This is a genomic window from Streptomyces sp. NPDC101110 (assembly GCF_044759525.1).
In the GTDB taxonomy this organism is placed as follows: domain Bacteria; phylum Actinomycetota; class Actinomycetes; order Streptomycetales; family Streptomycetaceae; genus Streptomyces.
Window position 1 is genome coordinate 1 of sequence record NZ_JBIVZM010000020.1, and the last position, 57069, is coordinate 57069.

The following is a 57069-nucleotide window of genomic DNA, read 5'->3' on the forward strand; positions in this document are numbered from 1 at the left end:
CACGCTACGAGAAACGGGCCTACGTCTACCGCGGCACCGTCACCCTCGCAGCCCTCATGATCTGGCTTCGAACATGATCCGAGAAACAGGGCCTAAGCCTGTCGGCGCGTGGAGCGGCGCGGGACCCCGCTGCTCGACGACCACTGCGAAGACGACGACGAAGACGACGAAGGCAGGTGGCTCCGACGCAGGGCTGTCTCCGCGCGACGTGCTGACCGCGCAGAACACCGCGGTCACCCAAAACGGTTGCACGAGACGTCTCGTCTCGTTTAATGTCGGCGCATGACCAGTCGCGCCCATATCGCCATGTTCTCCATCGCCGCCCACGGCCACGTGAACCCGAGTCTGGAGGTGATCCGCGAGCTCGTGGCGCGCGGCCACCGGGTGACCTACGCGATCCCGCCGGTCTTCGCGGACAAGGTCGCGGACACCGGCGCCGAGGTGAAGCCCTGGAGCTCGACCCTGCCCTCGCCCGACGACGACCCGCAGGCGTGGGGGAGCACGCTGCTGGACAACGTCGAGCCGTTCCTGAACGACGCCGTCCAGGCCCTCCCGCAGCTGATCGAGGCCTACGAGGGCGACGAGCCCGACCTCGTTCTGCACGACATCGCCTCCTACCCGGGCCGCGTGCTCGCCCACCGCTGGGGCGTCCCCGCGATCTCCCTCTCGCCGGCCATGGTCGCCTGGGAGGGGTACGAGGAGGAAGTCGCCCGGCCTCTGTGGGAGGAGCCGAAGAAGACCGAACGGGGACAGGCCTACTACGCCCGGTTCCAGGCCTGGCTGGAGGGCAACGGGATCACCCTGCACCCCGACGACTTCGTGGGCCGGCCCGACCGTTCCCTCGTGCTGCTCCCCAAGGCGCTCCAGCCCCACGCGGACCGGGTCGACCAGCGCGTGTACTCCTTCGTCGGCGCCTGCCAGGGCGACCGCGCAGCCGAGGGCGGCTGGCAGCGGCCGGCCGGAGCCGAGAAGGTCGTCCTCGTCTCCCTCGGGTCGGCGTTCACCAAGCAGCCCGGCTTCTACCGGGAGTGCGTCAAGGCGTTCGGCGACCTGCCCGGCTGGCACCTGGTGCTCTCCATCGGCAGGCACGTCGACCCGGCCGGGTTCGGGGACGTCCCGGCCGACGTCGAGGTGCGCACATGGGTGCCGCAGCCGGCGATCCTGAAGCAGGCCGACCTGTTCGTCACGCACGCCGGCATGGGCGGCAGCCAGGAGGGCCTCGCCACCGCCACGCCGATGATCGCCGTACCGCAGGCCGCCGACCAGTTCGGCAACGCGGAGACGCTCGAGGGCCTCGGGGTCGCCCGTTGCATCCCCACCGAGGAGGCGACCGGGGAGACGCTGCGCGCGGCGGCCCTCGCCCTGGTCGACGACCCTGAGGTGGCCCGGCGACTGAAGGAACTCCAGGCGGAGGCGGCCCGGGAGGGCGGCACGCGGCGCGCGGTCGATCTCATCGAGGCCGAACTGGCCGCCGCACGCGCCTAGATGAGCACGCCGGGCCGGGCGACCGCCGTCCGCCGCGCCGCGTCAGGCCGTCGTCACACCGCGACGGCCTGACGGGTGAGGGTCAGGCGTGCGTTGTCGAGGGTGGCGTCCATACGTGCCGACTGGCCCTTGGTGAACATGAACATCGCGGCGTCGTCGGTGTAGTCCATGTAGTTCATGAACATGTCGCCGTCCGGCCCGTTGCTGCACGTCACATGGGGGAAGGTGGGCGTGCCGGTGTTCGCCCCGGCCTGGTTGGGGGTGTCCGCGACGAAGTCGCTGCCGCTGCAGCCCTCGTCGTCGTCGCCCCAGATGTGCCGCAGGTTCAGCCAGTGCCCGATCTCGTGCACGGCTGTGCGGCCGCCGTCGAACGGCGCCGTCGCGGTACCGGTGGTCCCGAGGGCGGTGTGGGTGACGACCACGCCGTCCGTGGAGGCGGCGCCCCCCGGGAACTGGGCGTAGCCCAGCAGCCCACGGCGCAGTTGGCAGACCCAGAGGTTCAGGTAGATGTCCGCGGGCCAGGCGTCCTGGCCCCCGCTCAGGCTGAACTTGACCAGGTCGTCGGTGTCCCAGTCGCCGACCGCGCTCTCGGTGCGTGTGATGCCGTCCGTGGGGCGCCCCAGCGGGTCGGTCCGGGCGAGGTGGAACTGCAGGCGGGCGTCGGCCACCAGGTCCTGCCACACCGCGGGTACCTTGCTCACGTCCGGATTGCCCGCCCGGAAGTCCCGGTTGAGCACGTCGATCTGACTGTGGATCTGGGCGTCGCTCACGTTCTGCTCGGGGGAGCTGTGCACGACGTGCACGACGACGGGGATGTCGATCAGGCCCTGCCGGGCGGTGACCTGATCCATCGACTCGTAGGCGAACGCGGTGTTCTCGATCAGGGCCCGGTTCTCGGCGTACTCCGGGTTCAGCGTGAGGAGTCTGCGGTGGACCTCCATGGCGCCGCACCAGCGGCTGTAGTCGGGCGAAGTGGCGCGAAGGAATGCCTGCGCATCGGACATGGCGTGTCCCTCGGGGGAAGCTGGGGTGTGCCGCGCACGCGGCTGCGGACCTGCGCGTCTGACACGCGCCGCGAGGGCCGGGCGACGCCGGGCGGAGCGGTCGGTTGCCCGTTCCCTCCGAACCCATACACTGATAATTCTAGTCACTTCGGTGTAAGTGCGACAGGGTGAATTCCGTCCGCGAGCGAGGGGGCCGGGTCATGCGAGAGCCCCCGCCGGACCTGTTCCGCTCCTGGTTCCACTCCTACGAGGAGGACCACGAGGACGTGCGGGTCTACCGGCCGGAGGACTTCCCCTTCCCGCCCGCGCGGGGGCGCCGCGGCATGGAGTTCGTCTCCGACGGCACAGTCGTCGACCACCCGCTGGGGCGCGGCGACGCCCCGGGCGCAGTGCCCGGCCGCTGGCGGCCGGTGTCGGACCGTCACCTCGTCCTGACCTTCGGGGGAGCCCGCCCGGACCGGGAGCTGGAGATCGTGCACTGCGACGATCAGGTGCTCCAGGTGCGCCGACTGGCCTAGGGCCTGCCGTTTGGATCATGCCGGTGTCCGAGAGGCGCGGTGACTCTCGGCCGACCTGATCCAAGCGACAGGCCCTGGTGCCCGCTGCCGAGCCCACGCCCTCGCAAGTTGAACGTGTAACCGTGCGGTTGAGTCGTCAATTTCATTCGCTTCTGGGTGACTTGTCACCCTGCTCCGAGCGACGGAGACTGGAAACGATGACGTGGAGCCCACCGACACTCCGACTCCGCGCCACCCCGACGAGCACGAACGAAGGGGTGAACCGGTGGAGAACGAACTGCACATCCTCCTCACCGAAGAGGACGCGGAAGCCGAACGCGTCGAGGAGCTGACCGGCTATCTGCGTGAGGAACTGCTCGACCTCGACGTGGACGACGTCACAGCCCTCCCCGGCGGGGAGGCCCCGCCCGGAGCACGGGCCGTGGACGTCACCCAGATCGGTGCCCTGCTGGTGACCCTGGGCAGCTCGGCGACCGCCCTGAACCAGGTGATCACCGTGATCCGGTCGTGGATGAGCCGTCGCCACGACACCCGGCAGACCGTGCTCCTGCGGATGGGGGACGACGTCCTGGAGGTGTCCGAGGCCACCGACGACCAAGTCGCCCAGGCGTTCGACATCTTCGTGGCGCGCCATTCCCCGGCCGGAGCCCAGTCATGACCGACACCCGACACGCGCTGATCATCGCCAACGACCGGTACGCCGACCAGGGGCTCAAGAAGCTCAGGGCGCCCGCCCAGGACGCCGCGGCTCTCGAGCGGGTGCTGCACGACCCGCAGATCGGCGACTTCGAGGTGGAGGTCGTGCACAACGCCTCGGCCGACGTCATGCGCCGGCGCATCCAGGGCTTCTTCAACGACCGCCGCCGCGCCGACACCCTCCTGCTGCACTTCTCCTGCCACGGCCTCAAGAGCGAGTCCGGCGAGCTGTACTTCGCCGCCAGCGACACCGAACCCCCGCTGCTCGCCGCCACCGCCGTCGCCTCCCAGTTCGTCCGTGGCTGCATGTCCGCCACCCGGGCGGGCCGCAGCGTCCTGTTCCTCGACTGCTGCTACGGCGGCGCCTTCTCCCGGGGCTCGGCCTCCGTGCGTGCCAACGGAGACGTCAACGTCCTGGAGTCGTTCGCGAAGGACGAACCGGTCAGCGGGCGGGGCTGGGCCGTCATCACCGCCTCCGACTCCATGGAGTACTCCTTCGAGGGCAACGAACTCGCCGAGAACTCCGCTGCCCGGCCCTCGGTGTTCACGCACGCGGTGGTCGAAGGCCTGGAGACCGGCGAGGCCGACCTCGACGCGGACGGGAACGTCTCTCTCGACGACCTGTACGAGTACGTCTACCGGCACGTCCGGGAGCAGAATCCGCACCAGACGCCGAAGAAGTCGGCGGAGCTGCAAGGGGAGCTGCACCTGGCGCACAGCCGGCGCGGCCGTATCAAGATCGTCGCCATTCCCTCGCCGCCCACCCTGCAGGCCGCCCTGAACAGTGACGAGGTCCTCACCCGGCAGGGGGCCGTGCTGGAGTTGCGCAAACGGCTGCGGCACACGGAGCTGCCCGTGGCGGAAGGGGCGCGCCGGCACTTGGAGGAAGTCGCGCGCACCGACATCCAGCAGATCGCCGACCTGGCGTCCGAGGCCCTGAGCGAGATCCGCCTGGCGCCGTCCCCGGACCGCCTGGACTTCGGCCGCGTGCACAGAAGCGCGGACCCTCAGAAGCGGTCCGTGACCCTCAACGGCCCACCGCTCGCCCGTCACTGCGTGGCCCAGCCCCATCAGTCGTGGCTGAGGGTCGATCCGACCCGCAGCGGTCTGGAGATCCGGGTCGACACGGCCGCCGAGGGGCGCCTGTCCGGCGACGTCGTCCTGAAGGGCGTGGCCGACGAGGCGGTGATCCACGTCGAGGCGGAGGTGGCACCGTCGCAGGGTGCCGGTCACGGCGTGCCCGCACCCCGCCCCTCCGGCGGCTCCCCGAGGCAGGCGTCCGGACCGGCCGACAAGCGGGACACCGTGGTCATCGAGCCGCCCCGTGTCCCGCCCCAGCCCAGGAAGCCACCCCCGGCCCCCTCGCACCGTCCACAGCCGCAGAAGCCGTCCCGGCCCCCCGTGCACCAGGAGAAGGCCGACCGGCCGCCCCCGTCCCGACGCGCTCCCGCCCTGGCCGGTGCCGCCCTCGCCCTCGCCGTCACGGCGGTCGCCACGCTCGTGCTCTGCCTCCAGAGGACGGTGGTGGCCCTCGTGGAGCGGGGCGACGCGGGAGTGACCGGCAACGTCGAGGACAACCTCCGCGAGCAGGGGGCGCTCACACCGCTCATCGTGTCCCTGATCAGCGGTGCTTTGGCGCCGGCCGTCGGAGCGCTCGCCCGGCACGAGCTGGACGCACGGAGCGAGCGCTACACGAGGCGGGCGGTGAGCGGTACGCACACGCTGACCGCGATCGCGAAGGGCCTGGCGATCCCGGTGCTGATCCTGGGCGTCCTCGCCGGCATCGCCTACCTGGTGGGCAGCGGCGAATGGTGACCGGCTGTCGCCGGATGACGGCCGGTTCGGCGCTCCAGCACACCTGCCGGGCGCGAGGCACGGGGAAGGGCCCGCCGGAGTACCCGGAAACGGAGTGCCCGCCGGAGTATCCGGAAACGGAGTGCCCGCCGGAGTACCCGGAAACGGAGGACCCGCCGGTTCCCCGAGACGGAAGGGCCCGCCGGACTACCCGGAAGCGGTGGAGCCCGTCGGTTTCCCCGGAAACCGACGGGCCCGTTCGTGCCGCGGGGATCAGACCTTGAGGGGCTCGCCCTCACCGGCCCGCGCCGACGTCTCCGCGACCGCCTGCGGCGTCTCGTCGTGCGTGAGGTCCGGCAGCCGGTGCAGCCACTTCGGCAGGTACCAGTTGCGCTCCCCGAGCAGCGCCATCACGGCCGGCAGCAGCACGCCCCGGATGATCGTCGCGTCGATGAGCACCGCGGCCGCCAGGCCGACGCCCATCTGCTTCATGGACTGCATGGACAGCGTCCCGAAGATCGCGAACACGGCGACCATGATGACCGCGGCGCTGGTGACCACCCCCGCCGTGGTGACCACGCCGTGCCGGATCGCGTCCTTCGTCGTCAGGCCCCGCAGCCGCGCCTCGCGGATCCGGGACACCACGAACACGTGGTAGTCCATCGACAGGCCGAAAAGGATCACGAAGAGGAACAGCGGCAGCCAGGTGATGATCGCGCCGACGCCCTCCGCGCCCACCAGGGAGGCGCCCCAGCCGTGCTGGAAGACGGCGACGAGAATGCCGTACGCGGCGCCCACCGACAGCAGGTTCAGCACGATCGAGGTGACCGCGATGGTCAGGGAGCGGAACGACAGCAGCATCAGCGCGAAGGCGAAGACCACGACGAACGCGAACACCGGGACCACGGCGCCGGCCAACTGGTCGTTGAAGTCCTGCGAACCGGCCACCTGCCCGGTGATGGGCGCCTCCACCCCGTCGACCCTGCCGAGCGTGGCCGGCCGCACCTCGTCGCGCAGCTTGTCCAGGCTCGCGCCCGCCTTGTCCAGGTCGGAGCCGCCGACGAGCGGGACGTAGACGAACGCGACGTTCTGCTCGTCGTGCAGCTTGATCTCCACCGGGCCGCGCGAGGCACCCGAACTGACCGCCCGGTCACGGAAGTCGGCGAGCGCGGACTTCACCTCCGGCGCGTTGATGTCGCGCGCCTTGACGATCACCTCGGCCGGCTCGGAACCTCCAGGGAAGGCGTCGTTGAGCCGGTTGTACGTCTGCACGATGGGCAGCGAGTCGCCGAACTCCTGGTCCAGGGTGAGCTGCTGGGTCTTCATACCGAGTGCGGGGGCCGTGATGGCCAGCAGCGCACCGGCCGCCACGACCACGGCGACCACCGGCTTGGCGAGGACCCGCCGCAGCACGGCCGTCCAGAACCGGCTGTCCTGACCGCCACCGGCCCGCGCACGCCGCCGCAGGAATGGAATGCGGCCCTTCTCCACACGCCCGCCCAGCAGCGACAGCAGCGCGGGCAGCACGGTCACGGACCCCACCATCGCCACGGCCACCACCATCAGCGAGGCCAGACCCATCGCCTCGAACTCGGCGAGCCCCGTGAAGAGCATGCCGGCCATGGCCACGCACACCGTGACACCCGAGACGACGATCGCCCGGCCACTGGTCGCCGCGGCGATCCGCAGGGCCGTCTGCGCGTCCCGGCCGGCCTCGCGCTCCTCGCGTTCGCGGCGCAGGTAGAACAGGCAGTAGTCGACACCGACCGCCATGCCGACCAGCAGCATCACGGAGTTGGCCGTCTCGCTCATCGGCTGGAGGTGGCTGACGACGCCCATCAGGCCCATCGTCGCCATGATCGCGGTGATCGCCAGCGCCACCGGCAGCAGCGCCGCGACCAGCGCGCCGAAGGCGATGAGCAGGATGCCGAACGCCACCGGCACCGCGGAGTACTCGGCCTTCTTGAAATCGTCGCCGAACGCGTCGTCGAACGTCTTCATCATGCTCGCGCCGCCGATCTCCTCGATCCGCAACGCCTCGTGGTCCTGCTGGACGCCCTCGACGGCCTTCAGCACCGGCTCGATCCGCTCACCGGCGGTGTCCGGCTCGCCGCGCACGTCGAACTGCACGAGCGCGCTGCGGCCGTCCTTGGAGATCGTCTTCGTGTCGTACGGCGAGGTGACCTCGGTGACCCGGCCGGTCCCCTCGACCGCTCGCACGACGGCGTCGACGGCGTCCCGGAACTCGCTGTCCGTCGCCTTCAGATCCCCGCCCCTGGCCTGGATCAGCACCGTCTCACTGGCCGGCTCGTCGATCCCGGCGTCCTCGATGATCCGTGCGGCGGTGTGCGTCTCGCCCTTCAGCTGGTCGCTGTCCTTGACGTCGACCCGGCCGGCCGCCGAACCGAGCCCCATCGCCAGGACGACGAACAGCACCCAGATACCGACGGCAGCCCATCGGTGCCGGGCGCTCCAGCCGCCGGCCCGGGCGGCGAGGCCCCGCACCCGTATGTCTCCGTTCCCCATGACGGGCTTGCCCCCTCTTGATGCGGCGACGGCCCCCTGCCGCCCCCTTCCGCTTCGAAGGTATGGGCCGGATAAAGCCATCTCGTCGTGCTGTCCGGTGAAGTGACGGGGCCGGAACTCATCCCCATGGAGCGACACCTCTCCCCACTGGGGAGGACCCCGGGGGACCGTGGTCCCTTACACCTATCGCCCGACATATCGGGCTCCCCGGGTGTGTGGATCCTGAGCAGACGGTTGTGCCACGCAACGACCGGTGAGTAATTTACGGGGCCGGGCAGCTGCCCGCCGCGGTCGTCGTGCCCACCCCCACGGGGCACGACGGCCGCCTTATCGTGTGCGGATGACGACGACATACGCGGCCCTGCTGCGCGGCATCAACGTGGGCGGCAGCAGGAAGGTCCCCATGGCCGAACTGCGCACGCTGCTGACGGACCTCGGCCACGACGACGTCCGCACCTACCTGCAGAGCGGCCAGGCCGTCTTCTCCTCCGGCCGCGGCGGTGAGGACGCGCTGGCCGCCGAGATCGCGCAGGCCGTCGAGAAGCGCTTCGGTTTCGGCGTCGACGTGATCGTGCGCGACCACGCCTACCTCAGGGCGATCGCCGACGCCTGCCCCTACCCGGCCGCCGACCTGGAGCCCAAGCAGCTCCACGTCACCTACTTCTCCGCCCCCGTCACCCCCGAACGCTTCGCGGAGATCGACCAGGAGGCCTACCTCCCCGAGGAGTTCCGCCTCGGCGACCGGGCCCTGTACCTGTACGCCCCCAACGGCCTGGGCCGCTCCAAGCTGGCCGAACACCTGTCCAAACCGCGCGTCAACAAGGGCGTGATCGCCACCACCCGCAACTGGAACACCGTCGTCAAGCTCGTGGAGATGACGGGTGCCTGACCACAACCCGGCCGTCGAGTCCGCGATGGAGGGCGAACTCGCCCTGCTCACCCCGGAGATCCGATGCTCGCCCGAGCGGGTCGGGGCGCTGCTCCACCCCGAGTTCCACGAGTTCGGCGCGTCCGGCCGGCACTGGGGCCGGGCCGCCATCATCGCCTCCCTGGCCGCCACCACCGAGCCGGCGGGCCGCCGCGTGGCCGTCTCCGCCCTGCGCGGCGTCCAGCTCGCCCCGGACCTCGTCCACCTCACGTACGACACGGAGTACGACGGCAGCCACGCACACCGCAGTTCGCTGTGGCGGCGCACGGAGGGCCGCTGGCTGCTCTGGTTCCACCAGGCGACCCCGTTCAGCGAACGGCCCACCTGACCCGGAGCCGAACCGGACCGGGCTCGACTCCCCGCGGCGCATCCCCCGAGTCGTCCGGCACGCCGGGCCGCACCCCGGGCAAGGCCGAACCGCCGCGCCTTCACGTGAACACCACCGACGCCCCCTGCGTACCTAGGGACGGACGGCACGAGAACCGAGTCTCGCGAGAGGAATCGCACGGTCACCGACAGGAGCCCGCAGTCATGAGTGACACGAACCTCGTCTACGCCTACGCGGTCCTGCGCCGCACCCCCGAAGCCGCGGCGGCAGCGGCGCACCTGCGCGGCGTCGCCGGAGAACCGATCCACCTGGTCGCCCCTGCGGTCACCGCCCCCCAGCTCGCCTTCGCCATCGGCCACGTCCCTGCCGGGGACTACGACGACATCCCCCTCCAGGCTCATCTCCACGACGTGGACTGGCTGGAGTCCACGGTCCGCTCCCACCACGCCGTGGTGGCCGCCCTGGTCGCCTCCGGCGCCCCCGTGCTGCCCCTGCGCCTGGCCACCGTCTACCGCGACGAGGACCATGCCCGCCAGGCCCTGGACACCCGCCGTGGCTACTTCCTCTCCCTGCTCGACCGCCTCACGGGCCACGTCGAACTCGGCGTCAAGATCTACGCGGCCCCGGACATCACCCCGCCCGACGCCGTCGCTGAGCCCGCCCCGGACCCGGTCACGGGCCTCGGAGTAGGCCGTGCCTACCAGGTCATCCGCCGCCGCAGACAACGCAGGAACGAGGAGGCCTGGCGCACGGTCGTGCAGGCCGCCGCCCGCCTCACCGAGACGGCCGGCACGCTCGCCGTGGGCCGCGTCACCCACACCCCCGAACGGGGCAGCCTGGCGGGCTCGGCCCCGGGCACCAACATCGGCAACGACGCCTACCTCGTCCCCGCCGACCGCGTCCGCGCCTTCCGCACGGGCATCCTCGCGACCGCCGAAGGCATCCCCGGCCTCCGTGTGGAGATCAGCGGCCCCTGGGCCCCGTACTCCTTCGCCCTCCAGCCGGAACCCCACGAGGAGCCGGCGGCGTGAGGGTCACCCGTGCCGCATCACCGCCGGAACGGCCACGAAGTCCCCGACATCGGCGACGTTCACCCAACGTCGCAAACCGGGGGACCTGCTGCCCAGGGCCGTGGTTGCGGACGCCGTGGATGCCGAGGAGGCGGGGCATGGCAGGGGAGCCGATCGTGACGCCCGGGATCACGGCTCAGGAGACCTGACGTTCGGGGGTGGAGCGGAGAGGTCGTCAGGCGCTCACGGCCGACGGCAGCGGGAGCCGGGCCGCCTCGTACCGCTCCAGCACCACCCGCGCCACCTCCGGCGCCGCCCCCAGGACGTCCGCCAGGAGGTCCGCCTGGGCCGCGCCCCGGGCGATGCGGTCCGGAAGGAAGCCGGGGGCCAGGACGTACGGGGCAACGGCGACGCGGGAGCAGCCGAGGGCGCGCAGTTCGCGGACGGCGTCCTCGGTGCGGGGGAACCCCGCGGGAGAACCGGCGGAGGCGAACGCAGGCCGCACGGCGCACCAGCCGGTGTGCCGCCACTCCCGCGCGATTTCTGCGATCACTGCGATCGCCTCCGGGTCGGTGGACCCCGCCGAGGCCAGGACGACCCCGGTCGAGGACTTGTCGGCGGAGGTCAGGCCGGCCTCGTACAGGCGCCGTTCCAGCGCCGCCATGAGCAGGGGCGAGGGGCCGAGGACGTCCGCCAGGTGGATGCGCAACTGCGGCGGCGCGTCCGCGAGGACCGCGGGGATGTCCGCCTTCGCGTGGAACGCCCGGGTGAGGAGGAGGGGCAGGGCGACGACGTCCCGGACGCCCTGCACCGCCAGGGACTCCAGGACCCCCTGCACCGAGGGGACGTTGAAGTCCAGGAAGCCCGTCTCCACCCGTACGTCGGGGCGCGTCGCGCGCACCCGGCGTACCAGGGCGTGCACCGTCGCGGCATGCCGCGGGTCGCGGCTGCCGTGGGCGATGACGAGGAGGACGGGTTTGTTCGTCATGGGAATCAGTTCTTCACCAGCAGGCCGCGGCTGCGCAGCACCCACCGCTCCAGCGGGCTGAAGATCAGCAGGTCGATGGCGATGCCGACGATCAGGATGAGCAGGATCGCCTCGAACACCATGGCCATGTCGCTGGCGTTGCGGCCGTTCTCCAGCAACTGCCCGAGGCCGACGCCGAGGTCGGGGAAGGACGCGATGATCTCGGCCGCCATCAGGGAGCGCCACGAGAAGGCCCAGCCCTGCTTCAGACCCGCCACATAGCCGGGCAGCGCGGCGGGCAGGACGATGTGCCACGTCCCCTTCAGACCGGTCGCGCCGAGGGTGCGGCCCGCGCGCAGGAACAGCGGCGGCACCTGGTCGACGCCCGACACCAGACCGTTGGCGATCGAGGGGACCGCGCCGAGCAGGATCACCGCGTACATCATCGAGTTGTTCAGACCCAGCCAGATCACCGCCGGCGGCACCCAGGCGACCGACGGCAGGGACTGCAGGCCCGACAGGATCGGTCCGATCGCCGCGCGGATGAACTTCACACGGGCCACGATCAGACCCAGCGGCGTGCCGATCAGCAGGGCGAGGCAGAAGCCCAGCAGGCCGCGCGAGACGCTGGTCCAGATGTAGCCGAGCAGCTCGCCCTGGAGCCACGCGGTCTGGACGACGTCCCACACCGCGGACGGCGCGGGCAGCTTCGTCGGGTCGTCGACGACCTTGAACGAGACGAGCGCCTGCCAGAGGGCCAGCACCAGGACCACGGCGAGGACGGGCGGCAGGATCTTCTCGGTGAAGGTCTGCCGGAACGGGGTCCGGGACGTCTGCCGCGTCTCCAACGCGTCGAGGCCCGCCTCCAGCCCGGCGAGATCGTTGCCGTCCTTGGCGACGGTCGTCGAATCAGTGCTGGCCATGACGGCGGATCTCCCCACGCAGTTCTTCGGTGATCTCGACGGACAGCTCCGCCACGGCGGTGTCCTCGATACGGCGCGGATGCGGGATACCGACGGTCCACTCCCGGGCGATCCGCCCCGGGCGGGACGACAGCAGCACCACACGCTGGGCGAGCCGCACCGCCTCGCGCACGTTGTGCGTGACGAACAGGACGGACACCTGCGTCTCGCGCCAGATGCGGGTCAGCTCGTCGTGCAGCACGTCCCGCGTGATGGCGTCCAGCGCCGCGAACGGCTCGTCCATCAGCAGCAGCTTGCTCTCCTGCGCGAGCGCACGCGCCAGCGCGACACGCTGGCGCATACCGCCCGACAGTTCGTGCACCCGCTTGCCGTGGGCGCCCTTCAGCCGCACCAGTTCGAGCAGCTCCTCGGCACGCTCCCGGCGCTCGGCCTTCGGCGCGCCCCGCAGCTTCAGGGCGAGTTCGATGTTCTTGCCCGCGGTCAGCCACGGGAACAGCGCGTGCTCCTGGAACATCAGCGCCGGCCGGCCGTCCGTGGCGATCTCGCCGGCGGTGGGGCGGTCCAGGCCCGCCACCAGGTTGAGCAGGGTGGACTTGCCGCAGCCCGAGGCCCCCAGGAGGGTGACGAACTCCCCGGGCGCGACATCGAGGGTGATGTCGTCCAGGACGAGCTGCTGTCCGGCGGGGCCCGCGAACGATTTCGACACGTGCTCGATCCGGGCGGCGTGCGTGGCCGACTCGGTGCCGTCGGCGGCCTTGGCGAGGGTCGTGGCCATGGTCGTCACCTCCTGGGAACTCTTCATGCGGCTTCGGGATGCGGGCTTACTTCACGCCGAGACCGGCGTCGTCGACCGCGGGTGCGCCCTCGGCCTTGAGGACCTTGTTCAGCGGCGCGAGGTCGTAGATGCCCTTCAGGTCCGGCTTCTGCAGCAGGCCCGCCTTCACCGCGTGATCCGCCTCGGTGTTGAGGGTGGAGGCCAGCGGGTCGTCGGTGAACCGGATCGACTTCCACGCCGGGTCGAGCACATCGGCCGGCAGCGCCTTGCCGGAGTCCTGCTCCAGCTGCTTGTTCGCCGCCGCCTTCGCCGCGTCCGGGTTGGCGTTGATCCACTTGTTGGTCTCGACCGAGCCCTTGAGCACGGCCTCGACGACCTTCGGGTGCTCCTTCAGGAAGTCCTGCCGCACGATGATGTTCGTGATCACGAACTTCTTGTCGGGCCACAGCGTCGACTCGTCGAGCAGCACCTTGCCGCCCTCGGCGACCAGCTTCGACGCGGTCGGCTCCGGCACCCACGCGCCGTCGATCGAACCGGACTCGTAGGCGCCCGGGGTGACCTTGTTGTCGCTGCGGACGACCGTGACGTCGCCCTTGCCGCTCTGTGGGTCGACCTTCCAGCCCTGGTCGGCGGCCCAGTTGAGGAAGGCCACGTCCTGTGTGTTGCCGAGCTGCGGGGTCGCGATCCGCTTGCCCTTGACGTCCTTCAGCGACTTGACCTTGTCCGGGTTGACCACGAGCTTCACGCCGCCGGACGCCGAACCGCCGATGATGCGCAGGTTCTTGCCGGCGGACTTGGTGTAACCGTTGATCGCGGGGGAGGGGCCGATCCAGCCGATGTCGATGGACTTGGAGTTGAGCGCCTCGATCTCCGAGGGGCCGGCGTTGAAGACGGCCGGCTCGACCTCGGTGGCGCCAAGGGCCTTCTGGAAGATGCCCTTCTGCATGCCCACCAGCGCGGTGCCGTGGGTGAGGTTGCCGAAGTAGCCGATCTTGACGGTGTCGAGACCTTCGATCTTCTTCGCCCCGGCGGCGACCTTGGCGGCGCCGTCGTCCTTGGCCTCGGACCCGTAGCCGCAGGCGGCCAGCGTGAGCAGGGGAAGTGCGGCGATGACCGCGAAACCGCGGCGAAGAGCGGATGAAGCAGGCACGGGAGGTGGTCCTCTCACCAGGCCCGGCGGTCACGGTCTCTCAGGTCGTGGCCGGGAGGTCGGCAGGTTTTCGTCTACGGCGGTGGGGGGTGAGGGCGCGCAGGCAGTGCGCGTACGTCAGCGCACACATCGCGCCACTCCGCCCTGCCCGCTGCCGAGAGCACCGCTGCCGACGCGGCCGCCCTCCTTGGCGAACATGGAGTAGAAGTCGGCTGAGGTCATGTCAGAAGTCCCACCCGTCGTCCTCGGACTCGTCCTTGACCGGCTCCGGGGCAGCGAAGGACTCGCCGACCATGCCGGCGGTCAGGGTCTGGCCGTCGTTCGGGTCGATCAGGATGAACGAGCCGGTGCGGCGCGAGTCGGCGTAGGAGTCGACCGGCAGCGGCTCGGCGGTACGGACCTTCACCCGGCCGATGTCGTTGGCGACGAGCTGTCCCGGGTGCGGGTGCAGGGACAGATCGTCGAGCGTGAGGCGGGACGGGATGTCCTTGACGATCGCCTTGACCGTGCGGGTGCCGTGCTTGAGGAGCACCCGGTGGCCCACCGTCAGCGGGGCGTCGGCGACATGGCAGACCGTCGCCTCGATGTCCTGCGTGGTCGCGGGCGCGTCCTTGCTCGGCACGATCAGGTCGCCGCGCGAGATGTCGATGTCGTCCTCCAGGAGGAGGGTCACCGACTGCGTCGTCCACGCCACGTCGACGGGCTCGCCCAGCAGGTCGATGCCGGAGATCTTCGAGGCACGGCCCGACGGCAGCACCGTGACGGACTCGCCGACGCGGAAGGAACCGGCCGCGATCTGGCCGGCGTAACCCCGGTAGTCCGGGTGGTCCGGGCCCTGGGGACGGATCACGTACTGCACGGGCAGCCGGGCGTGGCAGTGGCTCAGGTCGTGGCTGACCGGCACCGTCTCCAGGTGCTCCAGCACGGTCGGGCCGCCGTACCAGTCCATGTTCGCGGAGGGCTCCACCACGTTGTCGCCGACGAGCGCCGAGATCGGGATCGCGGTGACCTCGGGAACGCCCAGCTCGGTCGCGTACGCCGTGAACTCCTCGGCGATGGCGGCGAACACCTTCTCCTCGTAGCCGACGAGGTCCATCTTGTTGACGGCGAGGACCACGTGCGGCACGCGCAGCAGGGCGGCGATGGCCGCGTGCCGGCGGGTCTGCTCGACCACGCCGTTGCGGGCGTCGACCAGGATCACTGTCAGCTCGGCGGTCGAGGCGCCGGTGACCATGTTCCGCGTGTACTGCACATGGCCGGGGGTGTCGGCGAGGATGAACCGCCGCAGGGGCGTGGCGAAGTAACGGTAGGCCACGTCGATGGTGATGCCCTGCTCCCGCTCGGCCCGCAGACCGTCGGTGAGCAGCGCGAGGTCCGGGGCCTCCTGGCCGCGGCTCGCGGAGACACGCTCCACGGCCTCCAACTGGTCGGTGAGGACCGACTTGGAGTCGTGCAGCAGGCGCCCGACGAGGGTGGACTTGCCGTCGTCGACGGAGCCGGCGGTGGCGAACCGCAGCAGGGTCGTCTCCGCGAGTTCCTCGGTGGTGATGGTGCTCATCTCTAGAAGTACCCCTCGCGCTTGCGGTCTTCCATCGCGGCCTCGGACATCTTGTCGTCGGCGCGGGTGGCGCCACGCTCGGTGAGCCGGGAGGCGGCGATCTCCACGATCACCTTCTCGATGGTGTCGGCGTCGGAGTCCACCGCGCCGGTGCAGGACATGTCACCCACGGTCCGGTAGCGCACCAGGCGCTTCTCGACGGTCTCGCCGTCCTTCGGCCCGCCCCACTCGCCGGCGGTCAGCCACATGCCGCTGCGGGAGAACACCTCGCGCTCGTGCGCGTAGTAGATCTCCGGCAGTTCGATGCCCTCGCGGGCGATGTACTGCCACACGTCCAGCTCGGTCCAGTTGGACAGCGGGAAGACGCGGACGTGCTCGCCGGGCGCGTGCCGGCCGTTGTACAGGTTCCACAGCTCCGGGCGCTGGCGGCGCGGGTCCCACTGGGAGAACTCGTCGCGCAGGGAGAACACCCGCTCCTTGGCCCGGGCCTTCTCCTCGTCGCGGCGGCCGCCGCCGAAGACGGCGTCGAACTTCTCCGCCTGGATCTTCTCGGTCAGCGGCAGCGTCTGCAGCGGGTTGCGGGTGCCGTCCGGGCGCTCCTTGAGGACGCCGCGGTCGATGTAGTCCTGCACGGAGGCGACGTGCAGCCGCAGGCCGTGCTTCTCGACCGTGCGGTCGCGGTAGTCGAGGACCTCCGGGAAGTTGTGCCCGGTGTCCACGTGCAGCAGCGAGAACGGCACCGACGCGGGCCGGAAGGCCTTCAGCGCCAGGTGCAGCATGACGATGGAGTCCTTGCCGCCGGAGAACAGGATCACCGGCCGCTCGAACTCGCCCGCCACCTCGCGGAAGATGTGCACCGCCTCGGACTCGAGGGCGTCGAGGTGGGAGAGCGCGTACGGGCTTTCGGTCCCCTCGGAAACGGTGGCGACGGTCGTCGTCATGCCAGTCCCCTTTCGGTGAGCAGGGCGTGCACGGACGCCGCGGACTCCTGCACGGTCTGGTTCTGCGACTCGATGCGCAGATCGGGCGACTCGGGCGCCTCGTACGGGTCGTCGACGCCGGTGAGCCCCGTGAGCTCGCCCGCGGCCCGCTTGGCGTACAGGCCCTTCACGTCCCGCTCGCTGCACACCTCGACCGGCGTGGCCACGTGCACCTCGACGTACGCGGTGCCGTTCGCCTGGTGGCGCTTGCGCACCGCCTCGCGGCTGTCCTGGTACGGCGCGATGACCGGGACGAGGGCCAGCACGCCATTGCGGGCGAGCAGTTCGGCGACGAAGCCGATGCGCTGCACGTTGGTGTGCCGGTCCTCGCGGCTGAAGCCGAGGCCCGCCGAGATGAACTCGCGGATCTCGTCGCCGTCGAGCACCTCGACCCGGTGCCCCTCCTCGCGGAGGCGGCCGGCCAGTTCGTGGGCGATCGTGGTCTTGCCGGCGCTCGGCAGACCCGTGAGCCAGACGGTGGCTCCGGTCGTCACGTCACTCTCCTGAATCGTCGTCGTCATCCGTGCAGCCCGCACTCGGTCTTGCTGCGACCCGCCCAGCGGCCGGCGCGCGCGTCCTCGCCCTCCAGGACCCGGCGGGTGCAGGGGGCACAGCCGACGGAGGCATAGCCGTCCGTCAGCAGTGGGTTGGTGAGCACCCCGTGTTCGGTGACGTAGGCGTCCACGTCGTCCTGGGTCCAGCGGGCGATGGGGGAGATCTTGACCTTCTGCCGCTTCTCGTCCCAGCCGACCACCGGGGTGTTCGCCCGGGTCGGGGACTCGTCGCGGCGCAGTCCCGTCGCCCAGGCCCGGTAGTCCTTCAGGCCCTCTTCCAGCGGCTGCACCTTGCGCAGCTTGCAGCACAGGTCGGGGTTGCGGTCGTGCAGCTTCGGGCCGTACTCGGCGTCCTGCTCGGCGACCGTTTGGCGCGGGGTCAGGGTGATGACGTTGACGTCCATCACGGCGTCGACCGCGTCACGGGTGCCGATGGTCTCCTCGAAGTGGTAGCCGGTGTCGAGGAAGACCACGTCGACGCCGGGCATCGCCCGGGAGGCGAGGTGGGCGACCACCGCGTCCTCCATCGACGAGGTGACGCAGAAGCGCTTGCCGAACGTCTCGGCCGCCCATGTGAGGATCTCCAGTGCGGAGGCGTCCTCCAGGTCGCGGCCCGCCTGCTCGGCGAGCTTCTTCAGGTCCTCGGCGGTGCGCTCGTCCTGAACGGTCGTCATATCTGTGCCCCTCCGGAATCGGGTCGCTTCAGCCCCTGGGCCAGCAGCCCGAGGAACTTCAGCGAGAAGGCCCGGTTGCACGCCGCGCATTCCCACGCGCCGTGCCTGCCGTCGGCGGACTCGCTCGGACGCAGGTCCTCGTCGCCGCAGTAGGGGCAGTAGAACGGGGCGGCGCGCTCGCTCACGACAGCGCCTCCTCACCGGCCCGCGCCGCCCAGGTGGCGAACCGCTCGCCGTCCTCGCGCTCGGCCTGGAACCGCTTCAGGACGCGCTCGATGTAGTCCGGCAGCTCGTCGGAGGTGACCTTCAGGCCGCGCACCTTGCGGCCGAAGCCGGCCTCCAGGCCCAGTGCGCCGCCCAGGTGCACCTGGTAGCCCTCGACCTGCTCGCCCCGGTCGTCGAGCATGAGCTGACCCTTGAGACCGATGTCCGCGACCTGGATCCGTGCGCAGGCGTTCGGGCAGCCATTGAGGTTGATGGTGAGCGGCTCGTCGAAGTCCGGCAGACGTCGCTCCAGTTCGTCGATCAGCTGCGCGCCGCGCTGCTTGGTCTCGACGATGGCGAGCTTGCAGAACTCGATGCCGGTGCAGGCCATGGTGCCGCGCCGGAACGAGGAGGGCCGGGCGGTCAGGTCGAGGGCCTCCAGGCCTTCCACCAGCGAGTCGACCCGGTCCTGCTCGACGTCGAGGACGATCATCTTCTGCTCGACGGTGGTGCGCACCCGGCCCGAACCGTGGGCCTCGGCGAGGTCGGCGATCTTCGTGAGCGTCGCGCCGTCGACGCGTCCCACGCGCGGGGCGAAGCCGACGTAGAAGCGGCCGTCCTTCTGCCGGTGCACGCCGATGTGGTCGCGCCACTGCTGCGACGGCTGCTCGGGGGCCGGACCGTCGGTGAGCTTGCGCTTCAGGTACTCGTCCTCCAGGACTTGCCGGAACTTCTCCGCGCCCCAGTCGGCAACGAGGAACTTCAGGCGGGCGCGGTTGCGCAGCCGGCGGTAGCCGTAGTCGCGGAAGATCGAGATGACGCCCTCGTACACGTCCGGCACGTCGTCGATCGACACCCAGGTCCCGAGCCGTACGCCCAGCTTGGGGTTGGTGGACAGGCCGCCGCCGACCCACACGTCGAAGCCCGGTCCGTGCTCGGGGTGCTTCACACCGACGAACGCGACGTCGTTGATCTCGTGCACCACGTCCAGCAGCGGCGAACCCGAGATGGCCGTCTTGAACTTCCGTGGGAGGTTCGAGTACGCCGGGTTGTTCAGGACCCGGCGCTTCATCTCCTCCAGAGCCGGGGTGGCGTCGATGATCTCGTCCTCGGCGATGCCCGCCACCGGCGAGCCGATCATCACACGCGGGGTGTCACCGCAGGCGGTGACGGTGGACAGGCCCACGCCCTCCAGCCGGTTCCAGATCTCGGGCACGTCCTCGATCCGGATCCAGTGGTACTGGACGTTCTGCCGGTCCGTGATGTCGGCGGTGCCGCGCGCGAACTCCTGCGAGACCTCGCCGATGACCCGCAGCTGCTGCGTGGTCAGCGCCCCGCCGTCGATCCGGACGCGCAGCATGAAGTACTCGTCGTCCAGCTCCTCCGGCTCCAGGACGGCCGTCTTGCCGCCGTCGATGCCGGGCTTGCGCTGGGTGTACAGACCCCACCAGCGCATGCGGCCGCGCAGGTCGTTGGGGTCGATGGAGTCGAAGCCCCGCTTGGAGTAGATCGTCTCAATGCGTGTCCGCACATTGAGACCGTCGTCGTCCTTCTTGAACTGCTCGTTGCCGTTCAGTGGGGTGTGGTGCCCCACGGCCCACTGACCCTCACCGCGGTGACGGCTCACCTTGCGGCGGGGAGTCGCGGCGGCAGGCTTCTGCGGGGTGGCGGCCATGGCTGATACGTCCTTCGGACAGGCGGGAATGCGGCTCTGACCTGCGCGCGTGGACGCAGGGCGGAGGGCGCGTCATTGCGCGGGAGTGGGGCTGGAAAGAAGAGCTGTCGGGCGCGGGCTGAGTACGCTCAGTGCGCCGGACAGATGGCGCTGGACATGCGGCCGAGGTCGACGTGCCGCCGACTCACCAAGGCAATTCCAGTTCCAGGCATGACGGAAGCGTGTCACGGCGATCTGGACACAGTCCAGCTTCGTCCAAGATGCGGACACCCTTGTCTCGCAGAGCAAGACAAGGGTGTCGTTGGTCACATCGGGCGCCCTTGAGGTGTCCGTCCAGGTCAGACGGGGAACGCCCCAGGCCACGGTCCCGGAGCGGCGACCTCCGCTTCCTCCTCGACCTTGGTGTCGAACAGCGTGAAGCCCCGCCGCCGGTAGTTGTCCATCGCGTGCTCGCCGTCCTTGCTGCAGGTGTGCAGCCAGACCCGCTTGGTCGGGGTCAGTCCCGCCCAGCGGTCCGCGAGGTCCCAGGCCCGGGCCGTGCCGTACGACAGCAGGTGCCCGCCGATGCGCCGGCCGCGGAAGGCGGGCAGCAGCCCGAAGTAGACGATCTCCACGACGGCGTCGTCCTGCGCCTCCAGCTCCACGTACCCCGCGGGCGTGCCCCGGTCGTACGCCACCCATGTCTCCACGCCGGGCCGCTGGAGGTGCTCCACCCACTGCGCGTAGGACCAGCCGAGCCGGTCCGTCCAGCGGATGTCGCCGCCCACCGACGCGTACAGGAACCGGCTGAACTCGGGCGAGGGCACCTCGGAGCGGACGACCCGGACGTCCCCGTCCGGCGCGACCGCCGGCAGCAGGTCGGTCGGCGCGGTCTGCTCCAGGGACCAGGTGGTCACGGCGATGGTGGTCATACGGGTCAGAAAATCATCTGACCTACTCGTCTGTCGATCGGCCGCCCGCTCTGTGGACGGCGCCGCTCAGCGCACCGCCCGGTCGACCGACGTCAGTGGCAGCGCGAACAGCATCCGCCCCGACTGGGACCAGATCTCGCCGGTCTCCTCCCAGTAGGAGAGCGAACCCGACCCGCCGCTCCAGCACTGCCGCGTCTCGTCCGTGCCGCACTCCGCCGCCCGCGCACCCTCGGTGTCCTGGCGCCACAGCGTCCCGTGCCCGCCCTCGGTACCCGCAGCCCGGTCCAGGTACCAGCCCGACCGATACGCCAGCACGCCCCGCACCTCGGAAGTCTTCGTCTCGTACGCCTCCACCGGGGCCGCCCGCCCCGAGGAGTCGGTGGCGAGCAGGCCGGAGCGGCCCGGGTCCCGGCTGAGCGCGTAACGCCACAACCGGGTGCGCCGGTCGCCGTCCGCGGGTGCCCACGCGCCGGCGACCAGGCTGTCGGGGGAGGTGCTGCGGTCCAGGGAGACGGTGGCCGGGCGGGAGCCGCCGTCCCCGCCGGGCAGGGTGTACGCGCCGACGGCCGGCAGTACGAACCGGTAGCCGTGCGCCGCCCAGCCGCCCCGTACCCGGCCGACCGCGTCGGAGTCGACGGTGGCGCGCTGGATGCGGTCCAGGTCGTACACGTACAGCGCGTCCCGGCCGCCCTCGCGGGTCGTCACCAGCAGCTTGTCCTGGTACCAGACCATGCCCGACAGCGGGGAGACCAGCCCCCGGTAGTCCCGCCCGCCGTCCACCGGGACGGCCAGCAGCGCCCAGGTGTAGCGCGGTGCGCCGGGGTCGTTCGCGTCGATGAAGGCGACCTTGGCCAGGCCCTGCCCGGGGGCCGGTCCGTCCAGGGAGCCGCCCTCGGCGCCCCGGGTCCAGCCGGAGAGGATCACGCGGTTGCCGCCCCAGCGGCCGTCGTCGTCCGCGTCGCCCGAGGTCGTGACCGCGCCGGCGCGCCAGCCCCGGGTGTCGGAGCCGCTGAAGCAGTACGCGCGCGTGGCCGCCGGTTCCACCGGCAGGCCGCGCTTCTCGGCGGCCGGGCAGTCTGCCGCGTCACGCAGTGGGAGGTCGGCGCGCTCCAGCACCGCTCCGACGCCGACCGGCCGGCCCATCTTCGAGGCGAGCCGGTCCAGCCACCGCCCGGGCACCCGGTGCTCGGCCAGGGCCGGCTGCCCGGCCCCGTCGGACGCGGCGACGGGCTTGAGAGCCCCGGGGGCGTCGGCGACGGTGGCCTGCGAGGCGCTGATCAGGGTGGCGGCGGCGGTGAGCGCGAGGGCCGTCCCGGCCAGGGTCGCGCGCAGCGCCCTGCCCCGCCTGCGCCGCCGGTGTCTGCCGCGATGCTTCATACCGTCCTCCCGAGGCGGACCAACTGCGCCTGTTGATCCGCACGTTGACGGAGGAGCAGGTGGGGTGGTCCGTAGGGGGGATGCTACGGCAGGCGAGGGGTGCCGCGGACGAAGACCCCGCAAATATGCGAAAGATGCACCCCTGAGGGCGTCGATGCGGCCTGTGCGGCACGCGCGGTGAACCTCAGGGCGCCGGTACGGGCTTATGCGGTACGCACAGCGCCCCCCCGGGGCGCCGGTACGGCTGGGCGGTACGCACGGTGACCTCGGGCGGCTGTGCGGCTGGGCGGTACCCACGGTGACCTCGGGGCGTGCGGCTCGTGCGGACGACAGGTGGACCTCAGGGCGTGGCTGTGGCTCTGCGCTGTCTGCTCACCGCGGGCGCGGTCGAGTGCGGCAGCAGGTCCCGGGGGTCGTCCGGGAGGAGCACCTCGACCTCGGCCTCCTCTGCGAACCGGTACGGCCGGTGCTCCAGGAACGCCCCCAGATACCGCCGTACCCGCGACATCTCGGCACGCACCGTCACCGTGCGGGCCGGGTCCCCGAACACGTCCGCGGCCAGGCCCGCGGCGCTGCGGCCGGAGCGGTGGAGGGCGAGGAGGTACAGCAACTCCGCGTGCCGGGGACTCAGTTCCCGGGTCCAGGAGCCGGCGCCCCCGTGCACCTCCACCGACCAGCGCCGCGCCGGCCTGAGGTCCAGCACGATCCGGGCCGGGCCGTGCGGCACCGGCTCGTCGGCGGCCGCCCGCACCAGCCAGCCCCCCGCCAGCGGCTCCAGCGTGCACGGCCCGAGCACCGGCAGCCGTCCCGGGCCCGCAGACAGCGACTTCGGCAGGGCCACGCGCCGCACGTACGGCATCCCGCTGACCGCCGCCGTCCACCCGTCCGGGTCGACGACCAGGGCACGGCCGCCCAGCCGGGCCAGCACCGGCGCCGCCACCGCCCGCAGCCGCTCCAGCGACTCCACATGCATCTCCCGCAGCCGGGCCTCGGCCAGCTTGGCCACCGAACCGACCCAGGCGAGCGTGGCCGGATGCATCGTCTCCAGCGGTCCGCTCACGTCCACCACGCCCAGCAGCCGCCCGTCCCGCGGATCCGTCAGGGGAGCGCCCGCACAGGTCCAGCCGGCCTGGGAACGCACGAAGTGCTCGGAGGCGAAGACCTGCACCGGCCGGCGCACCACCGCCGGGGTGCCCACGCCGTTCGTGCCGACGACGTCCTCACGCCAGTCCGCACCCAGTTCGAAGCCCAGCCCGTCCGCCTTGCGCAGCACCGGCGGGCTGCCCTCACGCCACAGCACCCGGCCCTCCTCGTCGGCCACGACCATGATGTGGTGGGCGACGTCCGCCGCCGCCAGCAGGCCCTCCCGCAGCACCGGCAGCACATGGCGCAATACCGACGTCTCGCGCCGCCGCTGCACCTCCTCACGGGACAGCGGGTCCACCCGCACGTCGTGGTCCGGGTCGATGCCGCTGCGCAGCATCCGCTCCCAGGACCGCTCGATCACCGGACGCGGTGACACCGGAGCCGGCTGCCCGGACAGCCGCGCGGCGCGGACCTCGCTGAGGACCCGGGCCGCCCGTGTGCTGTCGACGGCTGCCAAGTGCGTGACGTCCATGCGCGTGCGCCCCCCGGAGTCGCTTCTGACTGTCCGTCTCATAGTGCCGCCTGCCCCGGGAGGGCGTGCACAGTCCGCACACAGTCGGCAGCAACTTGCAACCCCCTGCAACCCTGGTGGACGGACCGGCCGTGTCCGAAACTTGATCCGCGCCGTCCCGAGCGGCGTTCAGCGGCTCGAACGGGCCAGTACGGCGGGGGTGGTGCCGTGTCGGCGCAGCACCACCCCCGCTCCTCGCGCACACCGAACCCGCGTGTACGCGCCCCGGCCGCCGGATCAGGACACCGGCCGGGCCCGCTCCGCCACGGAGGCCAGATCCAGCGTGTGCGGCAGCGTCCCGAACGCCGCGCCCCCGTCGCCGCCGAGCCGCCCCGCGCAGAACGCGTCGGCGACCTGCGGCGGTGCGAAACGCACCAGCAGCGACCCCTGGAGGACCAGCGCGAGCCGCTCCGCCAGCCGCCGCGCCCGCCCCTCCACGCCCTCCAGATCGGCGAGTTCGGTCAGCAGGCTCTTGATGGCCCCGTCCAGGCGGTGATCGGCGCCGCGCGCCTGCCCGACCTCCCGGAGATAGGCGTCCAGCGCACCCGGCTCCCGCTGCAGCGCCCGCAGCACGTCCAGCGCCTGGACGTTGCCCGCGCCCTCCCAGATCGAGTTGAGCGGCGACTCGCGCACCAGCCGCGGCATCTGGGACTCCTCGACGTACCCGTTGCCGCCCAGGCACTCCGCCGCCTCCACGGCGACGGACGGGCACCGCTTGGTCACCCAGTACTTGGCGGCCGGCACCGCGATCCGCAGCAGCGCCCGCTCCTGCTCGCCGCCGTCGTCGCAGGCCGCGGCCAGCCGCAGCGCCAGCGTCGTCGCCGCCTCCGACTCCAGTGCCAGATCGGCCAGCACGTTGCGCATCAGCGGCTTGTCGGCGAGCTTCCCTCCGAACGCCTCCCGGTACGTGCAGTGGTGCACCGCCTGCGCCACGGCCTGCCGCATCAGCCCGGCCGAGCCGAGCACGCAGTCGAGCCGGGTCGCCGCGACCATGTCGATGATGGTGCGCACCCCGCGCCCCTCCTCGCCGACCCGGCGCCCCCACGTCCCGTCGAACTCGACCTCGGCGGAGGCGTTCGACCGGTTGCCCAGCTTGTCCTTGAGGCGCTGGATCCGGAACACGTTGCGCGTGCCGTCCCGCAGCACCCGCGGCACCAGGAAACAGGTCAGTCCGCCCGGCGCCTGCGCCAGCACCAGGAAGCCGTCGGACATGGGAGCAGAGCAGAACCACTTGTGCCCGGTCAGCTCGTACGTCCCGTCCTCGGCGAGGGGCCGTGCCACCGTGCTGTTCGCCCGTACGTCGCTGCCGCCCTGCTTCTCCGTCATGCCCATCCCGAACAGGACCCCCGCCTTGAGGTGCGCGGGCCGCAGCTCACGGTCGTAGACCATGGACGTCAGCCGGGGCTCCCACTCGGCGGCCAGGTCCGGGTCGGTGCGCAGGGCGGGCACCGCCGCGTGCGTCATCGACAGTGGGCAGCCGTTGCCCGCCTCGACCTGCGTCCACACCAGGAAGGCGGCGGCCCGCCGCAGATGCCCGGCCGGCCGGTCCCACGCGGCCGTCAGCCCGGCCGAGACGCCCTTGCCGAGCAGCCGGTGCCAGGAGGGGTGGAACTCGACCTCGTCGACACGGTTGCCGTACCGGTCGTGCGTGACCAGCCGCGGCGGGTTGTCGTTGGCCAGCCGTCCCCACTCCTGCACCTGGGCCGAGCCCGAGGTCCGGCCGAGTGCCGTCAGCTCGCCGAGGACCTCCTGGCGCAGATCCGGATCGAGATGCCGGTCGACCGCGGCGGCCAGGGCCCGGTCGGCGGAGAAGACGTCGTAGCCGACCAGCGGCGGGACCTGGTTCGTCACGGTGTGGGTGCTGCCTGCCATGCTGCGAACGTACCCCGCGGTAGCACCCTGGTCACCAGCGAACCCGGCCCGGCCGGCGAAGACCCGGCCTGTGGGTGAGTGGGCCCGGCCTCGGCGGATACCGTTAGGGGGTGCAGCCAGCAAGTGAATCCCCCGACACGCCGTCCGGGCGCCTCCACCGGGCGCGGGCCCTCTACCGGAACGTCTCCAAGCGCAGGACCGCCTGGCTGCTGGTCAAGGACACCGTCAATTCCTGCGTCGAGTACCGCATCCTGGGGCTGGCGGCGGAGGCCGCGTTCTTCACTCTGCTGTCGGTGCCTCCGCTGCTGCTGAGCATGATCGGACTGCTCGGCTACGTCGACGCCTGGACCGGCGCCGACACCATCCAGAGCCTCCAGACCAACCTCCTGGAGGCCTCTCGCACGGTCCTGTCCGACCAGGGCGTCCGGGAGATCGCCCAGCCGATCCTGCACGACGTGATGAAGGGCGGCAGGCCCGACGTCATCTCCATCGGCTTCCTGTTCGCCCTGTGGTCCGGCTCCCGCGCCGTGAACGTCTTCATCGACACCATCACCGTGATGTACGGCCTCGACGGCGTCCGGGGCATCGTCAAGACCCGGCTGATGGCCTTCCTGCTGTTCATCGTGGCCCTGCTGATCGGCTCGGTCGCGCTGCCGCTGATGGTGGCCGGACCGGACGCGGTGGTGCGGATCGTGCCGTGGTCGACGACGGTCGTGCAGGTCCTCTACTGGCCCACGGTGATCCTCCTGTCGATCGCCTTCCTGACGACGCTCTACCACGTGTCCGTCCCGGTCCGCTCCCCGTGGATCGAGGACGTCCCCGGCTCGCTGGTCGCCCTCGGCATGTGGGTGCTCGGCAGCTTCCTGCTGCGGATCTACCTGACCAGCACCGTCGAGGGCCCCACGATCTACGGTTCCCTCGCCGCGCCCGTCGCGGTGCTGCTGTGGATCGGTGTGTCCGCGTTCGCCGTGCTCGTCGGGGCCGCGGTCAACGCCGCCATCGACCGGGTCTGGCCGGCCGCCGCGACGGCCGCGGCCCGCGAGGCCAACGAGCGGCTGCGGCAGGCCCAGGTCGCCGAGTACGTCGCCCGCGCCACGGCCACGGGCGAAGGAGACCCGGACATGCCCTCCGAGTTCCCGGAACGCTGGTCCCGCTTCCTGCCCCCCGAGGACGTCTCGGCCCGGCTGCGCACCCATGTGAAGAGCACCCATGTGAAGAGCCACGTGAAGAACAGCCACGTGAAGAGCACGCAGGTCAACGGGGAGGGGCAGCCGCCCGAGGACAAGTGACCGGACCCCGCTCCCACACCGTCCCTCCCGGCCGCCGCCTCCTCGCGCACGAAGCCGCCGACCTCCAATCCCCGGGCGCTCGGCCCAGCACCTCCCGCACCCCGTCCGCGTTCGGGCCCCGCGTCCGGCCTCCGCGGTTGATCTCCGCGCCCGGCCTCCCCGCGTTCGGGCCCCGCGTCCGGCCTCCGCGGTTGATCTCCGCGCCCGGCCTCCGCGTCAGGTCTCCGCGCCCGGCCCCCCCCGGCTCCGGCGTAGCCTGGCGCACGTGTACGTGGAGCGGGCGTCGCGGCTGCCCGGGGCGGTGGCGTGGACCAACATCCCGTCCGGGGACGGGGTGGTCCGGGTGCTGCCCGACGGGTGCATGGATCTGCTCTGGCACGACGGACGGCTGATGGTCGCCGGGCCCGACACCCGAGCCCACCTCCCGGACGGCGGGACAGGCCCCTGGGCCGGAGTCCGTTTCCCCCCGGGCACGGCCCCGGCGCTCCTCGGCGTACCGGCGCACGAGCTGCGCGACCGGCGTGTCGAGCTCGCCGACCTGTGGCCGGCCGCGCGGGTGCGGCGCCTGGCCGGCGGTGTGAACGCCGCAGCCGATCCGGCGAGCGGCCTGGAGGAGCTGGCGCTGCGGCGGGCGGCCGGTGCCGAATCCCCGGACCCGCTGCTCCGGCAGGTCGTCGCCGCCCTCGACGCGCGCCGCCCCGTGGCCGCGATCGCCGACGGACTCGGTCTCGGCTCCCGCCAGTTGCACCGGCGCTCCCTGTCCGCGTTCGGCTACGGCGCCAAGACCCTGGCCCGTATCCTGCGGCTGCGCCGGGCCCTCGCGCTGGCCCGGGCCGGTGTGCCGTTCGCGGAGACGGCCGCCCGGGCCGGTTACGCCGACCAGGCCCATCTGGCACGTGACGTAAGGGAGCTGACCGGGCTGCCGCTGGGGCGGCTACTCGCCGGCTAGCGGGGCGAACAGGTCCACCCCGTTGCCGTCCGGGTCGTGCACGACGGCGTACCGCTGCCCCCAGAAGGCGTCCCACGGCTTGAGCTCGCCGTGGTAGCCGGCGCCGACCAGCCGGTCGTACAACGCGTCCACCTCCTCCGGTCCGTCGCAGTGCAGGGCGAGCGAGGCCCGGCCCCCGCCGGCGGGCGGCCGCCACCCGGGAAGGAAGGAACGGACCGTCTCCTCGGTGTCGAACATCAGCCGCAGCCCGCCGGGCAGTGCTGCCTCGGTGTGCGGCTGGTCCTCGGCGCCGTCCGGGAAGACGAGTCCGAGCCGGCGGTAGAACGCGACGGAGGCGGCCATGTCGGAGACGACCAGGCCGATGGCATCGAATCGTGCAGTCATGGAGCCACTGTAGGGAGGCCCACGAGGCCCGGTCTTGAAGAAAACGGACGCCCCGCGCATGGGGGCCCGGTGCCGGAGGCCACATACCGGATGCCCGTTGCCGGACACCCGGTGACGGAGTTCGGCCCCCCGCCCGAGCAGGTTCCCCGCCCCCGGCGGCCCCCCGACCCGGGCAGGCCCCCGGTGACCCGTTCCCGGGCCGGGACGCCCGCCGCCTCGGGCGTGGGCCGTCCCAGGGCGGTCCGGGGACGCCGGAAGGGCTCGCCGCGGGTGCCGCGGGGCCCGAGGCTGTGCCGTGCCAGACGAGACGAGCCGCCCCAGGGGAAACCCGCCGGGGGACGGCGGTTCGGAAAGGACAACCGCATGAGCATGCGCAATCGGGCCGTGGCGCTGATGACGGCCGTGGTGCTGGGCGCCGGGGGGACCGGCATCGCCCTGGCACCGGCGGCGAACGCCGCGCCCGCCTACTTCGGCATCGACGGCAAGGGTGCCGTCGCCAACGACTGGGAGGACGAGGAGAACCTCGGCGTCGACGCCTACGCCAGGGGCAACGCCATCGCCCTGTGGGAGACCGTGCTGTGGGCGGACGGCGCCCAGTGGGAGGACGACGAGGGCGAGTGGCAGCCCTTCCGGAAGAGCCAGATCGACGGCTCCTTCGGACCGGAGACCGAATCGGCCACGCAGTGGTGGCAGAGCCGGCACAACCTGCCCGAGACCGACGGAGTCGTGGTCAGCGAGAGCTGGGACTTCGCCCAGACCCGGCTGCAGAGCCAGCCGGGCAACATCGTCCAGTACAAGGGCCTCGTGCGGAACGTCAACTTCAAGCGCGTGGGCGGCAAGTACCAGGTGAAGCTGAGGAACGTCGGCTCCTGGAAGTACGCCCACTACCGCACGCTGGGCTGAGCGACACCGCCGCCGGGGAGCGGCCGGCCGTGACGGTCACCCGCTCCCCACCGGCAGCACCCACAACAGGCCGGCCAGCAGCACGGCGATGACGGCGAACGACACCAGAGCCGCCGCCCGCCAGCGCCGGTAGTCGGCACCGGCCGGCGGCGTGTCCGCCGCCGGCTCTGCCGCCCCGGCCACCGCCCCGTGCGGCCACGTCCGGTCGGCCAGGTCCCACAGCGCCAGCAGCCGCGCCTGATCCGCCCCCGCCACCCGGCACAGCGCCTGCACCGCGCCGCGCGGTGGCTGCTTGGCCCCGCTGAGGTACCGCTGCCACGACGACTTGCTGTATGCGGTCCGCCGGGCCAGCTCGGCGAGACTCCAGCCGGTGCGATCCTTCAGGGCCCGCAGCTGCTCGACCAGGTCTCGTGCCTCCCTCGGCAGTGCGTCCGGAAGCGGCCGCCAGCGCGTCATGGTCGTCCCCCCACTGCTCGCCGAGCGCCCCACCCCCCGGACACCGGCCCCTCCCCACCGCATCGTTCGACGCCGGGCCGTCCCGGCCAGTTCCCCCCAATGGCGGGCGCGCGACGCGCACAAGGGGGGTGCGGCGAACTCCCGCACGACCATCAACCGGTGGTCCGCGCGCCCCGCCGGGACGTGCGGGGGCGTGTCCGTCAGAGGGCGGCATGAGCGGGACGGCGTGTCCCTCAGGGGGAAGGGTGACAACCCGGCAACCCGCGTCTCCTACGTGCGCGGCGCCGCCGTGCTCGCCCGTTCCACCAGCCGTGTCGACAACTCCGTCCGTGTGCTCTCGGGGTGATGGCCGTCCATCAGGCGCAGCAGTGACCGCAGCGCCGTCGCCGCCATCTCGGACAGCGGCTGGCGCACGGTGGTCAGGCCGGGAGAGGCCCAGCGCGCCTCGGGCAGGTCGTCGAAGCCGACCACACTGATGTCGTCCGGGACCCTCAACCCCCTTTCGGACAGGGCCCCGTAGACGCCGAGTGCCATTCGGTCCGAGCAGACGAAGACCGCGGTGGGCGGCTCCGGCAGGTCGAGGAGCTCCAGCATCCGGCGGTGGGCCACGCTCTCGTCGAAACCGGCGTGCCGCACGTACTCGGGGCGGTGCCGGACCCCGGCCGACGCGAGGGCCGAGCGATACCCGGCGACCCGCGCGCTGCTGCACATCGTCCGGCGGGAGCCCGCGATGACGGCGACCCGCTCGTGACCGAGGGACAGCAGGTGCTCCGTGGCCGTCAGGCCGCCCTGCCAGTTCGCCGCCCCCACCGAGACCACGCCCTCCGGCGGTTCCTGCACCGGATCGATCATCACGAAGGGGATGCGGTGCTGCTCCAGCCACGCGTACTGCGAGTCGCTGAGCTCGGCCAGGTTGAACAGGACCCCGGCCGAGCCCCGGGCGGCCAGTTTGTCGAGCCAGCCGCGCTCCGGGCGGCCGACCCGGGAGCGGACCAGCGCCGCCGACACCACGACCTCCAGGCCCGCGTCGTGCGCCGCCTCCTCCACACCGTGCAGGACCGCACCGGACCAGGAACTCTCCAGCGAGTGCACGACCAGATCGACCAGCCGCGGGGCCTTCGCCGCGTCGAAGCGGGGTCTGCGCACGTATCCGAGCCGGTCGAGCGCCTCGGTCACACGGCGGCGGGTCTCGGGTGCCACGTCCTCGCGGCCGTTGACCACCTTCGAAGCGGTCGGCACCGACACACCCGCCTCGCGCGCCACGACCGCCAGCGTCGGACCGGCCGCCACGCTCGCACTCGCCGTACGGACCATCGGGAACCCACCTCTCCGGCCCGCCCGAGGGCCGTGGAAAGTTTCGACCAGCGCTGCACACGGCGGTCACGGGATCCGGCCGGGCAGAAAGCGCTTCCTACTCTAGGTGCGGTGCAGTGCGGCGGGAAGGGAAAGTGAATTCACGGCCCCCGACGGTCAAAACTTTCGAAACCGCGAACAGCTCCCTCAGCCGGTGCGCAGGTGAGCCGAAACGCGGTGGGGAGGTGACCACGGCGCCACCAGCGACGGGTTCGGGCGGCCCGGCTCCCGCACGCCGCTGTACGCCACGTAACCCGAACGGCCCTCCCGCCCGCCCGTGCAGCGGAATACCGGACCAGAATGAGTTGCTCTGATCTTCACGGTGCCCGAGCGCGGTGAGGAGGCTGGTGGACGTATGACGGCAGACCGGACGGAACCGCAGGCGGACCCCGTGGTGCGCACGCCCTACGGCGCCCTGCGGGGCCGGTACGAGCGAGGCGTCGCGGTCTTCCGCGGCATCCCGTACGCCGCCCCTCCTTTCGGCCCCCGCCGCTTCCGGCCGCCCGTGCCCCTGCCGCCCTGGGACGGTGTCCGTGACGCCGGTGCCTTCGGTCCCACCGCGCCGAAACCGCCGTACTCCGACGCCTTCGCCCACTACCTGTCCGACCCGGTCGTGCCCGGGGACGACTGCCTCAACCTCAACGTCTGGACCCCGCAGCCCGATCCGCAAGCCCGCCTGCCCGTCCTCGTCTGGCTGCACGGCGGCGCCCTGACCAGGGGTTCCTCGGCGGTGCCCGTGTACGACGGACATGCCTTCGCCCGCGACGGCGTGGTCTGTGTGTCCGTCAACTACCGGCTGGGTGTCGAGGGCTACGGACTGTTCCCGGACACACCGCCGAACCCCGGCCTGCGCGACCAGATAGCCGCCCTGGCCTGGGTGCACGAGGCCATCGAGGCCTTCGGCGGCGACCCCGGCCGCATCACCCTCTTCGGCCAGTCCGCCGGGGCCATCAGCATCGGCGCCCTCATCGCCGCCCCGCAGACCCAGGGGCTGGTCCGGCGGGCCGTCCTGCAGAGCGGGCCGCCCGAGGCGTCCGAGCGGGCCAAGGTACGGAGGATGGTCCGCCGGATGGCGTCCCGGCTGAAGATCCCCGCCACCGCCGAGGCCTTCGCCGCCGTCGACCGCGATCTGCTGCTGCGCACCCAGGCCGAAGTGGGCAGGCTGAGCAGCCCGGTGGTCGGCGGCCCCGCCTTCGGTCTCGTCATCGACGACGACGTCGTCCCGCGCCACCCCCTGGAGGCCCTCACCGACGGCGGCGCGGCCCCCGGCGTCGAGCTGCTGCTGGGCTGGACCCGCGACGAGTACCGGCTGTGGCTGGTGCCGGGCGGACTCCTGGAACGCGTCGACCGCCTCGGCGCCGTCGCCCTCGCAGGCGCCATGGCGCGCTGCCACTGCGGCAGCGAGGTCCCGCGCGGCTACCGCACCCTGCACCCCGAGGCCGGTACGGCGGAGACCGTCGGCCAGCTCGTCACCGACCACCTGCTCCGCATCCCCCTGCACCACCTGGCCGACGCGCGCACGGAACCCTCGTACGTCTACGAGTTCGCCTGGCCCTCCAACCTGCCCGGCCTCGGCGCCTGCCACGCACTGGAACTCGGCTTCGTCTTCGACACCGGGGACGTCCCCGAGTCACGGAAGCTGGCCGGTGAGGGCGCCCCGCAGGAACTGGCCGACACGATGCACGGCGCGTGGGTCCGCTTCGCCACGGACGGCGACCCCGGCTGGGAGCGCTGGGACGAGACCCATCCGGTGCGCGTCTTCGGCGATCGGGCACCGGAGGCCGAGGACAAGGTGGCCTATACCGCGTACGGGCCTCGGGACCGTGAACTCGCCTTCTGGAAGACCGATGCCGCCGCACCCCCGGACACCGCACCCGAACCGGTCGCGGCCGACGTCTCAGCGACGCGCAGCGCGGAACTCCGATCGGCCGTACGTCGGCTCCGCCGCTCAGGCGCCCTCCGCCGGCACTGAGGGGCTGGTCGCCGGACGCGTTCCTGCGCCGGCGGCGACCGCACCCCCCGGCGTCCGCGGCATGATCCCAACGTCAGGCCCTACGCCGCCCCCAGCGCCTGCGTGATGCCGGCGATGCCGTCCGGCCCCACCCGGCAGCAACCGCCGATCAGCCGGGCCCCCGCCTGCTGCCAGCCCTTCACCTGGTCGGCGGTGAAGGTGGAACGGCCGGTCCAGGCACGCGCCCGGGCGTCCCAGACCTCACCGCTGTTGGGGTACACGACGACGGGCTTGCCGGTGACCCGAGCCGCCGTCGCGGCCGCGGCCTCCACGTCCTGCGGCGCACAGCAGTTCACCCCGACCGCGATCACCTCGTCCGCCTCGGCGGCCAGGGCGAAGGCCTCCTCCAGCGGCTGTCCGGCACGTGTGCGGCCCCCGGCGACGGAGTACGTCAGCCACGCCGGCACTCCGAGCCCGCGCACCGCCCGCAGCAGCGCCCTGGCCTCATCGGCGTCCGGGACCGTCTCCAGCGCGAGGACGTCGGGCCGGGCCGCGGCCAGCACCTCCAGGCGCGGCCGGTGGAAACGCTCCAGCTCGTCCACGCTCAGCCCGTAACGCCCCCGGTACTCCGAGCCGTCCGCGAGCATCGCCCCGTAGGGACCCGCGGACGCGGCCACCCACAGGGGGCGCGGGGCACGCGCCCGCCGGGCCGCTTCCCGGGCCGACTCCACGCTCAGGGACATGAGTCGGGCAGCCCGGTCATGGCCGATCCCGCGCTTGGCGAACCCCTCGAACGTGGCCTGGTAGCTGGACGTGATCGCCACGTCCGCCCCGGCCCGGAAATAGGCGAGGTGCGCCTCGGTCACCGCCTCCGGCCGTTCGGCGAGCAACCGCGCCGACCACAGCTCGTCGCTCAGATCGTGCCCGGCCGACTCGAGCTGGTTGGACATGCCGCCGTCGAGGACGACCGTCCCGGCGGCGAGGGCTTCTGCGAGGGGGAGGGTGCTGGTCATGCCGACGACGGTAGTCGACCTTCCGCGGCGGGCCCCAGCCGCTTGTGTCCATTAAATGAACAGGTCGACCAGCATGTGGGATTGGGGTTTACGATCAGGACCCTCCCCCTCCGCTTGTACAGGAACCCTCATGACCGTCCCCAGCCCCACCGAGGCCGCCGAACCCGCCGACCGGGACGCGACCGGAACCGCCCCGGCATCCGCTCCCCGCCGCACCTTCGGCCTCGCCGCCGCCACGGCCCTCGTCATGGGCAACATCATCGGCGGCGGCATCTTCGCCCTGCCAGCCACCGTCGCCCCGTACGGCACGATCAGCCTGCTCGCGTTCCTCGTGCTCTCGGTCGGCGCGGTCCTGCTCGCGCTGCTCTTCGGCAGGCTGGCGCGGCGCAGCCCCGTCACCGGCGGTCTGTACGTCTACCCGCGGGACGCCTTCGGCGAGTTCGCCGGGTTCCTGTCGGCCTGGTCGTACTGGACGATGTGCTGGGTCAGCATCGCCGCCCTGGCCGTCGCGGTCGTCGGCTATGTCGACGTCCTCATACCCCTGCACGGCAACCACGCCCTCCAGGCCGCCGTCGCCCTGGCCGCCCTCTGGCTGCCGGCCGCGGCGAACTTCGCGGGCACGCGCTGGGTCGGCGCGGTGCAGGTCGTCTCCACCGTCCTGAAGTTCGTCCCGCTGCTCCTGCTCGCCACGGTCGGTCTCTTCTTCGTCGACGCGGACAACTTCGGCCCGTTCAACGCCTCCGGTCAGAGCGTCCCCGGTGCGCTGGCCGCCTCCGCCGCGCTGCTGCTCTACAGCTTCCTCGGAGTCGAGTCCGCCGCCGTCAGTGCGGGCGAGGTCCGTGACCCCGAGCGCACGGTGGGCCGGGCGAGCGTCCTCGGCACGCTGGCCTCCGCCCTCGTCTACATCCTCGGCACGATCGCCGTCTTCGGTCTGGTCCCGCACGACCGGCTCGTCGTCTCGGGTGCGCCGTTCGCCGACGCCGTCAACGCCGTCACCGGCAGTTCGTGGGGTGGCACCGCCATCGCCCTGGTCGCCGTCGCCTCGATCACGGGCTGCCTCAACGGCTGGATCCTCATGGCCGCGCAGATGCCGTACGCCGCCGCCCGTGACGGTCTCTTCCCGGCGCCCTTCGCCCGTCTCGGCAAGGGCGGCGTCCCCGGCTTCGGGGTGTGGGCCTGCGCGGTCCTCGGCAGCGTCCTCATCGCCCTCAACTACACGGCGGGACCGGACACCACGTTCCGTGTCCTCGTCCTGATCACCACCTTCACCGGTTGTGTGCCCTACCTGCTGTCGGCGGCGGCCCAGTTGTACTGGCTGGCCCGCGGCACCCGCGACCGGGTCCGCCCGGCCGGACTCGCCCGTGACCTGACCGTCGCCGTCCTCTCCTTCGGCTTCTCGTTCTGGCTGATCGCCGGCGCCGGGTACGCGGCCGTCTACCAGGGCGTGCTGTTCCTCTTCGCGGGGATCCCGGTGTACGTATGGCTGCGGGGACGCAAGGACAGGGCCGTGGCGGAGGCATAGCATCGGGGGATGCCCGAGGTCGCCGCAGCGCATGCCGAAGTACGTGAAGTCCTGGGAGTCGCAGCGGACGAGGCGGTGTTCGAGCCGCTCACGCACAACCCGTCGAACGGCGTCACGGCCGGCGTGTGGCGGGTCGCCGGAGGCGACCGCTCGGCCGTCCTGAAGGTGCTGACGCGGACGAAGGAGACCGGTGTCGCCTGGTCGGCCTCCAACGACCCGCGCCACTGGAACTTCTGGCGCCGTGAGGCCTACGTCTACCGGTCCGGACTCGCCGGGGTGTGGCAGCGGCACGGCCTCCGCGCCCCCCGGCTGCTGGAGTGCGTCGAACGCCCGGACGGTGACGTGGCGTTGTGGCTGGAGGACGTGCCGGGCGAGCCCGCCACCGCCTGGCCCCTCGCCGGACACGTCGACCATGCCCACCGCCTGGGCGGCGCGCAGGGCGCGGTCGGGCCGGGGGAGGACGCCCCCTGGCTGTCACGGTCCTTCCTGCGGGACTACACCTCGGGGAAGACGACCGGTGAGGAGCTGCTCGACGACGACCAGGCGTGGCGACAGCCCCTGATCCGGCGGCACTTCCCGCCCGGCCTGCGCGAGGACATGGTCCGCCTCCACCTGGACCGCGAGTGGTTCCTCACGGTCATGGAGTCACTGCCCCGCGCCCTGTGCCACCTCGACCAGTGGCCCGCGAACGTCGTCCGCGGCGGCCCGGGCGCAAGCGTCCTGCTCGACTGGGCGTTCACCGGCGACGGCGCCCTCGGCGAGGACCTCGGCAACTACCTCCCGGACTGCGTCTTCGACCTGTTCGTCCCGGCCGCCGACCTGCCGGGCCTGGCCAAGGCGGCCTACGACGCCTATGTGCACGGGCTGCGCGGGAGCGGCTGGCGGGGCGACGAACGCCTCGTCCGGCTCGGTGTGTGCGCGTCCGCGGTGAAGTACGACTGGCTCACCGCGCTGATGCTCGCGCGAGCGGACCGGGAGCCGGTGGCGTACGGCGGTGAGGGCACGGTCCCGGCCGAACTCCGTTACCGGGAAAGGGGTCTGACCCTGGCGTTCCTGGCCGAGTGGGCGGCCGAGGCGCGGATGCTGGCTCCTCTGCTCGGTTTTCCACAAGCCCCCAGCGGCCGTTGAACCGCGGAACGGAACGAGAGGTCATGGCCCGAGTCGTCGAGCTGTCGTACTACCCCGTCAAGGGCTGCGCCGGGACGTCCGTGCGCGAGGCGCCGCTGACGCCCGCGGGGCTGGCGCACGACCGCAGCTTCATGGTCGTCAGCGAGGAGGGCGTGTACCGGACGCAGCGCCGGAACCCGCTGCTGGCCGTCATCCGCCCCCGCATCACTCCCGACGGCGACCACCTCACGCTCACCGCAGCCGGGACCGAGTCCCTCCACCTCCGGGTGGACACCTCCGGCACGCGGCAGAAAGTGGACCTGTTCGGAACCGCCTACCAGGGCATCGACCAAGGTGACGACGCAGCGCACTGGCTCTCGGACCTGCTGGGCGCACCGAGCCGGCTGGTACGGGTTCCACCGGAACACGACCGGGTGACCGACGGCCTGACCCCCGGCACCTCCGGCTACGCCGACAGCTGCGCCCTGCACGTCATCTCCCGCTCCACCCTCGACCTCCTCGACCGGCGGATGACCGACCGCGGTGCGGGCCCCCTGCCGCTCGACCGCTTCCGCCCCAACCTCGTCGTCGACGGCTGGGACGACCCCCACACGGAGGACCGCGCGCACCGCCTCCGCATCGGCGGCACGGAACTGGCCTACGCCAAGCTCGCGATCCGCTGCGCGGTGACCCTGGTCGACCAGCACACCGGCACCCGGGCGGGCCCGGAACCCCTGCGCACCCTCGCCACTTACCGCCGCGCCCGCCAAGGCGGCATCGCGTTCGGCACGAAGTACGCGGTACTCCGGCCCGGCACGGTGGCGGTGGGGGACGAGGTGGAGGTCGTGGGGTGGGGAGAGTCCGAGCTGTGAGGCCGGGGTTCGGACCGGCCACGCCGGTCCCGACGTCCCCGCCCCCTCGGCCGCGCCGGTATCGCGAGGCCGATGACCAGGGCTGAGCCCAGGGCGTAGGGCCACCAGCCGAAGCCGATGTCCTGGGAGGTCCACGCGCTGCTCCGGGCCACCGCTGCGGTGGTGAGGGTTCGGATGCGCACACCACCGGAGACGGGCCCGGCTCGTGCCGACAACGGAAAATCGGTGAACGACTCGACTCGTCAGACCCGTTGACCTCCTCGTGGCACACCCTTACCTTTTCGGCGTTCGTAATGACAGATGGCGTTCGAAATGTCGGACGGCATGGTGTGTTCCCCCCACCCCATGAGAGGCAGGCCGCATGAGCCGCGACCCTGTTCTGCCCGAGTCCCCCAGCCGCAGACTGCTGCTGAAGGGCGCCGCAGCCGCCGGCGCCCTGGCCGCCGTCCCCGCCCTGCCCGGCGTCGCCCAGGCGGCACCCGCGGCGGAGACCGCTGCCGAAACACCCGGCAGGCGCCCGAAGCCCGCCCCCTTCGTCAACCCACTGGTCCGCAACCGCGCCGACCCGCACATCAACCGTCACACGGACGGTTTCTACTACTTCACCGCCACCGCCCCCGAGTACGACCGCATCATCCTGCGCCGCTCCCGCACCCTGAACGGCCTCGGCACGGCGGACGAGTCCGTCATCTGGCGCGCCCACCCCACCGGCCCCATGGGCGCCCACATCTGGGCGCCCGAACTGCACCGCGCCGACGGCAAGTGGTACATCTACTTCGCCTCCGCGCCCGCCGAGGACGTCTGGGCGATCCGCATCTGGGTGCTGGAGAACGCCCACCCCAACCCCTTCCGGGGCACCTGGGTGGAGAGGGGCCAGGTCAAGACGGCGTGGGAGACCTTCTCCCTGGACGCCACCACCTTCAGCCATCGTGGCAAGCGTTACCTGGCCTGGGCCCAGCACGAGCCCGGCCTGGACAACAACACCGGCATCTTCCTGTCCGAGATGGCGAACCCGTGGACCCTGAAGGGCCCGCAGGTGCGGCTCTCCACCCCGGAGTACGACTGGGAGTGCATCGGCTTCAAGGTCAACGAGGGCCCGTACGTCCTCAAGCGCAACGGCCGTCTGTTCATGACGTACTCGGCCAGCGCCACCGACTTCAACTACTGCGTGGGCCTGCTGACCGCCGACGCCGACAGCCACCTCCTGGACCCCCTGAGCTGGACCAAGTCGCCGACCCCGGTCTTCACCAGCAACGACACGACCAAGCAGTACGGCCCCGGCCACAACTGCTTCACCGTCGCCGAGGACGGCCGCACCGACGTCCTCGTCTACCACGCCCGCCAGTACAAGGAGATCAGCGGCGACCCGCTGAACGACCCCAACCGCCACACCCGTATCCAGAGACTCGGCTGGAAGCCCGACGGCACCCCCGACTTCGGCATCCCGGTCGCCGACTCGGCAACGGCAGGTGAATGACATGAGACGGGCCCACGCCGCCCTCCTCGCCCTGTGCCTCGCCCTGTCCGGCGCCCTCGCCACCGGCGGACCCGCCCAGGCCGCGCCCCAGACCGTCCCCAACGGCACCCGGTTCAACGACACCTCGGGCAACCCCGTCCACGCGCACGGCGGCGGAGTCCTCAAGGTCGGCTCCTTCTACTACTGGTTCGGCGAACACCGCAACGCCGACAACACCTTCCGCTACGTCGACGCCTACCGCTCGACCGACCTGAAGAACTGGGAGTTCCGCAACCACGTCCTCACCGAGGCCAGTGACCCGGAGCTCGCGACCGCCAACATCGAGCGGCCGAAGGTCATGTACAACGCCTCCACCGGCAAGTTCGTCATGTGGATGCACAAGGAGAACGGCACCGACTACAGCGAGGCCCGCGCCGCCGTCGCCGTCTCCGACACCGTCGACGGCGACTACACCTGGAAGGGCAGCTTCCGGCCGCTCGGGCGGCACATGTCCCGCGACATCACGGTCTTCACCGACACGGACGGCGCCGGCTACATGATCTCCGCCGCCCGCGAGAACTACGACCTCCAGATCTACCGCCTCACCGCCGACTACACCGGCGTCGCGAGCCTCGTCGCCAACCCCTGGCCCGGCGGCCACCGCGAGGCCCCGGCCCTGTTCAAGCGGGGCGGCGTGTACTTCATGCTGACCTCGGGAGCCACCGGCTGGAACCCCAATCAGCAGCAGTACGCGACGGCCACCGGCATCGCCGGGCCCTGGTCGGCGATGAAGAACGTCGGCGACTCGACGGCGTACGGCTCCCAGACCGCCTTCGTGCTGCCCGTGCAGGGCACCTCGGGTACCTCGTACCTCTACCTGGGCGACCGCTGGGGCAACTCCTTCGGCGGCACCGTCAACGACTCGCGGTACGTGTGGCTGCCGCTGACCTTCTCCAACTCGACCACGATGTCCATGTCCTGGTCGCCCGAGGTCACGGTCGACACGGCCGCCGGGACCCTCACGGGTACCGCCGCCACGTACAACACGCTGATCGCCCGCCACTCCTCCAAGTGCGCGGATGTCACGAGCCAGTCGCTCTGGGCGGGCGCCCAGGTCAAGCAGTACGACTGCAACGGCGGCGGCAACCAGAAGTACTGGTTCAAGGCCGTCGGAGGCGGTTACTACCAGCTGATGGTCAGGAACAGCAGCCTGTGCGTGCAGGAGAACGCGAGCACGGTCACGCAGGAGAACTGCGCCTCCGCCCCGACGAGCCAGCAGTGGTCGCTGACCACCACCGGCTCGTACGTGAACGTCAGGTCCCGCGCGAGCGGCGAGTGCCTCGACGTGAACGGGGCGTCCACCGCCGACGCCGCCGCCCTCATCACCTACACGTGCAACGGCGGCACCAACCAGCAGTGGACGCGCGGTACCTGATCCGGCTCAGGCGAGCAGGTCGATCGCGTCGACCGCCGTGCCCGCACTGAGGTAGCCGGTCGTTCCCGACCCGCTCACCACGTCGATCCTGAGCACGTTGTACTGACTCGTGTCCGTCTTCCAGGCGGACGCCGGGACGCTGTACGTGAACGTGTGGTTGTTGCCCCGGTAGGAACCGTTGGTCAGCGACCGGGTGTTCGGCTGGGTGGGCGGGGAGGGGACCGGCGAGGTCCAGGTGTCGTTGACGGTGACCTGGGGCCGGCCGTTCGCGTACGCCGTCGTCACCCCGATACGCAGGGTGTGCGCGGCCGCAGCCTGGGCCGCCGTCAGCCGGAAGTACACCAGGATTCCGCTGTTGACGTCCTTCCACAGGTAGCAGGGGAAGGACGCCGTCTCGCCGTTGCCGACGACCACGTTCCCGGTCCAGGACGCGGCCCGTGCGTCGGACGGATGCGCGTACGTCATCAGCTCCGCGTTCTTGAACCCCGCCGGTGTGCCGTTCCAGTCGCCGATCCGCCAGATCGCGTTCGCGTTCGACGGATCATTGGAGGACGGGATCGCGATCGTGTTCAGGGTGGTCGTACCGCCCGCCGCCACGCTCACCGACGTGGTGTACACCGCCAGTTCGCCCTTGAACACGGTCAGCGTGTACGACCCCGGCAGCACACCGGAGAGGGAGAACCAGCCGTCCGAGGAACGCGCCGGACCCCAGTACTGCGCCGACGGGTTGGCGAGACCGACGGTGTACGGGTACGCCGTGTTCCGCCCCGAGATGCCCACGCCCGCCACCTTGCCCCGGCCGCTCGCCGGCACGTACCCCGCGATGCCGAGCGAGTCGGCCCACGGTGTGGTCAGCGTGCCCGGGAACAGCGCCGAGGAGGGCGCCCCGCCGTCCGTGAAGGCGACGACGTACGGACCCTGGAGGCCGAAGCGCTGCGCCTCGGTCTGGTTCTGGCCGTAGTGGAGGATCTCGTAGAGACCCCCGCCGTCCGCGCTCTGGTGGCGCAGCAGGGAACGGTAGAAGGGGCCGCCGGAGGCCTTCTCGTGGTTGCTGCGCACCATCCACAGACCGACGCCGCCCGCGGACCAGCCGATGTGGTCGTAGTCCATGACGCGCCGCCCCGAGTAGTGCTTCGAACGGGTCTGGCCGTCGGCTTTCCGGAACACGTCCGAGGCCTCGACGACGGTGGGCGCGTACGTGTAGGAGTCGGGCTCGTCGTTGAGGAACGCGCCCTTCTTCACGCGCACGATGTACCGGGTCGCGGAGACGGAGGCGTCGGCCTTGTTCGTCCACAGGTAGATGTTGTTCTCGCCGCTGCGGGCCGCGTAGTAGTGCTTCAGGGTGCCGTGCGTGACGGAGATCAGGATCGTGGCACCGGACTGCCTGATGGTCACGGTGGAGGCGCCGAGGCCGGACTCGATGTGCGAGTTCATGCCGCCGTAGCCCTGGTACTCCGTACCGCGGTAGACCAGGGAGGTCAGGTCGCCGGTGGACTTGGCGACCTTGAAGACGAGCTGGGCGCCGGTGTCGACGACGTAGTTCGCGCCGTCGTCGCTCCAGCCGAAACCGGCGGCGTGCGCCGGGCGGGCGAGCGCCGCGCCGACGGCACCGGCCGTGGCGGCGAGGACGACGGTGCGGCGGCCGACCGGTCTGTTCGTGGCTCCGGACATGGGGGGTGCCTCCTGCGAAAGGTGGGGGGAGTGCGGTGGGAGCGAGAGTGACAGTTGAATCGATTTCGCGAAAGGGCTTTCGCTCGTACTCGGACGTAGATCTGTTGAATGCTGTTCGAGGTCTAGAAAGCGCTTGTCCGGAGCGGTACGGTCCCCCTCCAGGTCTTGTCGTGTGCCGGGAGGAGCCTGGAGTGAGACGTTTCAGCATCGCCGTCGTCGCGGCGGTGACCCTGGGGGCCGCGTTGCCGACCGTACCCGCCCACGCGGACGCGAGGAGCGAGGGCCGTGGCCTCGCCCACTGCGTCGCCGGCACCTGTCACTTCGACGTCCCGCCGGGCACGTACGACGTACGGGTCACACTCGGCGGGACGGCGGCGTCCAGCACGAGCGTCACGGGCGAGAGCCGCCGCTCCCTGCTCCCCGAGACGGCCGCACCGGCCGGAAAACGCGTCACCCGCAGTTTCACGGTGAACGTCCGCACCCCCGAGGGTGAGCCCACCGGCCCCGGCGGAACCCCCGGCCTCGACCTGCGGATCGGCGGGACCGCCCCGGCCCTCGCCGGGATCGAGGTCGAGCGGGCCCGGCGCGCCCGCCAGATCCTCCTGATCGGCGACTCCACCGTCTGCGACCAGCCCGGCGATCCGTACTCCGGCTGGGGCCAGCAACTTCCCCAGTACCTCCGCAAGGGCATGTCCGTCGCCAACTACGCCGATTCCGGGGAGAGTACGGTCTCGTATCTGGGGAACCCGCAGCTGTGGGCCACCGTACGGCCCCTGATCCGCCCCGGCGACCTGGTCCTGGTCCAGCTCGCCCACAACGACAAGACCACGGACGAGGCCACCTACCGGGCCAACCTGGAAACGCTGGTGGAGGGCGTCCGGGTGCGGGGCGGGCAGCCGGTCCTTGTCACTCCCGTCGTGCGGCGCTGGTTCAACCCGGACGGCACGCTGAACAACGGAACCGCGCTCCTGGTCAACGGACTGGGCGTCGACCACCCGGCCGTCGTCCGCGCGGTCGCGGCGGACCGCCGCGTCCCGCTGATCGACCTCACGGCGAAGACCAGGGAAATGGTCGAGTCCCTCGGCGTGGAAGGCTCCAAGGCGCTCTACCTCACCAACGAGGCGCGGGACAACACGCACACGTCCGTGCGCGGGGCGACCGCCTACGCGGGCCTCGTCCGCGACGAACTCGTCACCCGGCATCTGGTGCCGAAGGGCATGCTCCGGGTGGGATGAACCCCTGGGGCGCCCCGACCGGAACCGGGGCGCCCCAGGTCCGATCCGTTCCGGCCGGCCCGAGCACGAAAGACACCCGATGCAACTGCCTCCCGCCGACCGCACGACGTCCCCGATCACCGGCTACACCCGCGCCCACTGGGAGGCGGCGGCGGACTCCCTGCTCGCCGCCGTCGAGCCGTACGCCACCGGGGACCGTGCGCTCTACCACCTGCCCGGCGACCGGGCGGGCTGGTCGGGCCGCCTCTCCGACGGCCTGGAGGGCTACGCACGCACTCTGCTGCTCGCCGCGTTCCGCCGCGACGAGAAGGCACTGGACCGCTACGCGACCGGCCTCGCCGCCGGTGTCTCGGGCGTCTGGCCCCGTATCGAGGACCGCCACCAGTCCCTGGTGGAGGCGGCGTCCATCGCCCTGGCCCTGCGGCTCACCCGCGACCTGCTCTGGGACCGCCTCGACGAGGGCGTACGCCAGCGGACGGCAGCCTGGCTGACCGACGCCCTCACGGCCGAACCCTGGCCCTGCAACTGGGAACTGTTCCCGGTCACCGTGGGCGGCTTCCTGGCCGAGATCGGCCACGAAGCGGACGCCTCCCGCGCGGCGATCGACCGGGGCCTGGAACGCATCGAGCAGTGGTACGCCGGCGACGGCTGGTACACCGACGGCGACGGCCGCAAATACGACTACTACAACGGCTGGGCGATGCACCTCTACCCGGTGCTGCACGCCTGGCTGGAGGGAGACGAACGACTGCTGGCCCGGTACGGCGACCGCCTCCACCGGCACCTCGGCGACTACGCCCACCTGTTCGGCGGCGACGGCGCCCCGATGCACCAGGGCCGCTCCCTGACGTACCGCTTCGCCACGACGGCCCCGCTGTGGCTCGGGGCGCTGACCGGCCGTACGCCCCTGGCCCCCGGTGAGACCCGGCGCCTGGCCTCGGGCGCGCTGAAGTACTTCCTGGACCGGGGCGCGGTGGACGACCGGGGCCTGCTCTCCCTCGGCTGGCACGGCTACGACGAGTCCGTCCTCCAGGGCTACTCCGGCCCGGCCTCCCCGTACTGGGCGAGCAAGGGCTTCCTCGGCCTGCTGCTGCCGCCCGGCCACGAGGTCTGGACGGCGCCGGAGGAACCCGCCCCCGCCGAACGCGCGGACTTCGTCACCCCTGTCGGACCGCCCAACTGGCTGCTCCAGTCGACCCGTTCCGACGGGGTGGTCCGGCTGCACAACCACGGCAGCGAGGACGTGCGCTACGACCCCTACTACACGCGGCTGGCGTACTCCACCGTGACGACACCCGCGGCTTCGTACGACAACAGCGTCCTCGTCGGCGGCGACCCGAGCCGCACGGGCATCGAACCGCTCGGTGTGGGCGAGGGCTGGGCGGCGTCCCGGCACGACGCGGGCGGGGGAGCGCGGGTGACGAGTGCGGTGCTGGCGCGCGGGGCCTCGGAAGTGCGGGCTCATCTCGTCTCGGGGGCGGAGCCGGGCACGGAGATCCGCGTGACCGGCTGGGCCGCGACGGAGGGTGCCCGGGCGGAACTGCTGCCCGCGTTCGGCCTGGACGACGACCTCACCGGCGTGACCGCCGGGGACTCCACCCTGTTCGTGGCCCTGGCCCGGCTCACCGCCGAGGCGGATCCGGTTCCGCTGGGGGAAACGGTCTCGGTGACCGCTTCCGGGGAGGGGGAGCTGACGGTCCACTGGAGCGAGGGGCCCGAGGTGCGGGTCCGGCTGGACGCGTCGGGTGTGCGCATCGCCTGAGGTCTCCACCTCCGGGCTGTCGTGGTCACCTGCCGGTCGGCCGGCGCCGCAACGAGCCGACCGGGGTCGGGCGTACTTCGGCCCGCGCCGAAACGACCCGGGCCTAGCGTGGCGGGATGACCGCAGATCCGCAGCGGCAGTCGCAGCCGCGTCCGCAGCCGTCGCAGGCCTCGCCGTCCCGCCGGGGAGCCACCGCCTTCGCCGCTCTGCACCGCGCCGGGGAGCCTCTGCTCCTGCCCAACGCCTGGGACCACGCATCCGCAAGGGCCCTGGCGGGGCAGGGCTTCCGGGCGATCGGTACGACGAGCCTGGGCGTCGCCGCGGCGGCCGGCCTGCCCGACGGGGCGGCTGCGACCCGGGAGGAGACGCTGCGGCTGGCCGTGACCCTGGGGTCCGGGCCGTTCCTGCTCTCCGTCGACGCGGAGGGCGGATTCAGCGACGACCCCGGTGAGGTGGCCGAGTTCGCACGCGAGTTGTACGCGGCCGGAGCGGTCGGCATCAACCTGGAGGACGGTCCGGGACCGGCCGCCCGGCACGCGGCGAAGATCGCGGCGGTCAAACAGGCCGCGCCGGGCCTGTTCGTCAACGCCCGCACCGACACCCACTGGCTGGGCGACGGCGACGGCACCCTCACCCGCCTCGACGCCTATCAACAGGCGGGCGCGGACGGCGTGTTCGTGCCGGGCCTCACCGACCCGCGGGGGATCGAGACGCTGGTGCGTCACCTGGAGGTGCCCCTCAACGTCCTCTACGCGCCCGGCGGCCCGACCCTCGCCCGACTCGCCGACGCCGGGGTACGCCGGGTCAGCCTCGGCTCGCTGCTGTACCGGCGGGCACTGGGCGCGGCCCTGGAAGCCGTGGCCGACATTCGCGCTGACCTGCCACCGAAGGGCGCGACGCCGTCGTACGGCGACGTGGCGGGACTGGCATCGCCGACCGACGCACCCGGCCGGGGCGGTCAGCAGGTAGCAGGGCATTCAGGGGGGTCCGGGGGCCGGTGCCGGGGGCGTAGCGCTCAGTCGTGACAACGGCGGTGTCATCGGACGGAAGGTGTTCGGCCGTCGGAAGCCCCCCTCTCGCCCGGCCAGTTCAGGAGCAGCACGTGCAGGGCGTCGATCGCCCTGTCCCAGGAGGCCTGTACGTCACGGGGCGCGCCGAAGGCGCCGGTGGACTCCAGGGCGCAGTAGCCGTGGAAGGTGCTGCGCAGAAGGCGCACGGCGTCGGTGAGGTCGGGTTCGTCCAGGCCGTAGGCGCGGAGCATGCCGTAGGTGACGTCGGCCGTGCGGCGCATCGCGGGAGAGCCGGCGACGAGTTCCCGGTCGATGCGGATCTGCGTCGCGGCGTACCGGCCGGGGTGCTCCAGGGCGTAGGCCCGGTAGGCGGCGGCGAAGGCGCCGAGCGCGTCCCTGCCGGCCTCCCGCCCCTCGACCGCCTCCGCGATCCGGTCGATCATCTCGCCACCGGCGAGCAGGGCCATGCGGGTCCGCAGGTCCTTAAGACCCCGGACGTGGGTGTACAGACTGGCGTCCTTCACCCCGAAGCGACGGGCCAGGGCGGAGAGCGTGACGCCCTCGAAGCCGACCTCGTCGGCAAGCTCGACCGCGGCCGCGACGAGACGCTCGGGCGTGAGACCGGCTCTGGGCATGGGGAGTTCGGGTCACCTCTCGAAGAGAGCCGGGCGGCAGGCGAGGCACCCCGGACGCACCGGGTGATCGTAGCCGCCGGCGGGCCCACGGCGGTGCGGGATCCCGTCGGTCACGCCAGCCCCTGCGTGACGGCCCGGCCCGTCTTCGGGGCCGTCAGATAGCGCAGCAGGCTGTGGGGCTTCAGGCCGTTGTCGAGGGGCTCGTCCACCACCGCCCCGAAGCGCGGGGCGAGTTCGTGGACGACGGCCACCAGGTCGCCCGGGTCGGCGATGTTCGTCCACCGTCGGACTCCGCCCGGCCAGGCACCCCGTCCCTGCGCCGGCAGCGGGCTCAGCCGGTTGAAGATCAGGGACAGGCCGAGCGGGGAGCCGACCGTCACCAGATCGGTGACCGGCCACTCGGGGTGCTCGCACAGTGCCTCGTACGCCACGACCGAGCCGAGCGAGTGCGCGACCAGCACACGGGTGTCGGGGCCGATCTCCTCAGCCACCCGGGCCCGGGCCCGCTGCCACACGACGGGTTCGTTCATGTACCGCCGCACCTGCTTCAGGGCGAGCACCATCATGCGGTCCGAGTACGTGCCGAAGAACCTGGACCCGGACAGCGCGTCCAGCGCGGCGCGGACCCGCTGGGACAGCAGCCGCCCCGTACCCGGGATCGCACGGGTGCCCGGCTCGTCCGGGCCCGTCACCGCCGCATCCGTGTCCGCGGCGGCCTCCCACCACGCCGCGAGCAGCTCCGCCTCGAAACCCTCCTCGACGTCGTGCTCGTCCCAGGGCGGCACGCCGAGGGCGCGGGTGCCCTCCTCGAAGAAGACGTCGCCGTAGAACGCGCAGGCGACCTCGTCCCCGGCGAGCCGGAGTCCCGACCCGTGCCGTACGCCGTCACGCAGGGCCGGGATCACGTCCCGGCCCATCAGCGCCGACCCCGACCACTCGTGCCCGATCCCGTGCACCACCACGACCCGTGCCATCGCCCGTTCCCCCGTTGTCCGTCAGCGCAGTTCAGAAGGACCGAGCGTAGTACGGGGCAGGGACGGCTCTCGACGCACCGGCCACGGCGGTGAACAGATCACTTGTCCGGATAGTTCGGATTCTCGGGCAGCGGTGGTGAGAAGCTCACCCTGCCGTCCTTCCAGCGCGCCTGGTACTCGCGCTCGCCGCCGGAATGACAGCACTGCGGATCCGTCGGCAGGTACACCGGATAGGACAGGGTGACCGTCTTTCCGTCTTGGCTCTTGATCGTTGATTGGGCTGCCGCGGTCCTGTCGTAACCGGCGTACTCGTTGCCGTGGAAGAAGAATACGGAAACGCACTTCCCGTCGACGCTGCTGGTGCAGTGAGCATGGATCGCACGAAGGGGTCCGCGGAGGTTTCTCAGAGTGCCGGCCTCGGTGTCGGCCGTGTATCCCAGACGCTTGATGCGGAGCACCGCCCGGTCCACGTCGAAGGGTTCCCTTCCGTCCTCTGACGGCTTCCCGTCGGACGGGCCCGCGGTGTCCCACAGTGAGACGGACGGGTTTGCCTCCGGTCGGGCCTTGTCCGCAGATGCTCCGCACGCCGTCACCAGCGTCAGGCAGAACACCGCGGCTGCGGCCGGCAAGGTCACCGCTCGCCGCACGCCGTCACCCCCAGAAAGACCTTCTCCAGCATTCCGTACCGCATCGTGTGCAGATCCTCCTGTGAGATGTTGCGTGTGACGTGTGAGCAGAGCTCGGCGGCCCAGTCAGCGGCGGATGCCTGTCTCAGTTGGAAGGCCGCCGTCGCCGAGAAGGTGGTATCGGTTCCCTGGGTGGTGCTCACCGGCACGCTCAGCAACAGCTGCTCACCGTCGGGGGAGGGCACGACGGCCCGGACGTGAGCGGCAGCGGGTATACGGGTCCGGGCCACGAGCCCGTTGGGGCCCCACCGCTCCACGATGCCCGGCCTTACGCTGACGGTCTCGTCGCTGCCGGAGAGGAACATCGTGGCGCGGGCGACGTCCGGGGGGATGGTGGTCTCACGCTGCTCACCCTTGGGATCCCACACCTCCGCACTCCCGTCCTTGCCGATCAGCAGCAGGCGCCGGCCGTCGCTGCTGAAGCGCACGGCGTCCTGATCGGCGAGCGGAGCGCGGAAGCCGGGCACGACGACGCCGACCCGCCGCCGGTCTCGAAGATCCCAGACCTCCACGCCGCGCAGGTCCGGGGTGGTCACGGCGATCCGTTCGGACGCCGGGTCAGTTGACAGGTTTGTCGCGTACCGGCTTCGCTCGACCTCCGAGTTCTCCCGGAACAGCAGCGTCCGGGCCACCTTGCGGCCGGCTGTGACGTCCCACTGCGAGACAGCTCCTCCCACAAGGGTGACCAGACGGCCGTGCCGGGTGAATCCCAGGCTACGAAGCTCCGGGTCCTGAGGTGCGGACCCGAGGGGCGGATCGAGGTGTATCCGCCGCAGTACCTGAAGGGAGGGCAGCTTGTAGAGCGTGACCGACTCCGCGGGACCCTCACTCACGGCCAGCGTCTTCTCCCCGGCGTCGAACGCGAGCCGCGTGTACGTCGTCCGGTAACCGCCCCGGCCTGTGGCTGCAATCCGCCGTCCGGTTGCCGGGTCCCAGAGCGCGACGTCCCCGCCGGCGCCTACCGTGACCAGATAGCGGCCGGACGGGGAGAAGTGCGCAGCCTCCTCGTCGTCGCCGGTGCTGAAGATGTCAGCGGTGGAAAGTGAGCCGGGCGCCGGCGCCGTGGCGACCAGTACCTCCGTCCCGCGGGCGAAGGCCATGCGGCGGCTCGCGCCGGCCAGGGCATAGCGGGTGTAGCGGCCCTTGGTGCCGTCCTCGGTCAGCACGAGAAGCCGTTGCCCGGTGGCGGCATCGCGCACGGTCACAGCTCCGTTGTCGCGTGCCAGCACGAGCTGGTCGGAGATGCCGACCAGCTCGCCGATCGTCACGTCTTCGGTGCTGCAAGGCAGACGCTGGAAGAGACGGGGGCCGGGCCTGTCGGCGGAGACATCGGTCAACTGCCACTTGCCGTCGGCGCACATCGCGGCCACCGGACGGGGACCGGCGACGAACTCGGGCTCTTCGAAGCCGGGAACATCCGTCAGACGTCCGGAGCGCGTGTCCCAGACACCTTGAGACAGGACCCCTGGCCCGGAGGCCACGACATGTCTGCCGTCCGCGGCGAAGACGAAGTCAGTGGGTGAGCCCTCAAGCAGCGGTTTCAGGGTGACGGGCGCGGCGGAGGGCCGGTCGAGGTTCCATACCTGGGCTCTGTCGTCCTTCGGCGGATGGGCCACCAGGCGGTGTCCCGTTCGGTCGAAGCGCAGCTCGTCCACCGCTTGAGCCGTGCCGGCGGTGCTCCGCGCGGCTCGCAGGGTCAGCAGGGTCCTCCCTTCACGCAGGTCCCAGATCTTGATGTGATTGCCGTCGCCACCCAGGGCCAGCCGGGTGCCGTCGGGACTGACCGCGACGGCCGAGACGTCGTCCATGCGGACCATCAGGGAGGGGCCATAGGCTTCGACACGCCACACCGACAGTCGGCCCGCAATGTCGCGTACCGCGACGACCCGGCCGGAGTCGTCCAGCGCTGTCTCCGCGACCTCTCCTCCGGCGGGCAGCACAGCGTCGTACGGGGCATCGGCCAGATAGCGGGTGAACAGATTGTCGTGTGCTTGTTGAGTGGGCGCGGTGCTCCAGGCGGCGACGGACAGCAATGCGGCCTTTTCCCGATGGGAGTCCGCCTGCCCCTGGGCCTGTTGTACGAGGTCGGCCGAAAGTTCGGCGGCTTTGCTGTCCCGTACCGAGTACACCCCGATGGTGGCCAGGGTCCCGAGCACCGCAGTAACCGCCGCCGCGACGATCACTTTGCGGGACCGCCGGCGCCGACGCCACTCCTGGCTCGCCTGAAGGTATCGGCGTTCGGTCTCGGGGACGTCGTCCGGCCGAACGCGTAGTTGCTCCCGCGCCTGCTTGAGTTCGGAGCCGCGCATCAACAGGGCGTGATCGCGGCCGCTTTGCTCCCAGCGCGCGATGCGCTCGCGCACATGTTCCTGCCAAACCCGGAAGTCGCGGTCGGCGTCGACCCAGGAGCGCAGCGCAGGCCAGTGCTCAAGCAGCGCTTCATGGGCGAGCGCGACCGTCTCCATACCGTCGGACGCGTGATCGAGGTGCACCAGACGCTGCACGGCCAATAATTGTGCGGCTTTCCAGCAGGCGGGGTGCAGCTCGGTACGGCGTGCGGTGCGCCCGGTGTCGACCGGGTTGTCGAGGCCTCCCTCGCCTGGGCGGACAAGCTGTACGAACAACCGCCGCACCTCGTCCTGCACGTCGCCCAGCCGCTCCTTGACGACACGCTCGGCATGCGAAGCGAGAGCTCCCGCCACTCGGCCGATCTCCTCATACGCGGCATGCGCGAGGATGCCATGACGCTGTTGCTCCCACAGCAGAGTGAGGGTGAACTCGAGCAGGGGCAGCGCGCCGGGACTGCGGCCCGCGTCTGAGACGAGACGCCCGGCGAGCGAGTCCTCGAAACGCACGGCCCCGTGGAATGAGGCGATCGGGGACAGCACCACCTCGAGGAGCTGATCCTCGGCCAGGCGGTCGACGAGTACCGGAGACGCCTCGCACACTCGCCCCAGACCGGGGAAACGCTGCATGGCCTTCAAGAAGTCCAGTCGCAGAGCGAAGACCAGCCGCACCAGTGGTCCGCCGTCCGCGCTGCGCCATCCGGTCATGCCCACCAACTGGTCGACCAGCTTTTCGGCCGCGTCGGGCGAGCAGCGGAACAGCATCTCGAACTGATCCACGATCAGGGCGAGCTGGGTCGTGCCCGATCGGGCGAGGATCTCCCTGACAACCGGAGCGGCCCCTCCCGCCCGAAGCCGTTCGGCGAGCCGGTCGACCTGCTCGAGTCGGTCGAGTGGCTCGACAACGTCGTCCGGCGCGCTGAGCAACGGCAGCAGGGCGGAAGCGAGCATGAACTCCGCTCCGAAGGCGGGCTCTGGGACCAGAGAGGTGATGCTGTAGTCACCACGTTTGCGGAGCTGCGGTACGAGACCGGCGTGGATCAGCGACGACTTGCCCACTCCGGACACCCCGATGACCGGGACGATCGACGACGTGGTGACCGCCTCGGTCAACGCCTTGATCTGCTCGGCCCGCCCGAAGTAGTGGGTGGCGTCCTGCTCCCGAAACGCATCCAGCCCACGGAACGGCGATGGCGGCGCGGCATGGCGACGCAGTTCAGGATGAACCTCCAACAGGACAGGGGCCGTGATGGCGTAGGCCGCCCGCTGCAGGAACCTCCCGTCGGTGGCGACGACCATGCCGACCACCCCCTTGAAGTGCTCATCCCACAGCGGCGTGCCGCTGAAGCCCTGCCGGATTTCGCAGGCACTGGTGCTCTCGAACTGGAGCCAGCCCCGACCGCGGTCGTCCACGATCGTGCCGAGTGACCAGACGCCCTCGTCGTCGCCGGCAGGGAAACCGAACGCCCGGAACGGGTGGCCTCGCACTGTCTCGACGTCCAGCAATCGAACAGGCTCGGCCCCAACCGGCGGATCCTCATCGAGTGCGAGGACGGCGATGTCACCAGAGCCGTCCTCCGCGACAGGGATGTGTGCGATGAGCCGCGCGCTCTGACGGGGGGCCGCTCGTTCGGCCAGGGGAAAATCCACATCGACGGTGAGCCCCACAGCGAGGGGACTCCCCTCCTGTTCGCCGGCGACGGCCGAAACCACATGCGCGCACGTCAGCACGATCCCGGGGGCTGCCAGAAAGCCGGCCCCCTGGGGGGCGGCCCATGAACCGCGCGACCACAGGCGGGCAATCCCGGGGTTGGGCACAGGCCCGGGCGTTGCTGAGTCCACTCGCCCTTATCCCGCCACGACTTCGTCGCGCGCGGCGACGGCCGAGGTGATCGGCACAACGTCCGGTTGCTGTCTGTCCCACTCCATGGTGAGCGTGAGCGACCCCTCGCCGGCGGTCTTGGCGAGGAAGACGCCCGCCTCCGCCGACAGCTTCAACCCGAACTGGAGAGTGATCTTGTCCGGCTGCCGTGGCAGGTCGGCCACCTTGCCGAGCACAGCATGCGCGGCCTCGCGCACACTCTCCAGACCGCGCTCCAGCGTCTCGGTTGCTTCAGCCACCACCCCGCCGGGCCTGGCAACCCTGACCACGGCTTGCGGTCCGTTGTCGACTTCCACCAGCACAGAACCGCCGCTTTCCAGCGGCACTCTCAGTAATTCGGGCATCGAGTCCCCCGCCACTCACCCGGTGTGATGCGCGCCACCCTAGCTCCTGCAAAAGCTGTTCGTGCCCGAGACCGGCAATTCACCGGGTCACGCCGACTCGCCTGCGGCCTCAGCTGCCTCCGCCGCCCACGCGCTCGTGAAGACAGCAGCGGCCGGTCGGCGCAAGGGCCGACCGGCCGCGGACACTCCGGCACTGCCGGAATGTCGATCAGTGCCGCAATATCGATCAATCAATCAAGCAATCAATCGGTCAATCGATTGAGCGGTTTCCTACCCGGTGGTCGAGAACACGAACGAGAACTCCACCGGCTCCGCCTTCAGGAAGTACTGCGGCAGCGGACCGGGACCGCAGGACTGCGAGCCGATGCCGTGCAGCCCGTGGTCGAGGTTGACCCACACCGTGCCGCCGGCCGTGAGGTCGGTGCGGTGCCGGGCGGCATCGAGCTGCTCGGTCGTCCAGCGCCGCGCCGTGAACCAGAACTCCGGGTCGCCCTCGACCCGGAGACCCCCGAGCTCCACCCAGCGCACGTCGGCCCGGGCACCGTTCTCCTGCGGCCGGACGTACGGCGTCTGCAGCCCGTCCACCGTCGACTGCCAGCGGCCCACCATGGCCGCCGTACCGGTGTCCGGGTACGCCTCGCCGGGACCGCCGCCGAACCACTCCACCGCGTCGGCCTCCGGCAGCCCGAAGCGCACCCCGAGCCGGGGCAGCGGCACCGTCCAGTCGCCCTCCGGCGTCACGGACACGCTCAGCCGCAACCGCTCGCCGTCGGACGTCCAGCGGTACACCGTGTCCAGACCCACCTCGCGGGCGGCCGGCGCCACCCGGGTGCGGACCGTCAGTGCGTCGTCGCCGGCCTCGAGGGAGACCAGGCGGTGCCGCATCCGGTGCAGGCCCAGCGTGCGCCACAGCACCCCGAAACGGGTGTCGGTCTGCCATTCGGCCCCGTCGTCGTTGTCGGTCGTCGCCCGCCACACGTCCAGCCGCGGTGTCGCGTCGACCTCCACCCGGCCGATCGAGAGCAGCGCACCGGTGCGGGCGTCGAACCGGGCCGGGCCGAGCGTGATCCCGCCGTCGTCCCGGACGGGCCGGTCGGTCGCCGGGAAGGACGGCAACGGCCGCGCACCCACCGCGAACTGGCCCCAGGCCACCACGTGACCCTTCGCAGCCCACGTCGTGTCGTCCGCCAGCAGCGCCCGCACCGTCCACTGCCGCTCGCCGCCGCGGCCGTCCGCGGGCGGCTCCGGCAGTTTGACCTCGGCGCTCTCGCCCGGCGCGAGCGCCGGCACGGCGAGCGAACCCGACTCGACCGTCTCGCCGTCCACCTGGCACGACCACTCGAAGGCCAGCGCGGACAGGTCGGCGAAGTCGTGCTTGTTGGTGACCCGCACGGTGCCGTTGACGCCGTCGCCCTCGATGCGGACCGGCTCGACGACCTTCTTGTACTCGATCAGACCCGGCGACGGCGTCCGGTCCGGGAAGACCAGCCCGTCGCACACGAAGTTGCCGTCGTGCAGCTCCTCGCCGAAGTCACCGCCGTAGGCGTAGCCCAGCTCGGCGTGCTTGACGCCGTGGTCGATCCACTCCCAGACGAAGCCGCCCTGGAGTCTGTCGTGCGTCTCGAACAGCTCCTGGTAGTCGGCGAGGCCGCCCGGGCCGTTGCCCATGGCGTGCGCGTACTCGCACTGGATGAACGGCAGCTCGCGGCGCCTGCGGGTGCCGTCGTCGAGCTGCCGGCCGATCTTCTCGACCTCGTCGTGGAAGGCGTACATCCGCGAGTACACGTCGGTGTCACGGCAGTTCCAGTCGCCCTCGTAGTGCACCAGCCGCTCGGGGTCGCGGCCGTGGATCCACTCGGCCATGGCGGTCAGGCCGCGTCCGGTGCCGGCCTCGTTGCCCAGCGACCAGAACACGATCGACGGGTGGTTCTTGTCCCGCTCCACCATGCGCGCGGCGCGGTCCAGCAGAGCCGGGGTCCAGCGGTCGTCGTCAACCGGGTTGTCCCGCCAGTCCTGCTCGGTGAAGCCGTGGGTCTCCAGATCGCACTCGTCGATGACCCACAGGCCGTACTCGTCGCACAGGTCCAGGAAGGCCGGGTGCGGCGGGTAGTGCGAGGTGCGCACGGCGTTGAGGTTGTGCCGCTTCATCAGCAGCACGTCCTCGCGCATGGTCTCCAGGTCGAGGGCACGGCCCTTCTCGGGGTGCCACTCGTGCCGGTTGACGCCCTTGAACAGGATCGCCCTGCCGTTGACCTTGATCAGCTCGTCCTCGAGGGCCACCGTGCGGAAACCGATCCGCAGCGGCACCCGCTCGCCGTCCGTGGCCAGCACGCCGTCGTACAGCTTCGGTGTCTCCGCGGTCCACGGCTCGACGGCGACCGTGACCGGCTCGCCGGTGGCGACATCGATGTCCAGGGCGGGTACGGTCACCCGCCCGGCGACGTCGGAGTCGACCCGCAGGGTTCCCTCGCCGGTGGTGTGGTCGTAGGAGGCGTGCACGAAGAAGTCACCGACGCCGCCCGCCGGGCGGTGCAGCAGCGTCACGTCCCGGAAGATGCCCGGCAGCCACCACTGGTCCTGGTCCTCCAGGTAAGACCCGGCCGACCACTGGTGCACACGCACCGCGAGCACGTTGCGGCCCGGCTTCAGCAGCTCGCCGACCGCGAACTCGTGCGCGAGGCGGGAGCCCTTGAACTCGCCGAGCTCCGTGCCGTTCAGCCAGACCCGGGCGCAGGACTCGACGCCGTCGAAGCGCAGCACCGCCCCGCCGTCCGACGGCCAGTCGGACGGCAGGTCGAAGACGCGCAGGTGGTCACCGGTCGGGTTCTCCGTCGGGACGTACGGCGGGTCCACCGGGAAGGGGTAGAGGTGGTTGGTGTAGATCGGGGAGCCGAACGCCCCGTCGCCCTGGAGGACCCAGTGCCCGGGGACCGTGACCTCGGCCCAGTTCCCGGCGTCATGGCCCTCTTCGGCGAACGAGTCGTCCTCGGCGCCCGCGGTGGCCGAGAGCCGGAAGCGCCAGCGGCCGTTCAGCGACAGGGACCGCGCGTCCGAGGACGCGTACCAGGCGCGGGGCGGCAGGGCGCCGCTGCCGGGCGAGACGTCTTCGACGTAGTCGACGGATGGGCTCGTGCGGAAAGACATCGGTCTCCTAGCTCAGCCCTTGATGCCGGTCTGTGCGATCCCCTGCACCAGCCAGCGCTGGAGGAAGAGGAAGACGAAGACCAGGGGCAGGATGGATACGGCCGTGGCCATGAAGATCAGGTGGAAGACGACGGTCTGGTTGGTCATGTAGCTGGAGAGTGCGACCTGCACCGTCCAGGAACCGGGGTCCTGGCCGATGACCAGCGGCCACAGGAAGGCGTTCCAGCCGTTGATGAAGGTGATGGTCGCCATGGCCGCGAAGAAGTTCAGCGAGTTCGGCACCACGACGCGCCAGTATGCGCCCCAGTAGCCCAGCCCGTCCATGCGCGCCGCCTCCTCCAGCTCCTTGGGGAACCCCAGGAAGTACTGCCGGAACAGGAAGCAGGTGAAACCGCTGAACAGCCCCGGGATGATGAGACCCCGGTAGGTGTCCACCCAGCCGAGCGAGGAGACCAGCACGAAGCTCGGTACGAAGGTGACCGCCGTCGGGACCATCAGCGTCCCCAGGACGGCGTAGAACACCTTGTTGGCGTGCTTGTACGGGATGCGGGCCAGACCGTAGCCCGCGAGGGAGCACACCAGCAGGACGCCGACGGTGTGCAGGGTCGCCACGACCGCCGAGTTCCACAGGGACTGCCCGAAGGGGACCGTCTCGTCGTTGAAGAGTTCGCCGATGTTGCCCCACTGGATGTCCGTGGGGAAGAACTTCCAGTTCTCTCCGGTGATCTCGGCGTCGGTGGAGAGGGCGTTGCGGACGAGGATGTAGAAGGGGACCAGGAACAGGAACGCGGCGACGCCCGTGGCGATGTAGAGCCCGGTGGAGCTCATCACGCCGCCACCGCGCCTGACCCGGCTGGTCGTGTCCGACGCGGGCGCGGACTTCCGCACCTTGGGCATGGTGGTGGTCACTTGGACTCGTCACCCCTTCCGAAGCCCATGATCTTGCCCTGGAGCAGGGTCACGGCACAGATCAGCACGGTCAGGATGAGTGCCCCCGCGCTGCCGGCGCCGTAGTCCTGGCTCTCGCCGAGGGCCTTGTAGTACAGCTCGACCAGGGGCGGGCGGCCCCAGGTGGTCTTGGACAGCAGGTTGAAGAACTCGTCGAAGGCCTGGTAGGCGGCGACC

The 57069-nt window shown here is 71.4% G+C and carries 49 protein-coding genes (1 of these 49 only partly in view); 19 read left to right on the forward strand and 30 right to left on the reverse strand.

Going from position 1 to position 57069, the window contains the following annotated elements; translation table 11 throughout:
* The first annotated feature begins 282 nt into the window (after positions 1-282).
* Positions 283-1485: a macrolide-inactivating glycosyltransferase gene (gene mgt / locus ACIQU3_RS34160; RefSeq protein ID WP_403929465.1), complete on the forward strand. Its 1203-nt coding sequence runs from the start codon at positions 283-285 to the stop codon at positions 1483-1485.
* A 53-nt stretch (positions 1486-1538) separates the two neighbouring features.
* Here the strand turns inward: mgt and ACIQU3_RS34165 are convergent, their stop codons facing one another.
* Positions 1539-2489 (reverse strand): zinc metalloprotease, encoded by a 951-nt coding sequence (locus ACIQU3_RS34165; RefSeq protein ID WP_403739791.1) that lies wholly within the window; start codon positions 2487-2489, stop codon positions 1539-1541.
* A gap of 200 nt (positions 2490-2689) precedes the next feature.
* Between ACIQU3_RS34165 and ACIQU3_RS34170 the strand changes: the two genes are divergently transcribed.
* The 3 genes from ACIQU3_RS34170 to ACIQU3_RS34180 all read left to right on the forward strand — a co-directional run bounded on the left by ACIQU3_RS34170 (position 2690) and on the right by ACIQU3_RS34180 (position 5518).
* Positions 2690-3007: a hypothetical protein gene (locus ACIQU3_RS34170; RefSeq protein ID WP_403739788.1), complete on the forward strand. Its 318-nt coding sequence runs from the start codon at positions 2690-2692 to the stop codon at positions 3005-3007.
* Positions 3008-3272: 265 nt separating this feature from the next.
* A complete protein-coding gene (locus ACIQU3_RS34175) occupies positions 3273-3665 on the forward strand; it encodes a hypothetical protein (RefSeq protein ID WP_403929468.1) in 393 nt (130 codons plus the stop codon).
* Complete coding sequence (locus tag ACIQU3_RS34180) at positions 3662-5518, forward strand: caspase domain-containing protein (RefSeq protein ID WP_403929471.1); 1857 nt, start codon at positions 3662-3664, stop codon at positions 5516-5518. Before ACIQU3_RS34175 ends, ACIQU3_RS34180 begins: the two co-directional genes overlap by 4 nt.
* A 252-nt stretch (positions 5519-5770) precedes the next feature.
* Here the strand turns inward: ACIQU3_RS34180 and ACIQU3_RS34185 are convergent, their stop codons facing one another.
* A complete protein-coding gene (locus ACIQU3_RS34185) occupies positions 5771-8023 on the reverse strand; it encodes an MMPL family transporter (RefSeq protein ID WP_403739779.1) in 2253 nt (750 codons plus the stop codon).
* Between the two features lie 340 nt (positions 8024-8363).
* On the opposite strand from ACIQU3_RS34185, the gene ACIQU3_RS34190 reads away from it, so the two are divergent.
* The 3 genes from ACIQU3_RS34190 to ACIQU3_RS34200 all read left to right on the forward strand — a co-directional run bounded on the left by ACIQU3_RS34190 (position 8364) and on the right by ACIQU3_RS34200 (position 10310).
* Positions 8364-8912: a DUF1697 domain-containing protein gene (locus ACIQU3_RS34190; RefSeq protein WP_403929474.1), complete on the forward strand. Its 549-nt coding sequence runs from the start codon at positions 8364-8366 to the stop codon at positions 8910-8912.
* Positions 8905-9279, forward strand: a complete 375-nt coding sequence (locus ACIQU3_RS34195; protein ID WP_403739773.1) for a DUF4440 domain-containing protein — start codon at positions 8905-8907, stop codon at positions 9277-9279. The genes ACIQU3_RS34190 and ACIQU3_RS34195 overlap by 8 nt, the downstream gene beginning before the upstream one ends.
* Positions 9280-9482: 203 nt before the next feature.
* Complete coding sequence (locus ACIQU3_RS34200; protein ID WP_403929477.1) at positions 9483-10310, forward strand: GvpL/GvpF family gas vesicle protein; 828 nt, start codon at positions 9483-9485, stop codon at positions 10308-10310.
* A 214-nt stretch (positions 10311-10524) separates the two neighbouring features.
* On the opposite strand, the gene ACIQU3_RS34205 is transcribed toward ACIQU3_RS34200, so the two are convergent.
* The 15 genes from ACIQU3_RS34205 to ACIQU3_RS34275 all read right to left on the reverse strand — a co-directional run bounded on the left by ACIQU3_RS34205 (position 10525) and on the right by ACIQU3_RS34275 (position 25566).
* Positions 10525-11277 carry a sirohydrochlorin chelatase gene (locus tag ACIQU3_RS34205; RefSeq protein ID WP_403739764.1) on the reverse strand — a complete coding sequence of 251 codons (753 nt, stop codon included), beginning with the start codon at positions 11275-11277 and terminating at the stop codon, positions 10525-10527.
* Positions 11278-11282: 5 nt separating this feature from the next.
* Positions 11283-12179 carry an ABC transporter permease gene (locus ACIQU3_RS34210; RefSeq protein WP_403739760.1) on the reverse strand — a complete coding sequence of 299 codons (897 nt, stop codon included), beginning with the start codon at positions 12177-12179 and terminating at the stop codon, positions 11283-11285.
* Positions 12166-12954: an ABC transporter ATP-binding protein gene (locus tag ACIQU3_RS34215; RefSeq protein WP_403739810.1), complete on the reverse strand. Its 789-nt coding sequence runs from the start codon at positions 12952-12954 to the stop codon at positions 12166-12168. Before ACIQU3_RS34215 ends, ACIQU3_RS34210 begins: the two co-directional genes overlap by 14 nt.
* Before the next feature lie 46 nt (positions 12955-13000).
* Positions 13001-14104, reverse strand: coding sequence for an ABC transporter substrate-binding protein (locus ACIQU3_RS34220; RefSeq protein WP_403929480.1), 1104 nt, complete (start codon positions 14102-14104; stop codon positions 13001-13003).
* A gap of 223 nt (positions 14105-14327) precedes the next feature.
* Complete coding sequence (locus tag ACIQU3_RS34225) at positions 14328-15662, reverse strand: GTP-binding protein (RefSeq protein ID WP_355832425.1); 1335 nt, start codon at positions 15660-15662, stop codon at positions 14328-14330.
* A 2-nt stretch (positions 15663-15664) separates the two neighbouring features.
* Complete coding sequence (cysD, locus tag ACIQU3_RS34230; RefSeq protein WP_403739753.1) at positions 15665-16603, reverse strand: sulfate adenylyltransferase subunit CysD; 939 nt, start codon at positions 16601-16603, stop codon at positions 15665-15667.
* Positions 16600-17136, reverse strand: coding sequence for an adenylyl-sulfate kinase (cysC, locus tag ACIQU3_RS34235; RefSeq protein ID WP_403929483.1), 537 nt, complete (start codon positions 17134-17136; stop codon positions 16600-16602). Before cysC ends, cysD begins: the two co-directional genes overlap by 4 nt.
* 23 nt (positions 17137-17159) lie before the next feature.
* Positions 17160-17870: a phosphoadenylyl-sulfate reductase gene (locus ACIQU3_RS34240; protein ID WP_403739747.1), complete on the reverse strand. Its 711-nt coding sequence runs from the start codon at positions 17868-17870 to the stop codon at positions 17160-17162.
* Positions 17867-18055 carry a hypothetical protein gene (locus tag ACIQU3_RS34245; RefSeq protein WP_403739744.1) on the reverse strand — a complete coding sequence of 63 codons (189 nt, stop codon included), beginning with the start codon at positions 18053-18055 and terminating at the stop codon, positions 17867-17869. The genes ACIQU3_RS34240 and ACIQU3_RS34245 overlap by 4 nt, the downstream gene beginning before the upstream one ends.
* Positions 18052-19749 (reverse strand): nitrite/sulfite reductase, encoded by a 1698-nt coding sequence (locus ACIQU3_RS34250; RefSeq protein ID WP_403739738.1) that lies wholly within the window; start codon positions 19747-19749, stop codon positions 18052-18054. Before ACIQU3_RS34250 ends, ACIQU3_RS34245 begins: the two co-directional genes overlap by 4 nt.
* A gap of 128 nt (positions 19750-19877) precedes the next feature.
* Positions 19878-19961: a putative leader peptide gene (locus ACIQU3_RS34255; RefSeq protein ID WP_350328477.1), complete on the reverse strand. Its 84-nt coding sequence runs from the start codon at positions 19959-19961 to the stop codon at positions 19878-19880.
* A 126-nt stretch (positions 19962-20087) separates the two neighbouring features.
* Positions 20088-20660, reverse strand: coding sequence for a GNAT family N-acetyltransferase (locus ACIQU3_RS34260; RefSeq protein ID WP_403739735.1), 573 nt, complete (start codon positions 20658-20660; stop codon positions 20088-20090).
* A gap of 66 nt (positions 20661-20726) precedes the next feature.
* Positions 20727-22037, reverse strand: coding sequence for a hypothetical protein (locus ACIQU3_RS34265; RefSeq protein ID WP_403929486.1), 1311 nt, complete (start codon positions 22035-22037; stop codon positions 20727-20729).
* A 340-nt stretch (positions 22038-22377) separates the two neighbouring features.
* On the reverse strand, positions 22378-23655 hold the full coding sequence (locus ACIQU3_RS34270) for a GAF domain-containing protein (RefSeq protein WP_403739729.1): 1278 nt from the start codon (positions 23653-23655) through the stop codon (positions 22378-22380).
* Positions 23656-23931: 276 nt separating this feature from the next.
* Positions 23932-25566: an acyl-CoA dehydrogenase family protein gene (locus ACIQU3_RS34275; protein WP_403929488.1), complete on the reverse strand. Its 1635-nt coding sequence runs from the start codon at positions 25564-25566 to the stop codon at positions 23932-23934.
* A gap of 110 nt (positions 25567-25676) precedes the next feature.
* On the opposite strand from ACIQU3_RS34275, the gene ACIQU3_RS34280 reads away from it, so the two are divergent.
* Positions 25677-26855, forward strand: a complete 1179-nt coding sequence (locus ACIQU3_RS34280; protein ID WP_403739723.1) for a YihY/virulence factor BrkB family protein — start codon at positions 25677-25679, stop codon at positions 26853-26855.
* 265 nt (positions 26856-27120) lie between these two features.
* The gene (locus ACIQU3_RS34285; protein ID WP_403929491.1) at positions 27121-27804 is read left to right on the forward strand and encodes a helix-turn-helix domain-containing protein; all 684 of its coding nucleotides are present in this window, start codon (positions 27121-27123) and stop codon (positions 27802-27804) included.
* Here ACIQU3_RS34285 and ACIQU3_RS34290 read toward each other — a convergent pair.
* Positions 27790-28188, reverse strand: a complete 399-nt coding sequence (locus ACIQU3_RS34290) for a VOC family protein (RefSeq protein WP_403929494.1) — start codon at positions 28186-28188, stop codon at positions 27790-27792. The two genes, ACIQU3_RS34285 and ACIQU3_RS34290, sit on opposite strands and share 15 nt — an antisense overlap.
* A gap of 363 nt (positions 28189-28551) precedes the next feature.
* Here ACIQU3_RS34290 and ACIQU3_RS34295 point away from each other — a divergent pair, with 363 nt between their 5' ends.
* Positions 28552-29091 (forward strand): peptidoglycan-binding protein, encoded by a 540-nt coding sequence (locus ACIQU3_RS34295; protein ID WP_403739714.1) that lies wholly within the window; start codon positions 28552-28554, stop codon positions 29089-29091.
* Positions 29092-29127: 36 nt separating this feature from the next.
* Here the strand turns inward: ACIQU3_RS34295 and ACIQU3_RS34300 are convergent, their stop codons facing one another.
* Complete coding sequence (locus tag ACIQU3_RS34300) at positions 29128-29547, reverse strand: helix-turn-helix domain-containing protein (protein WP_403739711.1); 420 nt, start codon at positions 29545-29547, stop codon at positions 29128-29130.
* Positions 29548-29817: 270 nt separating this feature from the next.
* Positions 29818-30861: a LacI family DNA-binding transcriptional regulator gene (locus ACIQU3_RS34305; RefSeq protein WP_403929497.1), complete on the reverse strand. Its 1044-nt coding sequence runs from the start codon at positions 30859-30861 to the stop codon at positions 29818-29820.
* A 394-nt stretch (positions 30862-31255) separates the two neighbouring features.
* On the opposite strand from ACIQU3_RS34305, the gene ACIQU3_RS34310 reads away from it, so the two are divergent.
* Positions 31256-32872: a carboxylesterase/lipase family protein gene (locus ACIQU3_RS34310; RefSeq protein WP_403739705.1), complete on the forward strand. Its 1617-nt coding sequence runs from the start codon at positions 31256-31258 to the stop codon at positions 32870-32872.
* An 80-nt stretch (positions 32873-32952) separates the two neighbouring features.
* Here ACIQU3_RS34310 and mmuM read toward each other — a convergent pair whose 3' ends face one another.
* Complete coding sequence (mmuM, locus tag ACIQU3_RS34315; protein ID WP_403929500.1) at positions 32953-33864, reverse strand: homocysteine S-methyltransferase; 912 nt, start codon at positions 33862-33864, stop codon at positions 32953-32955.
* Positions 33865-33994: 130 nt separating this feature from the next.
* Between mmuM and ACIQU3_RS34320 the strand changes: the two genes are divergently transcribed.
* From ACIQU3_RS34320 to ACIQU3_RS34340, 5 genes are all read left to right on the forward strand, one after another.
* The gene (locus ACIQU3_RS34320; protein WP_403739699.1) at positions 33995-35386 is read left to right on the forward strand and encodes an amino acid permease; all 1392 of its coding nucleotides are present in this window, start codon (positions 33995-33997) and stop codon (positions 35384-35386) included.
* A 9-nt stretch (positions 35387-35395) separates the two neighbouring features.
* Positions 35396-36514, forward strand: coding sequence for an aminoglycoside phosphotransferase (locus ACIQU3_RS34325; protein WP_403929503.1), 1119 nt, complete (start codon positions 35396-35398; stop codon positions 36512-36514).
* A gap of 23 nt (positions 36515-36537) precedes the next feature.
* Complete coding sequence (locus ACIQU3_RS34330; protein WP_403929506.1) at positions 36538-37365, forward strand: MOSC domain-containing protein; 828 nt, start codon at positions 36538-36540, stop codon at positions 37363-37365.
* A gap of 361 nt (positions 37366-37726) precedes the next feature.
* Positions 37727-38842: a family 43 glycosylhydrolase gene (locus tag ACIQU3_RS34335; protein WP_403929509.1), complete on the forward strand. Its 1116-nt coding sequence runs from the start codon at positions 37727-37729 to the stop codon at positions 38840-38842.
* A 1-nt stretch (position 38843) separates the two neighbouring features.
* Complete coding sequence (locus tag ACIQU3_RS34340) at positions 38844-40256, forward strand: RICIN domain-containing protein (RefSeq protein ID WP_403929512.1); 1413 nt, start codon at positions 38844-38846, stop codon at positions 40254-40256.
* A gap of 6 nt (positions 40257-40262) precedes the next feature.
* Here ACIQU3_RS34340 and ACIQU3_RS34345 read toward each other — a convergent pair whose 3' ends face one another.
* A complete protein-coding gene (locus ACIQU3_RS34345; protein ID WP_403929515.1) occupies positions 40263-41927 on the reverse strand; it encodes a rhamnogalacturonan lyase B N-terminal domain-containing protein in 1665 nt (554 codons plus the stop codon).
* A 191-nt stretch (positions 41928-42118) separates the two neighbouring features.
* Between ACIQU3_RS34345 and ACIQU3_RS34350 the strand changes: the two genes are divergently transcribed.
* The 3 genes from ACIQU3_RS34350 (at position 42119) to ACIQU3_RS34360 (ending at position 45949) form a co-directional block, all read left to right on the forward strand.
* Positions 42119-43162 (forward strand): rhamnogalacturonan acetylesterase, encoded by a 1044-nt coding sequence (locus ACIQU3_RS34350; protein WP_403929518.1) that lies wholly within the window; start codon positions 42119-42121, stop codon positions 43160-43162.
* A 79-nt stretch (positions 43163-43241) separates the two neighbouring features.
* Positions 43242-44924: a DUF2264 domain-containing protein gene (locus tag ACIQU3_RS34355; protein ID WP_403929520.1), complete on the forward strand. Its 1683-nt coding sequence runs from the start codon at positions 43242-43244 to the stop codon at positions 44922-44924.
* Positions 44925-45040: 116 nt separating this feature from the next.
* Positions 45041-45949 carry an isocitrate lyase/phosphoenolpyruvate mutase family protein gene (locus ACIQU3_RS34360; protein WP_403929523.1) on the forward strand — a complete coding sequence of 303 codons (909 nt, stop codon included), beginning with the start codon at positions 45041-45043 and terminating at the stop codon, positions 45947-45949.
* Between the two features lie 11 nt (positions 45950-45960).
* Here the strand turns inward: ACIQU3_RS34360 and ACIQU3_RS34365 are convergent, their stop codons facing one another.
* The 8 genes from ACIQU3_RS34365 to ACIQU3_RS34400 all read right to left on the reverse strand — a co-directional run.
* Entirely contained in the window at positions 45961-46569 is a 609-nt protein-coding gene (locus ACIQU3_RS34365; protein WP_403739671.1) for a TetR/AcrR family transcriptional regulator, read from the reverse strand.
* Between the two features lie 110 nt (positions 46570-46679).
* Complete coding sequence (locus ACIQU3_RS34370) at positions 46680-47543, reverse strand: antibiotic ABC transporter ATP-binding protein (RefSeq protein WP_403929525.1); 864 nt, start codon at positions 47541-47543, stop codon at positions 46680-46682.
* Between the two features lie 98 nt (positions 47544-47641).
* Complete coding sequence (locus ACIQU3_RS34375; RefSeq protein ID WP_403929528.1) at positions 47642-48190, reverse strand: LppP/LprE family lipoprotein; 549 nt, start codon at positions 48188-48190, stop codon at positions 47642-47644.
* Entirely contained in the window at positions 48175-52416 is a 4242-nt protein-coding gene (locus tag ACIQU3_RS34380; protein WP_403929531.1) for a trypsin-like peptidase domain-containing protein, read from the reverse strand. Before ACIQU3_RS34380 ends, ACIQU3_RS34375 begins: the two co-directional genes overlap by 16 nt.
* A 6-nt stretch (positions 52417-52422) precedes the next feature.
* Positions 52423-52800 (reverse strand): CU044_2847 family protein, encoded by a 378-nt coding sequence (locus ACIQU3_RS34385; RefSeq protein ID WP_403739659.1) that lies wholly within the window; start codon positions 52798-52800, stop codon positions 52423-52425.
* 270 nt (positions 52801-53070) lie between these two features.
* Entirely contained in the window at positions 53071-55944 is a 2874-nt protein-coding gene (locus tag ACIQU3_RS34390; RefSeq protein ID WP_403929534.1) for a glycoside hydrolase family 2 TIM barrel-domain containing protein, read from the reverse strand.
* Positions 55945-55956: 12 nt separating this feature from the next.
* On the reverse strand, positions 55957-56853 hold the full coding sequence (locus ACIQU3_RS34395; protein ID WP_403739653.1) for a carbohydrate ABC transporter permease: 897 nt from the start codon (positions 56851-56853) through the stop codon (positions 55957-55959).
* Positions 56850-57069, reverse strand: partial view of a carbohydrate ABC transporter permease gene (locus tag ACIQU3_RS34400; protein ID WP_403929536.1) — the 3' end only. Its footprint extends 746 nt past the window's final position; 220 of the gene's 966 nt are visible here — the last part of the coding sequence; its start codon lies off the right edge, out of view — the gene reads right to left on this strand; the stop codon is at positions 56850-56852. The genes ACIQU3_RS34395 and ACIQU3_RS34400 overlap by 4 nt, the downstream gene beginning before the upstream one ends.

What these genes read in the sequence shown, in the direction of transcription:
- mgt (WP_403929465.1), top strand. Translation starts at nt 283, where the DNA reads ATGACCAGTCGCGCCCATATCGCCATGTTCTCCATCGCCGCCCACGGC.
- ACIQU3_RS34165 (WP_403739791.1), bottom strand. Translation starts at nt 2,489, where the DNA reads ATGTCCGATGCGCAGGCATTCCTTCGCGCCACTTCGCCCGACTACAGC.
- ACIQU3_RS34170 (WP_403739788.1), top strand. Translation starts at nt 2,690, where the DNA reads ATGCGAGAGCCCCCGCCGGACCTGTTCCGCTCCTGGTTCCACTCCTAC.
- ACIQU3_RS34180 (WP_403929471.1), top strand. Translation starts at nt 3,662, where the DNA reads ATGACCGACACCCGACACGCGCTGATCATCGCCAACGACCGGTACGCC.
- ACIQU3_RS34185 (WP_403739779.1), bottom strand. Translation starts at nt 8,023, where the DNA reads ATGGGGAACGGAGACATACGGGTGCGGGGCCTCGCCGCCCGGGCCGGC.
- ACIQU3_RS34190 (WP_403929474.1), top strand. Translation starts at nt 8,364, where the DNA reads ATGACGACGACATACGCGGCCCTGCTGCGCGGCATCAACGTGGGCGGC.
- ACIQU3_RS34200 (WP_403929477.1), top strand. Translation starts at nt 9,483, where the DNA reads ATGAGTGACACGAACCTCGTCTACGCCTACGCGGTCCTGCGCCGCACC.
- ACIQU3_RS34205 (WP_403739764.1), bottom strand. Translation starts at nt 11,277, where the DNA reads ATGACGAACAAACCCGTCCTCCTCGTCATCGCCCACGGCAGCCGCGAC.
- ACIQU3_RS34210 (WP_403739760.1), bottom strand. Translation starts at nt 12,179, where the DNA reads ATGGCCAGCACTGATTCGACGACCGTCGCCAAGGACGGCAACGATCTC.
- ACIQU3_RS34215 (WP_403739810.1), bottom strand. Translation starts at nt 12,954, where the DNA reads ATGGCCACGACCCTCGCCAAGGCCGCCGACGGCACCGAGTCGGCCACG.
- ACIQU3_RS34225 (WP_355832425.1), bottom strand. Translation starts at nt 15,662, where the DNA reads ATGAGCACCATCACCACCGAGGAACTCGCGGAGACGACCCTGCTGCGG.
- cysD (WP_403739753.1), bottom strand. Translation starts at nt 16,603, where the DNA reads ATGACGACGACCGTCGCCACCGTTTCCGAGGGGACCGAAAGCCCGTAC.
- ACIQU3_RS34240 (WP_403739747.1), bottom strand. Translation starts at nt 17,870, where the DNA reads ATGACGACCGTTCAGGACGAGCGCACCGCCGAGGACCTGAAGAAGCTC.
- ACIQU3_RS34250 (WP_403739738.1), bottom strand. Translation starts at nt 19,749, where the DNA reads ATGGCCGCCACCCCGCAGAAGCCTGCCGCCGCGACTCCCCGCCGCAAG.
- ACIQU3_RS34255 (WP_350328477.1), bottom strand. Translation starts at nt 19,961, where the DNA reads ATGCCTGGAACTGGAATTGCCTTGGTGAGTCGGCGGCACGTCGACCTC.
- ACIQU3_RS34260 (WP_403739735.1), bottom strand. Translation starts at nt 20,660, where the DNA reads ATGACCACCATCGCCGTGACCACCTGGTCCCTGGAGCAGACCGCGCCG.
- ACIQU3_RS34265 (WP_403929486.1), bottom strand. Translation starts at nt 22,037, where the DNA reads ATGAAGCATCGCGGCAGACACCGGCGGCGCAGGCGGGGCAGGGCGCTG.
- ACIQU3_RS34270 (WP_403739729.1), bottom strand. Translation starts at nt 23,655, where the DNA reads ATGGACGTCACGCACTTGGCAGCCGTCGACAGCACACGGGCGGCCCGG.
- ACIQU3_RS34275 (WP_403929488.1), bottom strand. Translation starts at nt 25,566, where the DNA reads ATGGCAGGCAGCACCCACACCGTGACGAACCAGGTCCCGCCGCTGGTC.
- ACIQU3_RS34290 (WP_403929494.1), bottom strand. Translation starts at nt 28,188, where the DNA reads ATGACTGCACGATTCGATGCCATCGGCCTGGTCGTCTCCGACATGGCC.
- ACIQU3_RS34295 (WP_403739714.1), top strand. Translation starts at nt 28,552, where the DNA reads ATGAGCATGCGCAATCGGGCCGTGGCGCTGATGACGGCCGTGGTGCTG.
- ACIQU3_RS34300 (WP_403739711.1), bottom strand. Translation starts at nt 29,547, where the DNA reads ATGACGCGCTGGCGGCCGCTTCCGGACGCACTGCCGAGGGAGGCACGA.
- ACIQU3_RS34305 (WP_403929497.1), bottom strand. Translation starts at nt 30,861, where the DNA reads ATGGTCCGTACGGCGAGTGCGAGCGTGGCGGCCGGTCCGACGCTGGCG.
- ACIQU3_RS34310 (WP_403739705.1), top strand. Translation starts at nt 31,256, where the DNA reads ATGACGGCAGACCGGACGGAACCGCAGGCGGACCCCGTGGTGCGCACG.
- mmuM (WP_403929500.1), bottom strand. Translation starts at nt 33,864, where the DNA reads ATGACCAGCACCCTCCCCCTCGCAGAAGCCCTCGCCGCCGGGACGGTC.
- ACIQU3_RS34320 (WP_403739699.1), top strand. Translation starts at nt 33,995, where the DNA reads ATGACCGTCCCCAGCCCCACCGAGGCCGCCGAACCCGCCGACCGGGAC.
- ACIQU3_RS34325 (WP_403929503.1), top strand. Translation starts at nt 35,396, where the DNA reads ATGCCCGAGGTCGCCGCAGCGCATGCCGAAGTACGTGAAGTCCTGGGA.
- ACIQU3_RS34330 (WP_403929506.1), top strand. Translation starts at nt 36,538, where the DNA reads ATGGCCCGAGTCGTCGAGCTGTCGTACTACCCCGTCAAGGGCTGCGCC.
- ACIQU3_RS34335 (WP_403929509.1), top strand. Translation starts at nt 37,727, where the DNA reads ATGAGCCGCGACCCTGTTCTGCCCGAGTCCCCCAGCCGCAGACTGCTG.
- ACIQU3_RS34340 (WP_403929512.1), top strand. Translation starts at nt 38,844, where the DNA reads ATGAGACGGGCCCACGCCGCCCTCCTCGCCCTGTGCCTCGCCCTGTCC.
- ACIQU3_RS34345 (WP_403929515.1), bottom strand. Translation starts at nt 41,927, where the DNA reads ATGTCCGGAGCCACGAACAGACCGGTCGGCCGCCGCACCGTCGTCCTC.
- ACIQU3_RS34355 (WP_403929520.1), top strand. Translation starts at nt 43,242, where the DNA reads ATGCAACTGCCTCCCGCCGACCGCACGACGTCCCCGATCACCGGCTAC.
- ACIQU3_RS34360 (WP_403929523.1), top strand. Translation starts at nt 45,041, where the DNA reads ATGACCGCAGATCCGCAGCGGCAGTCGCAGCCGCGTCCGCAGCCGTCG.
- ACIQU3_RS34365 (WP_403739671.1), bottom strand. Translation starts at nt 46,569, where the DNA reads ATGCCCAGAGCCGGTCTCACGCCCGAGCGTCTCGTCGCGGCCGCGGTC.
- ACIQU3_RS34370 (WP_403929525.1), bottom strand. Translation starts at nt 47,543, where the DNA reads ATGGCACGGGTCGTGGTGGTGCACGGGATCGGGCACGAGTGGTCGGGG.
- ACIQU3_RS34385 (WP_403739659.1), bottom strand. Translation starts at nt 52,800, where the DNA reads ATGCCCGAATTACTGAGAGTGCCGCTGGAAAGCGGCGGTTCTGTGCTG.
- ACIQU3_RS34390 (WP_403929534.1), bottom strand. Translation starts at nt 55,944, where the DNA reads ATGTCTTTCCGCACGAGCCCATCCGTCGACTACGTCGAAGACGTCTCG.